This is a genomic window from Actinomyces sp. oral taxon 897, assembly GCF_002999235.1.
Taxonomy (GTDB): domain Bacteria; phylum Actinomycetota; class Actinomycetes; order Actinomycetales; family Actinomycetaceae; genus Actinomyces.
The window spans coordinates 2651911-2709581 of sequence record NZ_CP027236.1 but is presented as its reverse complement, the minus strand read 5'-3'; the positions used below and the strand labels follow the sequence as shown (position 1 = coordinate 2709581).

At 70.4% G+C, this 57671-nt stretch carries 45 protein-coding genes, 2 pseudogenes and 1 CRISPR repeat array (1 of these 48 running past the window's edge); of the genes and pseudogenes, 29 read left to right on the top strand and 18 right to left on the bottom strand.

The genetic code is table 11. The features are described 5' to 3' along the window. Window positions 1–33 precede the first annotated feature (33 nt). The 13 genes and pseudogenes from C3V41_RS10690 (at window position 34) to C3V41_RS10630 (ending at window position 10577) form a co-directional block, all read left to right on the top strand. Window positions 34–753, top strand: a complete 720-nt coding sequence (locus C3V41_RS10690; protein ID WP_129591581.1) for a hypothetical protein — start codon at window positions 34–36, stop codon at window positions 751–753. Window positions 754–1192: 439 nt separating this feature from the next. Further along, window positions 1193–1873: a hypothetical protein gene (locus tag C3V41_RS10685; protein WP_106110241.1), complete on the top strand. Its 681-nt coding sequence runs from the start codon at window positions 1193–1195 to the stop codon at window positions 1871–1873. Window positions 1874–2161: 288 nt separating this feature from the next. After that, the gene (locus C3V41_RS10675; RefSeq protein WP_165271638.1) at window positions 2162–2980 is read left to right on the top strand and encodes a hypothetical protein; all 819 of its coding nucleotides are present in this window, start codon (window positions 2162–2164) and stop codon (window positions 2978–2980) included. A gap of 119 nt (window positions 2981–3099) precedes the next feature. Beyond that, window positions 3100–3456: a DUF6881 domain-containing protein gene (locus tag C3V41_RS10670; RefSeq protein ID WP_106110238.1), complete on the top strand. Its 357-nt coding sequence runs from the start codon at window positions 3100–3102 to the stop codon at window positions 3454–3456. 410 nt (window positions 3457–3866) lie between these two features. Beyond that, window positions 3867–4151: a pyrophosphorylase gene (locus tag C3V41_RS10665; protein ID WP_106110237.1), complete on the top strand. Its 285-nt coding sequence runs from the start codon at window positions 3867–3869 to the stop codon at window positions 4149–4151. 266 nt (window positions 4152–4417) lie between these two features. Further along, complete coding sequence (locus tag C3V41_RS10660) at window positions 4418–4756, top strand: hypothetical protein (RefSeq protein ID WP_106110236.1); 339 nt, start codon at window positions 4418–4420, stop codon at window positions 4754–4756. A 263-nt stretch (window positions 4757–5019) separates the two neighbouring features. Further along, entirely contained in the window at window positions 5020–5529 is a 510-nt protein-coding gene (locus tag C3V41_RS10655) for a hypothetical protein (RefSeq protein WP_165271637.1), read from the top strand. Window positions 5530–5800: 271 nt separating this feature from the next. Further along, window positions 5801–6346 (top strand): hypothetical protein, encoded by a 546-nt coding sequence (locus C3V41_RS10650; RefSeq protein ID WP_106110234.1) that lies wholly within the window; start codon window positions 5801–5803, stop codon window positions 6344–6346. 222 nt (window positions 6347–6568) lie between these two features. Next, window positions 6569–6700, top strand: a pseudogene (locus tag C3V41_RS14530) (variant leucine-rich repeat-containing protein); the annotation flags it as partial. A 417-nt stretch (window positions 6701–7117) separates the two neighbouring features. Next, window positions 7118–8491, top strand: a complete 1374-nt coding sequence (locus C3V41_RS10645; RefSeq protein ID WP_129591578.1) for a hypothetical protein — start codon at window positions 7118–7120, stop codon at window positions 8489–8491. Window positions 8492–8716: 225 nt separating this feature from the next. Continuing rightward, window positions 8717–9091, top strand: coding sequence for a hypothetical protein (locus C3V41_RS10640; protein WP_129591577.1), 375 nt, complete (start codon window positions 8717–8719; stop codon window positions 9089–9091). Between the two features lie 306 nt (window positions 9092–9397). After that, a complete protein-coding gene (locus tag C3V41_RS10635) occupies window positions 9398–9838 on the top strand; it encodes a hypothetical protein (RefSeq protein WP_129591576.1) in 441 nt (146 codons plus the stop codon). 133 nt (window positions 9839–9971) lie between these two features. Next, window positions 9972–10577 carry a hypothetical protein gene (locus C3V41_RS10630; RefSeq protein ID WP_129591575.1) on the top strand — a complete coding sequence of 202 codons (606 nt, stop codon included), beginning with the start codon at window positions 9972–9974 and terminating at the stop codon, window positions 10575–10577. Window positions 10578–10891: 314 nt separating this feature from the next. On the opposite strand, the gene C3V41_RS10625 is transcribed toward C3V41_RS10630, so the two are convergent. Then, complete coding sequence (locus C3V41_RS10625; RefSeq protein WP_106110229.1) at window positions 10892–13210, bottom strand: serine/threonine-protein kinase; 2319 nt, start codon at window positions 13208–13210, stop codon at window positions 10892–10894. 8 nt (window positions 13211–13218) lie between these two features. After that, a complete protein-coding gene (locus C3V41_RS10620) occupies window positions 13219–14199 on the bottom strand; it encodes a 4-hydroxy-3-methylbut-2-enyl diphosphate reductase (RefSeq protein ID WP_254423751.1) in 981 nt (326 codons plus the stop codon). A 266-nt stretch (window positions 14200–14465) separates the two neighbouring features. Here C3V41_RS10620 and xseA point away from each other — a divergent pair, with 266 nt between their 5' ends. The 3 genes from xseA to C3V41_RS10605 all read left to right on the top strand — a co-directional run bounded on the left by xseA (window position 14466) and on the right by C3V41_RS10605 (window position 17415). Beyond that, window positions 14466–15770 (top strand): exodeoxyribonuclease VII large subunit, encoded by a 1305-nt coding sequence (xseA, locus tag C3V41_RS10615; RefSeq protein WP_106110227.1) that lies wholly within the window; start codon window positions 14466–14468, stop codon window positions 15768–15770. Window positions 15771–16135: 365 nt separating this feature from the next. After that, complete coding sequence (locus C3V41_RS10610; protein WP_106110226.1) at window positions 16136–16384, top strand: exodeoxyribonuclease VII small subunit; 249 nt, start codon at window positions 16136–16138, stop codon at window positions 16382–16384. Between the two features lie 74 nt (window positions 16385–16458). After that, a complete protein-coding gene (locus tag C3V41_RS10605) occupies window positions 16459–17415 on the top strand; it encodes a carbohydrate kinase family protein (protein WP_106110225.1) in 957 nt (318 codons plus the stop codon). A gap of 495 nt (window positions 17416–17910) precedes the next feature. On the opposite strand, the gene C3V41_RS10600 is transcribed toward C3V41_RS10605, so the two are convergent. Both C3V41_RS10600 and uppS read right to left on the bottom strand, forming a co-directional pair. Beyond that, window positions 17911–19224 (bottom strand): PhoH family protein, encoded by a 1314-nt coding sequence (locus C3V41_RS10600; RefSeq protein ID WP_106110816.1) that lies wholly within the window; start codon window positions 19222–19224, stop codon window positions 17911–17913. Window positions 19225–19394: 170 nt separating this feature from the next. After that, window positions 19395–20186 (bottom strand): polyprenyl diphosphate synthase, encoded by a 792-nt coding sequence (gene uppS, locus C3V41_RS10595; RefSeq protein ID WP_106110224.1) that lies wholly within the window; start codon window positions 20184–20186, stop codon window positions 19395–19397. 183 nt (window positions 20187–20369) lie between these two features. Here uppS and trhA point away from each other — a divergent pair, with 183 nt between their 5' ends. The 4 genes and pseudogenes from trhA to msrA all read left to right on the top strand — a co-directional run bounded on the left by trhA (window position 20370) and on the right by msrA (window position 26681). Continuing rightward, entirely contained in the window at window positions 20370–21215 is an 846-nt protein-coding gene (trhA, locus tag C3V41_RS10590; RefSeq protein ID WP_106110223.1) for a PAQR family membrane homeostasis protein TrhA, read from the top strand. Between the two features lie 1669 nt (window positions 21216–22884). Next, window positions 22885–24203, top strand: a pseudogene (locus C3V41_RS10585) (PPK2 family polyphosphate kinase). Between the two features lie 326 nt (window positions 24204–24529). After that, a CRISPR array of direct repeats spans window positions 24530–25076; the repeat unit is 37 nt; unit sequence GTCAGGGAGCACCCCGCACCGCTAGGTGCATTAAGAC. A gap of 298 nt (window positions 25077–25374) precedes the next feature. Then, window positions 25375–25857 (top strand): GreA/GreB family elongation factor, encoded by a 483-nt coding sequence (locus tag C3V41_RS10580; RefSeq protein WP_106110222.1) that lies wholly within the window; start codon window positions 25375–25377, stop codon window positions 25855–25857. Between the two features lie 149 nt (window positions 25858–26006). Continuing rightward, complete coding sequence (msrA, locus tag C3V41_RS10575; RefSeq protein ID WP_106110815.1) at window positions 26007–26681, top strand: peptide-methionine (S)-S-oxide reductase MsrA; 675 nt, start codon at window positions 26007–26009, stop codon at window positions 26679–26681. 30 nt (window positions 26682–26711) lie between these two features. On the opposite strand, the gene C3V41_RS10570 is transcribed toward msrA, so the two are convergent. Further along, complete coding sequence (locus tag C3V41_RS10570; RefSeq protein WP_106110221.1) at window positions 26712–27317, bottom strand: LysE/ArgO family amino acid transporter; 606 nt, start codon at window positions 27315–27317, stop codon at window positions 26712–26714. Between the two features lie 90 nt (window positions 27318–27407). Here C3V41_RS10570 and C3V41_RS10565 point away from each other — a divergent pair, with 90 nt between their 5' ends. After that, complete coding sequence (locus C3V41_RS10565; protein ID WP_106110220.1) at window positions 27408–28487, top strand: acyltransferase family protein; 1080 nt, start codon at window positions 27408–27410, stop codon at window positions 28485–28487. Between the two features lie 474 nt (window positions 28488–28961). Further along, on the top strand, window positions 28962–31052 hold the full coding sequence (locus C3V41_RS10560) for an ABC-ATPase domain-containing protein (protein ID WP_106110219.1): 2091 nt from the start codon (window positions 28962–28964) through the stop codon (window positions 31050–31052). Between the two features lie 977 nt (window positions 31053–32029). Here C3V41_RS10560 and C3V41_RS10555 read toward each other — a convergent pair. Beyond that, window positions 32030–32584: an NADPH-dependent FMN reductase gene (locus tag C3V41_RS10555; protein WP_106110218.1), complete on the bottom strand. Its 555-nt coding sequence runs from the start codon at window positions 32582–32584 to the stop codon at window positions 32030–32032. Window positions 32585–32681: 97 nt separating this feature from the next. Further along, complete coding sequence (gene ilvA, locus C3V41_RS10550) at window positions 32682–34295, bottom strand: threonine ammonia-lyase, biosynthetic (RefSeq protein WP_106110217.1); 1614 nt, start codon at window positions 34293–34295, stop codon at window positions 32682–32684. A 359-nt stretch (window positions 34296–34654) separates the two neighbouring features. Here ilvA and C3V41_RS10545 point away from each other — a divergent pair, with 359 nt between their 5' ends. Next, the gene (locus C3V41_RS10545) at window positions 34655–35263 is read left to right on the top strand and encodes a DUF1269 domain-containing protein (protein WP_106110216.1); all 609 of its coding nucleotides are present in this window, start codon (window positions 34655–34657) and stop codon (window positions 35261–35263) included. Window positions 35264–35372: 109 nt separating this feature from the next. On the opposite strand, the gene ilvD is transcribed toward C3V41_RS10545, so the two are convergent. Further along, entirely contained in the window at window positions 35373–37256 is a 1884-nt protein-coding gene (gene ilvD, locus C3V41_RS10540) for a dihydroxy-acid dehydratase (RefSeq protein ID WP_106110215.1), read from the bottom strand. 1828 nt (window positions 37257–39084) lie between these two features. On the opposite strand from ilvD, the gene C3V41_RS13210 reads away from it, so the two are divergent. After that, entirely contained in the window at window positions 39085–40161 is a 1077-nt protein-coding gene (locus C3V41_RS13210; protein WP_106110214.1) for a hypothetical protein, read from the top strand. Between the two features lie 371 nt (window positions 40162–40532). Here the strand turns inward: C3V41_RS13210 and C3V41_RS10530 are convergent, their stop codons facing one another. Beyond that, on the bottom strand, window positions 40533–40940 hold the full coding sequence (locus tag C3V41_RS10530; protein ID WP_106110213.1) for an FKBP-type peptidyl-prolyl cis-trans isomerase: 408 nt from the start codon (window positions 40938–40940) through the stop codon (window positions 40533–40535). A 320-nt stretch (window positions 40941–41260) separates the two neighbouring features. Continuing rightward, window positions 41261–42241 (bottom strand): Bax inhibitor-1/YccA family protein, encoded by a 981-nt coding sequence (locus C3V41_RS10525; protein ID WP_106110212.1) that lies wholly within the window; start codon window positions 42239–42241, stop codon window positions 41261–41263. A gap of 292 nt (window positions 42242–42533) precedes the next feature. On the opposite strand from C3V41_RS10525, the gene C3V41_RS10520 reads away from it, so the two are divergent. The 4 genes from C3V41_RS10520 (at window position 42534) to C3V41_RS10505 (ending at window position 47323) form a co-directional block, all read left to right on the top strand. After that, on the top strand, window positions 42534–43559 hold the full coding sequence (locus tag C3V41_RS10520) for an ABC transporter ATP-binding protein (protein WP_106110211.1): 1026 nt from the start codon (window positions 42534–42536) through the stop codon (window positions 43557–43559). Window positions 43560–43586: 27 nt separating this feature from the next. Then, a complete protein-coding gene (locus C3V41_RS10515; protein WP_174714773.1) occupies window positions 43587–44411 on the top strand; it encodes an ABC transporter permease subunit in 825 nt (274 codons plus the stop codon). A gap of 438 nt (window positions 44412–44849) precedes the next feature. Continuing rightward, entirely contained in the window at window positions 44850–46622 is a 1773-nt protein-coding gene (locus C3V41_RS10510; RefSeq protein ID WP_254423575.1) for a sensor histidine kinase, read from the top strand. Between the two features lie 77 nt (window positions 46623–46699). Next, entirely contained in the window at window positions 46700–47323 is a 624-nt protein-coding gene (locus C3V41_RS10505) for a response regulator (RefSeq protein ID WP_254423749.1), read from the top strand. 241 nt (window positions 47324–47564) lie between these two features. Here C3V41_RS10505 and pth read toward each other — a convergent pair whose 3' ends face one another. The 3 genes from pth to C3V41_RS10490 form a co-directional block, all read right to left on the bottom strand. Then, complete coding sequence (gene pth / locus C3V41_RS10500; protein WP_106110210.1) at window positions 47565–48158, bottom strand: aminoacyl-tRNA hydrolase; 594 nt, start codon at window positions 48156–48158, stop codon at window positions 47565–47567. 175 nt (window positions 48159–48333) lie between these two features. Then, window positions 48334–48927 carry a 50S ribosomal protein L25/general stress protein Ctc gene (locus C3V41_RS10495; RefSeq protein ID WP_106110209.1) on the bottom strand — a complete coding sequence of 198 codons (594 nt, stop codon included), beginning with the start codon at window positions 48925–48927 and terminating at the stop codon, window positions 48334–48336. A gap of 811 nt (window positions 48928–49738) precedes the next feature. Beyond that, window positions 49739–50860 (bottom strand): hypothetical protein, encoded by a 1122-nt coding sequence (locus C3V41_RS10490; protein WP_129591574.1) that lies wholly within the window; start codon window positions 50858–50860, stop codon window positions 49739–49741. A 294-nt stretch (window positions 50861–51154) separates the two neighbouring features. Here C3V41_RS10490 and C3V41_RS10485 point away from each other — a divergent pair, with 294 nt between their 5' ends. Further along, entirely contained in the window at window positions 51155–52330 is a 1176-nt protein-coding gene (locus C3V41_RS10485) for an LCP family protein (protein WP_254423574.1), read from the top strand. An 805-nt stretch (window positions 52331–53135) separates the two neighbouring features. Here the strand turns inward: C3V41_RS10485 and C3V41_RS10480 are convergent. The 5 genes from C3V41_RS10480 to C3V41_RS10460 form a co-directional block, all read right to left on the bottom strand. Further along, entirely contained in the window at window positions 53136–54977 is a 1842-nt protein-coding gene (locus C3V41_RS10480) for a polysaccharide biosynthesis tyrosine autokinase (protein WP_129591573.1), read from the bottom strand. 85 nt (window positions 54978–55062) lie between these two features. Beyond that, window positions 55063–55797, bottom strand: coding sequence for an arsenate reductase/protein-tyrosine-phosphatase family protein (locus C3V41_RS10475; protein WP_106110206.1), 735 nt, complete (start codon window positions 55795–55797; stop codon window positions 55063–55065). Then, complete coding sequence (locus C3V41_RS10470; RefSeq protein ID WP_106110205.1) at window positions 55794–56072, bottom strand: PqqD family protein; 279 nt, start codon at window positions 56070–56072, stop codon at window positions 55794–55796. The genes C3V41_RS10475 and C3V41_RS10470 overlap by 4 nt, the downstream gene beginning before the upstream one ends. Then, window positions 56069–56965: a nucleotidyltransferase family protein gene (locus tag C3V41_RS10465; protein WP_106110204.1), complete on the bottom strand. Its 897-nt coding sequence runs from the start codon at window positions 56963–56965 to the stop codon at window positions 56069–56071. Before C3V41_RS10465 ends, C3V41_RS10470 begins: the two co-directional genes overlap by 4 nt. Then, window positions 56962–57671, bottom strand: partial view of a type I 3-dehydroquinate dehydratase gene (locus C3V41_RS10460; RefSeq protein WP_254423573.1) — the 3' portion only. The gene runs 604 nt beyond the window's last position; only the last 710 of its 1314 coding nucleotides appear in the window; its start codon lies beyond the right edge, outside the window; its stop codon occupies window positions 56962–56964. Before C3V41_RS10460 ends, C3V41_RS10465 begins: the two co-directional genes overlap by 4 nt.

Genomic DNA, 57671 nt, shown 5'->3' with positions numbered 1-57671 from the left:
CTGTAGAATCCGTCGGGGAAGGGGTGATTAGCTGTGGACAGGCCTGAGGACGTAGGCCTGGGTCCGGTGGAGTGGGGGACGGTGGTGGCGCACTGGCCGTACGGGCTGGACGTGTTCCTGGACTCCTCGGGTGAGGTAGGCACGGTCGAGAGGGCGTGGGTCAACGACAGCACTATACGGACTAATGAGGAGTACTGGCCGGACGTGGGGGACCGTATCCGGGTGCGTCGTATGGAGGTGCGCCCCAGCGGGGAGCTGCGCCTGACAGCCCAGCAGGCGGCTATCGACTGGTCACCCAAGGAGGTGGTCCGCAGACGCAAGACGGGGTGGCCCTCAGGCCTGAGACTGGCCGAGTGGGGCGTGATCACCGCCGTACACGAGCGGGGCTTTGACGTGCTCCTCCTGGCCTCGGGTGAGACCGGCACGGTCATGTGGTCCCTGGTCGAGGCCGACCGGAAGGTGTTCAAAATCGACTTCCACCCCGTTGTGGGGCAGCCCATCCGGGTCTGCCGCCTGGGGGTATGGCCAGACGGCACCCTACGGCTCAGCCACCGCGCCTGCTTCGTAAGAGGGGGCGACCCACCCAACCGCACCGACTACGACCCACCACCAGGACCACCACCCCCACCCCCACCACCAGGCATGGCCATCGGGACAGACATACCACTAGACGACCCCAGACTCCTCCCCCACTGGGCCAGAAAGAGACAACAAGAAGAACAACAGGAACAGCAGGAACAGAACAAGACCTGAACTCGCCACCGCCTGCCCCCAGGGACAGGGCTGACGCCACGTAGAAATACCATAAGAATCGGCCTCACTCCCCCTGCTCCCAGGGGCAGGACACTCGCGATAGTAGCCAGGCGAGTACGCAGGCAGGAGCACGAGCCCTTTAAGGAGAACCGCAATGAGCAGATCCTCTGATGTGAACGTCCCGACTGGCTGGTGGGCCGCGGAACTGCACTGGAACCGGGGTCTGTTCGAGGTGTTCAACCGCATGGAGGCCTTCTGCCGACACGTACCCACGCCCGGCACGCCAGCCTGAGACCACTGACGACGCTGTCCTGCAGAAGCGGAATAACGGGCGCGGCAGGCGTTCCCTGCCGGTAACGCGGCGTTCCCGCGGTCGGTGTGTGGCGTCCTGTAGGGTCTGTTGGGGAAGGAGTGAGTGGTTGTGGGTAGGGTTGAGGACATGGGTCTGGGTCCGGTGGAGTGGGGGGTGGTGGTGGCGCACCGTCCGTACGGCCTGAATGTGCGTCTGGAGGCCTCGGGCGAGGTCGGCATGCTGGACAGGATGCAGAGTCACGACAGTTACATGCGTCGTAACCCGGAGTACTGGCCGGATGTGGGGGACCGTATCCGGGTGCGTCGTATGGAGGCGCGTCCTGGTGGGGAGCTGCGCCTGGTCTCCTTCCAGACCGCGCTCAACGGCTGGTCCGAGCCCGAGGAGGTGGTCCGCAGGCACATGTACGAGTGGCCTGCCGGCCTGAGCGACACGGAGCACGGCGTGATCACGGCCCTGCACGACCGAGGCTTCGACGTCCGCCTCCTGGCCTCAGGAGAGACCGGCACGGTCATGTGGTCCCTGGTCGAGGCCGACCGCATGTTCTTCTCCACCGACTTCCACCCCAGTGTGGGGCAGCCCATCCGGGTCCGCCGCCTGGGGGTCTGGCCAGACGGAACCCTGCGACTCAGCCACCGCAAAACCTTCCTGGACATACCCCTGGACCAAGTCAGGAAGTTCATGGCAGAAGGAATGCGTCACGGCTACCGGCCCAGGAAGGGCGTCCCGGGCAGGACCGTCACCCTCAGGCCACCCCCCAACCAGACAGGCACAGGAAACAAGACACACCCACCCACGACCCCAGAATAGGCGACGCCGACTTATTAGCGACCCACCTCGCTGAGGTCGTAAGGCCGAGACGGGCACGGAACAGGACCCGAGGAAGACTGAATCCACACAGGGACACAGAACGAGTGCAGCCCCAGTTCCCGGAAGAACCGGGAAGGCGCTGCATGCTGCATCTCCAGTCGAATCCTTAGCGGCGAAGAGCTATTATGGTGGTGGAATCGGTTTCCGTACAGGGAGGGTGTCATGGGTGAGGATGCTACGTGGGCTGACGTGTACGCGCGCTGGCTGGGTTCTCTGCCGCCTCTGCGGGTGAGCAGGATTGAGAGTATAGCTGGTTGTTTTATCTGGATGGGGGGCGAGAACTGGAACTTCTCACCGGAGACCCTGGTCCGGGTGCTGGACGGGGACGGGAGGGTGGTGCTGGGTACCACGGACCTGTGGGACCCGGGGCGCTACCGGGGGGTGCTCGGTCGCCTGGTCGGCCTGGACGTGGTGGGGGTGACCTGCTACGACGCCACCCCGGAGGGTGACCTCAGGGTGGAGCTGTCGGACGGCACGGTGATCGAGGCCCTCGACACCTTCTTCGTCGACGCCTGGATCCTCAGTATCAACGGCAGGGAGGGCCCGGACGCACCACCCGGCTTCAAGGTGCCCGAGGGCGTCGTCCGCCTGGGCTCCTCACGCCGGTCCTGGAGGCCCCTGGCCCAGGTCCCGCGGGAGGGGGCGACCATTACCGGTATCCGTGACTCCCTGCCCAGGGCGGCCTTCTGGCAGGGACGCACCGCCCCCCAGGGGGCGGTGGAGGACGACGACGACACCGCGTACGGCCCCTGCACGGAGGTGGTCGCCGGATCCCGGTCCCTGCGGACCATAGCCCCCTGGAGGCTGCTGGACCAGGACAACGAGCCCGTCACCTCCTCCGACCTGGAGGACAGCAGCGCCATAGGCAGGCTGACGGGCACCAGTCCCCTGCGGTTCGAGACCACCGGCGCCCAGGACACCGACATCAGGATCACCCTCAGCAACGGGTGGACCCTCGAGGTGTTCACCGACGGCCTCTACTCCACCTGGCACCTCACCCTCCCCACCACGCACCACCAGGGACTACCCCACACAGCACACCAGTAACCCCAGTGGCCACGATCTGGCAGGCCCGGGCGGCCCGACCACCCCACACGCCCCGGTAACCCACCCACCCGGCAGGACACGCGCAGGAGACACAGGCACCACGACCACAGGAGACACGAATGAGCCAGTACATACTCTCAGACTGGAGAAACGACAACCCTGAGGAACCCTTTATCGTCATGGGTCAGATCGATGACGGCCGCTACCTGGAGCGGATAATCGACGTCTTCCGCGACGACAGGACAGAGACGACGGTCTGCCAGTCAGAATCAGGTGAGGCACTGGTCGATATCACGGAAACCCCCACCCTCCAGGAGATCAACGACCAGGACGAGCTCACCGCCCGCTACACCAGCGCCAGCCTCTTCGAGGGCGTGTGGCAGGAGGCCACCAACACGAGGCGACTCTCCCCGACGTCGATCAACAACCTCATGCAGACCCTCCACAACCCGGACCACCCGACCCAGGGCGCATAGCACGGGTAGGGGAGCACCCGGATCCCAGGACGCGGCCGTGCCGTCCACCCCCACCGGCAGGCCGGTACGTCAAGACCTTCATCGACGCCGCCCGGACCGCGCGTCCACCCCCACCGGCAGGGCCGGTAACGGCCCGGGGTGGGGGCCAGCTGGCGCCGGGCCGTCATCAAAGGTCCTGATCGTTACCGGGACGGCCCGCCCTGGCCTGGGTGTCTGTGCTGGTCAGGCCGCGTGGGCGGGTGGTCTCGGGCGGCGTCCCGGGCGGTCCTGGGCGGTGTCCTGGGGAGTGGTTCGTGCCAGGGTGTTCCCATGACGGTCTCAGGATGGTAACGTCTGGGCCAGGCCACCGGTTGAGCGGCAGTGGTCCTCCTGGCTGGTGGCACACGACAACCCAGACACGGAGGTAAGTCATGTCCGGACGCGTCCTGTCAACCGAGCAGGCCAAGACCTCGATCGCCAAGCTGCAGTCGATCATCAACCAGGGCTTCACCGACCAGATCACGGCCCTCAACAACGAGGGACAGACCCTGTCCGACCCCTCGGTCTGGGACGGGCCCCTGGCCGACACCTTCCGCTCCACCACCTGGCCGGAGACCAAGGCGGCCCTGGACAAGGCCAAGCAGGAGCTCGAGCAGCTGCGCAGCCAGCTCCAGACGATCGCCCAGAACATCATGAGCGCCGGAGGCGGCGCCTGACACACCAGGCAGACCCACCCAGACACCACACCACCCCCAACCCATACCCACACGAGACCACCCAGACACCACGACGTCCTCCCCCAACCCACCACCCCAACGGGCAGAGGGGAGGACGTCGGCCAGGTGCAGGAGAGCGTGCACCTCCACCCAGCCCGACCATTTGGGCCGTATTAGGGTATCTTTTCGCCGCTAATCTGGCTGGCGCTAGCCGGGTACTTTTTGACTAGAATGCGTAGACGATTTCTCCCTCTAAGGTCCTGGGCGTGGTGGTCAGCGGCAACCGCGTCCTCATCGACCAGTCCGCCACCGGGCGGCGGGCGCGCAACCTCATGCTGCAGGTCGCCAGGAACCGGGACCTGCCCCACGAGGGCTTCGCCGTCGTGCTCCACCTCCTGGGCAACGGGGAGTGGATCACGGCCCTGACCGTCCTGTGCACCCAGCTCCACGAGTGCGGCGCCACCGTCAGCCCCCACGAGCTGGAGGCACTGCACGCCGTCGACCACCTCCTGGGCACCAGCACCGACCCCCTCCTGCGAGACAACCCACCCGGCCTCCTACCCCACGAACACAACCAGCACCAAGACAAACACAAACAACAGTAGAAGGCAGGTCCTCTCACTGCCCTGGGACACGCCGGGGCCTCACGCAAGCACGGTAGGGGTGCGCGTCACGGGTCCCACGACAGAACCGGATCCGAACTACTCGTACCCCGACGGGTACATTCACGATGAGAACAGCTAACCATAGGAACAAGAGACTGGTCTCAAAGGCGGATCCAGCCTGGCATATTGAACGTGATGCAGGCCAGTACCCGACAGGCCAGAACGGTTGATGAAAGATGGTAAAGATCAGGCAGTTGCCGAGGGTGACGGGTACTGATGCCCTGCCGTCGTTGTCCTCTCTCGGTGAGGAGGACCCGCTCGTGTGCGACTGCGCCCTGTCGGGTGCGGGTATCCTGGACCTCCTGATCGACGTGCGTCGCCTGGAGATTATGGTCCTCCTCGACATGAGGAGCGCGGACTGGTATTTTGAGAGCAACGCGGCGCTTCTGGTCGGACGCAGCTTCCACGACCTGGCCTTCCCCCAGCACCCCAATGCACGACCTCCCTCACCGATAGGGAGCCCCATGGGATGCAACAGGATGAAAAGACTGGAGGACGGGATACAGCTCGAGATCTCGGTCGAGTACGTCGGCGACTGGTACTTCAGCTTTATCTCACCCAGGCTCCAGTTCTTCCTCCTGAACGTCCCCCACATAATAGACCCACTCCCCCTCTACGGACCCCCAGACGGAGTCTCCGAGGAGATCATTGAGGACAACCTACCCACCTGGGACACCGACGCCACCATTATCGCCTACTCCGAGACCAGCTAGCGGCCACGGTCTCACGAGGCATCGACCAGGAGGCCGTCATGACCCAACTGCACCAGCCCAGCTGCACGAATGACACGTCCCGCACGATTGTACCGTAGGCTGCTGCCAGCCTGAACCGCAGCACCACGGCACGGACACCCCCACCCAGGATCCTGAGGTCAAGCTCAACGCCACCAGCTTTGACCCGGAGCCCTTCAGCACGGCCGAGGTTACGGCACGCTATCATATAGCCACCTCGGGAACACTTCACACGTACATGAGGAACCTGCCCATGACTTTGCATCCCGCCTTCGATAGCGCGTACCGTGCGGCGTATATAGACCTCCCCTCCGGCGGGAACGACTATGAGGTAGGAGGTGAGTACGGGTGCTACCAGACGAGTGTGGGAATCTTTCCTGGCCTTGGAGTCGAGTACTCGGTAGGCTTCCACTCCCCGGAACCCGGAGTGGCCCTCATGTCGGCCCTGCTGCCTACACCAGGCTGGCATCAGCTGTGCGTCATAGAACGTGGGACCACGTACGTGGGCGACGTGCGCGAGCCGCTGTCGTTCACCGAGCTGACCGAGACCAGGGGAATGGTCCGTGAGGCGATTCCTGTTATCAGTCGCGAGCTTCTTGTGCTGATAACATACTGCGATATCGTGGCGGTAGGGAAATCGGGACTGGCATGGCAGACGTCTCAGATAGCCGTTGACGGCTTCTCCGTCAAGACGGTAGACGGAGACCGCATAACTGGTGTCAGCGACGCGGACTGGCACCCCGCACCGTTCTCAGTCCGCCTCTCGGACGGATTCCTATTCGGAGGGAACCAGACGTGACCGAACGGGCTATCTTGTCAACCGGAGCGCCCGACTCCGGCTGGCCATTGCCGGGGACGTACCTTAACCGCCAGGGACGTACCCTAGAGACTATCTAACGTACGTTCTCAATGACTAAGGTACGTTTCCGAGATAGAAAGGCATCAAGGCAGTGCATCTGAGGCAGGAACCTGTTCCTTAGGGGACGGTGGCGCGTATGGCGTCTGGGCTACCCTCCTACCCGTGACTGAGATCCCATCGGTGAGTGCCTCCACGTCATCCCGGGACCCTGATGCCGAGGCTTTGGGTAACCCGCGCACCCCCGCCGCCGAGCTGGCTCGTATAGCCGCAACCCGCCCTGACCTGCACCCGGCTATTGCCGCCCACCCCCACTGCTACCCCGCCCTCCACCAGTGGATAGACCAGTACCAGGCCACCACCACCGGCAGCCCGGCCCCGGCCGCTGGCAACCAGGCCCCGGCCGCGGGGCTGGCCCCCGCCAACACCCCGGCCCCAACCACCGGCCCGGCCACCAGTCTGGCCCCAGCCACCAACCCGGCCTCGGCTGCGGACCCGGCCACCGCGGGGACCACGACCCCGCAAGGCGACCAGGCCCAGACCACCCCCTACCCAGCACCCACCACAGACACCAGCACCCCGACCACCACCAGCAACCAGACCCCGGGGACCACACACCCCCAGGGCCTGTCCCGACGTGCCTTTACCGGGCTCCTGCCTCTGACCGCGGGCGCCCTGGGCCTGGCCGCCCTCGGTGGCCTGGGAGCCTGGGGCGTGTCCCACTTCAGATCGGAAGAACACCACGACCCCGCGGGGGAAGCGCAGAACCCCTCAGAGGAACCGGCCTCCTCAGGGGAGCCACAGAGCCCCCCGGAAGAGTACAGGGTGTTCTCCGTGTCCGCCTTGTCGCCAGACTTCGCCCGAGGCGTCACATCGGCTTGGACGGTAGAGGGCCTGGCGGGTAGCGTCTCGGCCAAGGGCGACATTACCTTTGTCATCTCAGATGATTGGTACCGCGTGTACCCGATCAGTGAGTCCGGCATCGGCACTCCCGTCAAGGCCAGCATCCCACCATGGGAGACCCAGAGCCTGGATCCCGGCGAGTTCAGTGCGTATGAGTCCTGGTGGGGCGACTCACCAATATGGAAGGACAGGATTGTCGATCCCCGGAGCGGAGACGTCACCCCCGTCCCCTGGCAAAGGTCCTCGTGCCGGTTCCTGGGGGCGATCGACGACAACACAGCTCTCCTCCTGAAAAGACCGCCTACGGACCCGGGCAACAATGCCGTCGGGCCCATTACCGCTGTTGACCGTCAGGGCGGGACGCTCTGGAGCACGGCCGACTCCTATTGGAATGCATTCTTTGACCCAATGCAGCCGGACATCCTCATAGGCTACCAGAAGAACAGGGATCCAGAGCTCCGCAAGGGAAGAGAACGAGGTGAAGGCGACTTTACGAGCCCAGACAGCTGGGCCGGCACCCCACGAATCATTAGTACCGCTACGGGGAAGGTGGCGGCGGAGCTGCCGTCATCGGACGGCGTGATCCTGGCCTCGGACGGCATTGTCACCGTCACCGGAACCTTCTCAAGATCGGAGACCGTGACCGCCCGTGCCTTCAGCTTCACGGGGGCGTCGCAGTGGGAGCAGCAGCTCGGTGACTGCGAGAGAATCGCTTTCGACGGCACCCCCTCCCTGAATGTGATCCGACGCTCACTGACTGAGCTCACAGGCATAACGGCAGTCGTCGCGGAGAACGGTGCCGCGCTCGTCGACGGCGGGGACCAATCCACATTCAGCCTCAGGGACGAGGACGGGCACCGAGGCCCCGACCTGAAACCAGGCGTCTACCGCCCGCTGAATGCCTACATGCACGGCTTCGCCTTCCTGTCAGACGGCTCAGGCGTGCTGACCAGCTACAACAAGGGCTACGTTTACGGGGACACGTCCTTTGTGTCCGCCGCCACCGGCGAGACCAGGAAGTACTTCAAGTCGCAGTCGCCTCTCGAGGACAATGTCGGCCAATCGGCCTGCCTCATTCGCACCAACACATCATACATGCCTGACAAGAAGATCCGGAACTGCCTGCTAGCCGTTACGGGAACGGGAGCGGACGCACGAACCACCTGCTACGTCCCAACAAAATAGCGCAGCCCACGGCAGCTCCCAGACTGCGCCAGTTCTTGCAGGTCTCACGAGTTCCCGCAGGGGGCGCCTGCGGTCAAGCCCGAGGTCATGGTAGACTGGACCGGGTCCGGGACAGCAAAAAGCAGATGTCATTGCGCGAGGAGGCTGAGTTATTCCGTGTGGCCCAGGAGCATTCCACGCAGACCAAGAGGACCTGGACCGGTGAAGAGGGCGCCGATCGATATTATGATCCCGCTGCAGGCCGCATGGAGGACCAGGGACGAGTGGTCCCGCACCCTCGCGTCCTTAACGGTCTGGGCCATGTCGCTGGCTATGGACGTGGAACTCGACTGGGACCCCGACGAGGGGTGGCTCACGATCAACAGGAACGGGACGTGGGCGGGATACCTCAACGCCGACATCCCCCTCCTCGTCCGTACCGACCAGCTCTCCTGCACCTGCTGGCCCTACCCGCTGCAAGTGATAGTCTTAAGGACCCCGGACCAGCCTGAGATGCGCTGCGACACGGACGTCCTCATTCAGTGCTTCAAGACCGAGTTCAATCCGTTTTTTGACTCGAGTTCCTTCAGCGCGACGGAGCTGTGGTATGCCACCGTCTAAACTGCCCAGAGGGCACGGCAGCCAGGCAGAACGCCACACGCGCTCCAGACGAGCCGTCGTCATCTTACGCCCGGGCCCCGGGTGGAGACCTGCTCGCCGCAAATGGGACACCGCAAGCAGGTCTCCTCGAATCTCCTGGGCCTACCCGCCGCCCCGGCATAGAACCAGCCTGAGGAACTACAGCACACTATAGATAACCTGGGACGGTGAGATAATATGACATGGTACCACGCAATAGGACCAGGACACTCCCTGCGGCGCAAGAACGAGCCGCAGGGGCCAGAAGAGGCTGACCGGCAGGGGGCAATGACCGATATTATGGCCCCGCTGTGGACCGCATGGGACACCAAGGACAGGAACTGGTCCCACTCCCTGGCGTCCATGACCTGCTGGATCATGTCACTGACCATGGGGGTGGAGACCGAGGAGGACACCGGCTCAGGGTGGCTCACGATCAACAGGAACGGGACGTGGGTGGGATGCCTCAACACCGGTCTCCCCCTCCTCGTCCGCACCGACCAGCTCTCCTGCACCTACTGGCCCTACCCACTGCACGTGGTCACACTCAGGACCCTGGACCAGCCCGAGATGCGCTGCGACACGGACATTCTCGTCCAGTGCCTCAAGACCAGGCTCGACGTCACCTGCCTCGACCCGGAGTCATTCAGCATGGCAGAACTGCGGCGCGCCATCACGCGACCGCGTCCAGGAGAACAACACCCAGGAGCTCACTGCACGCAGTCCTGACGAAGAGTGTTATCATTCGTCTATGCAGACCGGAGATGACGACGCGGCAAGAAACGCGCCACATAATAACAACCCTGGATTATCCACCCCGGGACTCCTGGTCACACCCGTGAACACGCTGGTGATCTAAGTGGTGAGGATCAGGCAGCTGCCGAGGGTGACGGATACTGGTGCCCTTCCGTCGTTGTCCTCTCTCGGTGAGGAGGACCCGCTCGTGTGCGACTGCGCCCTGTCGGGCGCGGGTATCCTGGACCTCCTGATCGACGTGCGTCGCATAGAGATTATGGTCCTCCTCGACATGAGGAGCGCGGACTACTACCTCGGGAGCAACGCGGCGCTCCTGGTCGGCCACGGCTTCCACGACCTGGCCTTCCCCCAGCACCCCCATGCACGACCCCCCTCACCGATAGGCAGACCCATGGGCTGCAACAGGATGAGAAGACTGGAGGACGGGGTGCAACTCGAGATCTCGGTCGAGTACGTCGGCGACTGGTACTTCAGCTTTACCGCACCCAGGCTCCAGTTCTTCCTCCTGAACGTCCCCCACATAATAGACCCACTCCCCTCCTACGGTTACCCAGGCGACGTCTCCGAGGAGATCATTGAGGACAACCTACCCACCTGGGACACCGACGCCACCATTATCGCCTACTCCGAGACCGGTCCGCACCCGCGGTCGGCCCGAGGTACGTTGCGGCATATGGTAAGAAGCCTGCTACCGCACAACCGCAAAGCCTGACCCGAGACACGGAAAACAGCCGAGGAGATGCGGGCAGGGACTAAGTCCCGGGAGACCTCGCTGCCATACGCGCCGTCGGGGAGCACCTGGACATCGGCGTCCGACGCCCTGCTGACCGGGGCGGCCCCACTGCTCAGGAGGGTATGCCCCAATCACGTAGCGGAACATTTTGTGCACAGGGTAACCGATTGCGCAGAAAGTAACCTCGATTGGTTACTTTCTGCGCAAAACGTCCCCCTGTACACAAAATGTACGTCTCGGCTCCCGGCCCGCCCGGACGCCTGCCGGGGCGAGATGCCCGGCCGCCCACGCCCTCAGCTCCCGTGGCCCACCACGGCGAAGGTGTTGGAGACCAGGTCACCCAGGTTGCCTACCCGCGCCCTGACCACGCACTGGGGCGCGGCCCCCACGGTGACCACGTTCAGGCCGTCCGCCGAGACCACCAGGGCCCCGGCGCAGCCGTCGGCGAACGACACCCCGGAGGCCCCGCCCGCCACCGCCGTCAGGAGCGTGGAGGGCGCGCCCGCGGAAGGACTCACGTACAGAGGGTGGACCGCGTCCGCCCCCGAGGGCCACACGGGCAGGAGCGTGACCGTCAGCGGCGAGCCGGTGACCACCTGGGAGGCCACCACCACGTCAACACCGGCCAGCCGCTGAACGGGGTAGGAGGTGGAGACCACGTGCGGGTCGGCCAGGGCCGCCTGCGTAGCCGTCTGGGCGCCGCGCAGCCACTGCTCCAGCGCGGCCTGGGTTCCCGTAGCCGGCAGGGGTAGGGAGACCACGACGTCCACGCTCGCCACCCCCTGGGCGGGGACGGTCCCGGCCTCCACGCTCCAGGCGCACGGGGTCGAGATCCCGGTGACGCTGGGCAGGTTCGGGTCCGGCTTCCCTCCCGGCCAGCTGGTGGCCGGGCAGCTGCCGCCCTCCTCCAGCGGGGGAATGACCTCCAGGAAGGGGCCGGTCAGCGGGGCCGACTGCGCCGAGTAGGTGATGGTGAGGACCACCTTGCCCGTTCGCGGGTCCACACTCGCCTGGCGGTCGGTGCTCAGGCCCGTGGGGGTCGCCTGGCCGCGCAGCGAGGCCGACGCCGCCTCCGGGGTGCTGCTCACCGTGGCCTCGGCGCTGGGTCCCCCGCCCGGGTCGGCGGCCCAGAGGGCGTGGGCGAGGAGAACCCCGCCCGCCAGGACCAGGACCAGCCCCACGGCCACGACCGCCAGGCGTCGCCGCGGCCCTGACAGGAACCGCCTGACCCGCTCACGCCAGGTGGGGGCGGCGGGCTCGGCAGGCGGGGCGGACCCGGTCGACTCCTGACGGCCTGAGGGCAGCAGACGCACCACGGTCTCCTGGGGCGCCTGGCCCAGGTCGGGCAGGGGCGGCTCGGGCTCAGGATCCGGCTCGGCCTGCGGGGAGTCCGCCGAAGGTGCGGCGCCCGGGCGCAGTGCCAGCAGCCTGCGGGCCCCGGAGGCCAGACCGGCCCTGGCCCGGGCCAAGCCGCCCGGCCCTGGCCCGGTACCGGCCTCCTCCTTGGTACCGTCCTCCCCCTCGGCACCGGACCCGCTCTCAGTATCGACGTCGTCCTTCCCGCCCGGGCCGGACTCGCCTCCGGCCGCAAGAGGGCGGGGGCGCACAAGAGTGGGCACGTGCGTGGGCACCGGCTCGTCGTCCTGCGTCTCCTGGGACCGGACGTTATCCGGCTCGGCGTCCGGCGCGTCCTGGGACCGGGCGCCGTCCGGCTTATCGTCCAGCTCGGCGTCCTGCGCGCTGGCCAGCACGTCCTCCAGGGCCCGGGTCCCCAGGTCCGGGAGCAGGCTGGCCAGGCGGGCAGCGGCGTCGGCCGCACCCGGCCGCCGGAGCGGGTCCTTGGCCAGCAGCGTCTCCAGGAGCCCCCAGAGCCCCTCCCCCACGTCCAGGGGCGGGGGCGCCTGCGTGAGGTGGCGGTGCGCCACCGTGAAGTCGGTCCCGGCGCCCTCGAAGGGCGTGCGCCCGGCCAGGAGCTCGTAGAGGAGGACGCCCGCGCCGTAGACGTCCCCCTCCGGCCCGCAGGAGCCGTGCTCAATGAGCTCGGGCGACATGTACGCGGGCGTCCCCAGCACCCCCGAGGCGGTGCGAGCGCCGTCGCCCACGAGCCGGGCGACCCCGAAGTCGCTCAGGCGTACGTCGCCGGGCGCGCAGCGCTCCCAGCCGGAGGCCAGGAGCACGTTGTCCGGCTTGACGTCCCGGTGGACCACCCCCTGGGCGTGGGCGTGGGCCAGGGCCTCCAGGACCCGCAGGGCCAGGCCGGCAGCCAGGGCCGGTGCCAGCGCACCCCGGTCGCGCAGGACCCCGCGCAGGGAGCCGCCGTCCAGGTAGTCCATGACAATGGCCAGGTCGTCGCCGTCCACCACCAGGTCCGTCACCGACACGATCCCCGGATCCCGCAGGCCCAGGAGGATCGAGCGCTCCCGCACGAACCGGTCCACCAGCCCCGGGTCCTCCAGGTGCTCGGGACGCAGGAGCTTGGCCGCCACCTTCCGGCCGGAGGCGGTCTCCTCGCCGAGCCACACCTCCCCCATGGCGCCCCGTCCCAGGAGACGCTCCAGGCGGTAGCGGGCACCCAGGGCCCGGGGCCGGGAGGCGGACGTCGCGGCGCTCACGGCAGCCGTCAGCAGGTGTGGTCCGCGGCGGGCACGCGCCGGGCGTGGGCGGGGGCGCCGCCAGCGGCCTTAATGTCCATGCGCAGGTTCCTGGGCAGGGCGAAGGTGATCTTCTCCGTGGCCGTGCGCACCTCCTCGACGTCGTCAAAGCCCAGCTCCCCCAGGCGCTCGATGACCTCCCGCACCAGGATGTCCGGCACCGAGGCGCCGCTGGTCAGGCCCACCGTGGTGGCCCCGGCCACCCAGGCGGGGTCGATCTCCCGGGCGAAGTCCACCCGGTAGCTGGCCCCGGCGCCGGCCTCCTTGGCCACCTCCTTGAGGCGCACGGAGTTGGAGGAGTTGCCGCTGCCCACCACGATGACGACGTCGCACCGGGGGGCCAGGGCCTTGACGGCGCCCTGCCGGTTCTGGGTGGCGTAGCAGATGTCGTCCCCCGGCGGATCAGCCAGGGCGGGGAAGCGCTCACGCAGGAGACGCACGGTCTCCAGGGTCTCGTCCACGCTGAGCGTGGTCTGGCTGATCCACACCACCTTCTGCGGGTCGCGCACCTGGACCTGGTCCACCTCGTGGGGGCCGTTGACCACCTGGATGCGCTCGGGGGCCTCCCCCTGGGTGCCCTCGACCTCCTCGTGCCCGGTGTGCCCCACCAGGATAATGTCGTAGTCCTCCTTGGCGAAGCGGATCGCCTGCTTGTGGACCTTGCTCACCAGGGGGCAGGTGGCGTCAATGGTCGCCAGGTGGCGGGCCGCGGCCTGGGCGTGGACGGCCGGGGAGACGCCGTGGGCGGAGAAGACGACCCGGGCACCCTCGGGCACCTCGTCGGTCTCGGAGACGAACACGGCGCCGCGCCGGGACAGGGCCTCCACCACGTACCTGTTGTGGACGATCTCCTTGCGCACGTACACGGGGGCGCCGTAGTGGGCCAGGGCCTGCTCGACGACGTCGACCGCCCGGTCCACGCCCGCGCAGTAGCCTCGGGGGGCGGCCAGGAGAAGGCGCTTACCCGTGCCGCCCGGCGCCGGGGCTCCTTCCGTGACCGGCGCCGGGGCGCCCTCGGGAGCAGGTCCGCCCTCTGGGACCTCAGTACCTGGCGGCGTCGGGGCCGGTGCAGAGGCACGGTCGTCCGGGACCTGGGTGGCGGGGAGGGTACGCGACGCGGGATCTGGAGCCTGGGCGACGGCGGGCCCCACCGTCGTCCCCTGAGTCGGAGTCACACCCCCACACTAACGCCGCCCCCGGGGCCGGACGTGGCACAGTGGTGCACGTGACACCCGACGCCAGCCCCGCCGCGCGCGCCCTCGCCCCCCGCGCCAACCTGACCACCGCCGACAACCCCTGGCCGCTGCGGCTGCTGAGCAGCAAGATCGACGAGTACGTGGCCCGTATGACGCACGTGTGGGTCGAGGGGCAGGTGGTCCAGCTCAACCGGCGCCCCGGGGCGGGCATGCAGTTCCTCACCCTGCGGGACACCGAGGCGGACATGAGTCTCAACGTCGCCGTCTACTCGCGGGTGGTGGCCGCCATCGAGACCGGCCTGGGGGCGCCCCTGGAGGTGGGGGCCCGCGTCGTGGTCCACGCCAGGCCCACCTTCTGGGCCAAGCGCGGCTCCCTCCAGCTCCAGGCCGACGACATCCGCCCCGTGGGCGTGGGCGACCTCCTGGCGCGTATTGAGGCGCTGCGCCGCGTCCTGGCCGCCGAGGGCCTGTTCGACGCCAGCCGCAAGCGGCCCCTGCCCTTCCTGCCGCGCTGCGTGGGGCTGGTGTGCGGGCGCCAGGCCAAGGCCGAGGACGACGTCGTGGTCAACGCCCGGGCGCGCTGGCCGGGGATCCCCTTCGAGATCCGCGAGGTGGCCGTCCAGGGGGCTGGCGCAGTGCGGGAGGTGAGTGCCGCTATCCGCGAGCTCGACGCGATCGAGCACGTGGACGTCATCGTGGTGGCCCGTGGGGGCGGGGCCGTGGAGGACCTGCTGCCCTTCTCCGACGAGGGGCTGGTGCGCGCGGCCGCCGCCTGCCGCACGCCCCTGGTCAGCGCCATCGGGCACGAGACCGACTGCCCCCTGCTGGACCTGGTGGCCGACTACCGCGCCTCCACCCCCACCGACGCCGCCCGGCGCGTCGTGCCCGACCTGGCCCAGGAGACCGTGGGCCTGGACGGCGCCCGCGAGCGCCTGCGGTCCTGGCTGGGCACCCTCCTGGAGCGGGAGCAGTCGGGCCTGGACCGGCTGCGGGCCCGCCCCGTCATGGCCGACCCGGGGACCATGGTGCGCGAGCGGTCGGCCGAGGTGGAGGCGGGCGTGGAGCGGGTGCGCCGCGCCCTGGCCCAGACGCTGGCCCTGGCCGGGGCGGACCTGCGCGCCGAGCACGCCCGGCTGACGGCGCTGTCCCCCCAGGCGGTGCTGGACCGCGGCTACGCGATCCTGCGCAAGCCCGGCGGCGGTCTGGTCACCAGCGCCCAGGACGTGAGGAAGGGCGACCTGCTGGAGGGCGTGCTCGCCTCCGGGCGCCTGGTGGCCCAGGTCGTGGGGGCCACCAAGCCCGCCCCGGGGCCGGGGACCGACTAAGGGGCCGACCCAGGGCCCACCGGGGCCTACCGACCGGGGACCGGTCAAGGAGCCGAGCGGGGGCCACCAACCACCCCGGGGGTGGGCTGAGGGGCCCACCAAGAGGCTGGCTGAGGGATCCACCGGGGCTGACTGGATGGGCAGACCGGAGGCCGACCCGGGGGACGCTGGGCGGACGCAATTTCCACGGGCGTCAACGCCGACGCGAATAGGCCAACCCGGGGGACGCTGGGCGGACGGAGTGCGGTGACGCGCCCGGGATGGCGGGGTCCCACCCGCCCGGGTCTGCCAGGAGACGAATCCAGGCGGACTTTGGGGGCGCAAGTCCCCCCATGACCGGGGTAGGGCGTGCGAGAATCCCTGTCATGAGCCTGACTGACCCTGCCAGCCCCTCCGGCCCCGCCAACGAGGACGTCGCCCAGCTCTCCTACGAGCAGGCGCGTGAGGAGCTCGTCAGCGTCGTCCAGCGCCTCGAGGCCGGCCAGGTGCCCCTTGAGGACGCCCTGGCGCTGTGGGAGCGTGGCGAGGCCCTCGCCGCGCGCTGCCAGTCCTGGCTCGACGAGGCCCGCGCCCGCCTCGCCGCCGTCACCGAGCGCACCAGTCCCACCTCCTGAGACACCCGCCCGTCGGCCGCACCGGCGGGCGGGGACCGCCGTCACCCCCACCCCACGAGCACAAGGAGCCAGCTGTGACCACTACCGCCCCCGGCCGCGAAGGAACCGCCCTCATTATCGGTGAGGCCCTCGTCGACGTCGTTATCCACCCCGGAGCCGAACCTGTTGACGTCCCCGGCGGCTCCCCGGCGAACGTGGCCCTGGGCCTGGCCCGCCTGGGCCGAGACGCCGAGCTCGACTGCTGGATCGGCACCGACCCGCGCGGCCAGGTCGTACGCGCCCACCTGGAGGCCTCCGGGGTCCGCCTGACCTCCGGCTCCGACGGCGCCGAGCGCACCTCCACCGCCCAGGCCACCATTGGTGAGGACCGGGCCGCCACCTACGTCTTCGACCTCGACTGGAACCCGCCCTACCCCGAGCGCGAGGAGTCCGAGGCGCCCCTGCTGGTGCACGCCGGGTCCATCGCGGCCGTCCTGGAGCCCGGCGCGAGCACCGTGCGCCAGGTCCTGAGCGACTTCCACGCCACCTCTACCATCTGCTACGACCCCAACGCCCGCCCCCAGCTCATGGGCGAGCCCGAGGCCGCCCGCAAGACGGTGGAGAGCATTGTGGCCGTGTCCGATCTGGTCAAGTGCTCCGACGAGGACGTGGCCTGGTTCTACGGCTTGGACAAGCACGACGACGAGGCGATCGAGTCCGTGGCCCGCACCTGGCTGAAGACGGGCGTGGCCATTGTGGTCCTCACCCGCGGCAAGCGCGGATCGCTGGCCCTGACCGCCTCCGGGCTGCGCCTGGAGGTCCCCTCGAACCCGGACATTGTGGTGGCCGACACGGTCGGCGCCGGGGACTCCTTCATGGGCGGCCTCGAGGACGCCCTGTGGAGCGAGGGCCTGGTGGGTGCGGACCGCAGGGAGGCGCTGCGTTCCATCGACGCCGCCACCCTGGAGCGGATCGTCACCCACGCCAGCCGGATCGCGGACATTACCGTCTCACGGACCGGCGCGAACCCGCCCACCCGCGCCGAGCTCTGAGCCGCCGGGGGCTGGGCCCGTGGCCAGCGCCCTGTAGCACTGAGCCCAGGCGCTGGCCCTAGCCCAGTGCCCCGCCCCTCCGGTCCGCCCTTGGCGCACCCGGGGCTGCACTAAGTGCCACGACGGTGCCTGCGACCTCTGCCGCAGGCGCCGTCGTCTGCCCCCTGGGCTGGCGCGCGCCTCCTCACCCTGGGCTGGCACGCGCCTCCTCACCGGCGCCCAGGCCCGCCCTGGCAATGGGCACAGCCCGGGTAACCCCGCCGGCCCCGCCACCGGACCCGCTGGTCCCGTCCCACCAGTCTCACCAGTCCCACCCGCCATCCCCGGGCGAGGCGGCCGTCAGGCCCTGACCCAGGAGCCACCCAACGTCCCACCCGCCGCCCCCGGGCGAGGCAGGCGCCGCCCGCGCCACCTCGGGCAGGACCGGCGAACAACGCCTTGCAGTACACCAGGAGCGCCTCGGTACTCAGTACAAGGAAACCTCAGTGCAGCGCCTCAGTACAGGGGCACCTCGTCCAGGAGGTTCGCCACCAGCTCGGCGATCTCGCTGCGCTCGGTACGCACCAGGTCCACATGGGCGAAGATCGAGTGCCCCTTGAGGACCTCAATGACCGCGGCCACCCCGTCCCACCGGCCCACGCGCAGGTTGTCGCGCTGGGCGACGTCGTGGGTGAGGACCACCTTGGAGTTCTGGCCCACGCGGGAGAGCACGGTGAGCAGGACATTGCGCTCCAGGGACTGGGCCTCGTCCACAATGACGAAGGCGTCGTGGAGGCTGCGGCCCCGGATGTGGGTCAGGGGCAGGACCTCGATCTGCTTGTTGGCCAGGACCTGGTCGATGCGGGAGGGCGCCACCACCGAGGACAGGGTGTCAAAGACCGCCTCGGACCAGGGCGCCATCTTCTCGGCGTCGTTGCCGGGCAGGAAGCCCAGGGTCTGCCCGCCCACGGCGTACAGGGGCCGGAAGACCATGACCTTGCGGTGCTCCTGGCGGTTGACCACGGCGTCGAGCCCCGCGCACAGGGCCAGGGCGGACTTGCCGGTGCCGGCGCGCCCACCCAGGGAGACAATGCCGATATCGGGGTTGAGCAGGTGGTCCAGGCCCACGCGCTGCTCGGCGCTGCGTCCGCGCAGGCCGAAGACCTCCAGGCCAGCGCGCACCGGCCGCAGGCCGGCGGGGGTGAGGGTGGCCAGGGCCGAGCCGCGCGGTGAGGTCAGCACCACGCCGGTGTTGACGCACTGGGTGCCCAGCTCCTCGCGGCTCTCGGGGATCTCCAGGTCGGCGGGGTCCAGGACGTTCTCCTCCCACAGGCGCGCCATCTCCTCCTCGCTGAGGACGGCGCGGGTCATGCCCGTGTAACCGGAGTCCACGGCGAGCTGGGCGCGGTACTCGTCGGCGTCCAGGCCCACGGAGGCGGCCTTAATGCGCATGGGCAGGTCCTTGGAGACCACGGTGACCCGGGAGCCGCGTGCGGCCAGGGCGGCGGCCACCGACAGGACGCGGGTGTCGTTGTCCCCCAGCCGCACCCCCTCGGGCAGCTCGGTGGCGTCGGTGTGGCCCAGCTCCACGCGCAGGGTGCCGCCGTGGTCGTTGACCGGGATGGGCCTGTCCAGGCGGCCGTAGCGCTCCCGCAGGGCGTCCAGCAGCCGCAGGGCGCAGCGGGCGAAGTAGCCGAGCTCGGGGTGGTGGCGCTTGCCCTCCAGCTCGGTAATGACGACGACGGGCAGGACCACCTCGTGCTCGGCGAAGCGGGTCAGCGCCCGGGGGTCAGACAGGAGGACGGAGGTGTCCAGGACGTAGGTGCGCATCATGAGGACCTTTCCATATGGTAGTCCTCACATTGTCGCAGATGCGTGGTACGGGTGTCCGGTATATGGCGCCGTCGGGCCGCCCGCCTGACGGCTCCGCCTAACAAGCCTTCCTGACGAGCCACCCGCCTGACAGACTGCCCGCCTGACGGGCCCGGCCCGGGAGCCAGCTAGCGCCCCAGGCGGCGCTCGCGGCCGGCGTAGTCACGCAGGGCCCGGAGGAAGTCGACGCGCCGGAAGGCCGGCCAGTTGACGTCGCAGAAGTAGAACTCGGAGTGGACCGACTGCCACAGCATGAAACCGCTCAGGCGCTGCTCCCCCGAGGTGCGGATGACCAGGTCGGGGTCGGGCTGCCCGCGGGTGTAGAGGTGGGCGGAGATGTCCTCCTCGGTCAGGGAGGCGGCCACCGCCTCCAGGGTGTCACCCTCCTGGGCCCGCTCGCGCAGGATGGCCCGCACGGCGTCGGCGATCTCGTGGCGTCCCCCGTAGCCGACGGCGATATTGACCTCCATGAGGGCCTCGCCCGGGGCCCCGGAGCCGGGGTCGGGGGGGGCCTGGGTGAGGGCGACGGCGTCGCGCAGGCGCACGGCCACGGCCTGGGGCAGGAGCTCCACGGCCCCCACCAGGCGCAGGCACCAGCAGCCCTGGGCAGCCAGCCCCTCGACGGCGGTGGCGATAATGTCCAGCAGCGGGGCCAGCTCGGCGGGGTCGCGGTCGAGGTTGTCCGTGCTCAGCAGCCACAGGGTGACCACGCGCACACCGGCGTCGCGAGCCCAGGTGAGGAAGTCGGCGATCTTGGCCGCGCCGCGCTGGTGCCCCTGGGAGGCGACGAACCCCATGGCCCTGGCCCAGCGGCGGTTGCCGTCCAGGATGACCCCGACGTGGGCGGGGACGCGCTCGGGCGGCACCTGGGACGCCAGTCGACGCGCGTAGATCTCGTAGAGGAGGTTGTCGCGTGCCATGCCTCTCCTTGACGCCAGGGCGGGGGTGCCGGGACGGCGTGCGGGGGGCCCGACGCCACCACTACCGTATCGCGTTGTAGGTCACTGCCGAGGGTGTCGCCGCTCCCAGGAACCTACGGTACCGTAACTTACGGAATCGTAAGTTACGCCGTTCGCACGGCTGCCGTGCCATGAGGAGGAGCCATGACTTCGACATCGCACAGCCCGACCCCTGCCGAGACCGCTGGCGCGGCCGCCCGCGCCGCGACCCAGGCCGCCAGTCGGGCGGCCACCCAGGCCGCGGCCTCAGCCACCCAGGCCGCCAGCGCCGCCGCCTCCACGGCAGCGGCCCAGGCCCGCATTGCCGCCGCCCAGGCGCGTGCCGCAGCAGCGAGCGCCAACGCGGCCTTCCTGGCCGTCAAGCCCCGGCTGCGCGGCTGGATCCACGCCGCCACGGCGCCCCTGGCCCTGTCAGCCTGCATCACCCTGACCGCCCTGGCCCCCACGGCGCCCCTGGCCTGGGCGTGCGCCGTCTACCTGACCTGCTCCCTGCTGCTCTTCGCCAACTCCGGGGTCTACCACATTGGCAACGGGCACTGGCCCCAGCGGGTCAGTCGCACCCTCCAGCAGCTCGACCACGCCAATATCTACCTGCTCATCGCCGGCACCTACACGCCCCTGTCGGTGGCCCTGCTGCCGACGAGCACGGCCCGCCTGGTCCTGGGGATCGTGTGGGCCGGGGCCGTGGGCGGGATCATCTCCTGCCTGGCGTGGGCCAAGGCACCCCGGTGGCTGTCCACCGGCCTGTACGTGCTCCTGGGCTGGGTGGCCATCTGGTTCCTGCCCACCTTCTGGCGCGCGGGCGGGGCGGCCACGGTGCTGCTCATTATCGCCGGCGGCGTCATCTACACGGCCGGTGCCGTGGTCTACGCCCGCAAGCACCCCGACCCGCTGCCCCGCTGGTTCGGCTTCCACGAGGTCTTCCACGTGTGCACGGTGGCCGCCTGGATCTGCCAGTGCGTGGCCTGCTACCTGGCCATCCTGGGCTGACCGCCCGCCGGGCCCGCACCCAGTCGCGAGAACGGTACTTATTCGCCGCGAGAACGGTACTTGTTCCTCGTGAGAACGGTACTTATAACGTAGACAGAGCAAGGACCTGATTGCGGGGGTCAGGGCGGGGGTGCCTACTGGTCACACCAGCTGGTCACGCCGAGGATCGGGCTACCCTCTTACCCTCTGCCCATTGAGGGCCTGGCTGGCCAGCGCCTACCGGGCACGCCAGGGATTAGGGCCGTGACATGCTCGGCCCAGCGCGGGGTCGTCGCGCCTACCGGGCACACCGAGGATCAGGGGGAACCTGTGCTCCTACGCCCTGGCCCGCGGGGCGCCTACCGGGCACGCCAGGGATTAGGGCACCCGGCGCGTCGCCCGGGTGCTCGGTATCCTCACCTACCGGGCACGCCAGGGATTAGGGGATAACGGCGCAGGAGAACATTTTGTGCAGAGCGAGACATTTTGTGCACAGGGTGACGTTTTGCGCAGAAGGTAACGAATCCGGGTCACTTTCTGCGCAATCGGTTACCCTGTGCACAAAATGTTCCGCTAGACACCGCACCGGCCCCCGCCAGGGCCAGGCGCACCAACCGCAGGGCACGGGCACTCCCCCGCCAGGAGGACCACCCCTGCTCGACCCCGAGCAGCAATGGTCATACCCCAGGCGGCCCCCCACCAGGAGGACCACCCTGCCCCTTTCTTAGCGCGAGCAGGGCAGGACCTGGTTACGGGAGACGCCCGCGGGGCGCGCCGACCTGGCCGGGGTGCTGGCGGGCCTGGTGCCTGGGGGACGGGGCGCCCGCGGGGCGTGCCCCGTCGGCAGGCACCCGGGTAGCGTGCGGCGAGGCGCGCCCACGGCTCCTTGCCGGCAGGCGCCCGCAGGCACCCGGATAGTGGACCGCACCAACAGACCGGGAAAGCAGCGGGACCGCCAGCAGGCACCCGGTAGTTGCACATTTATCCTGGGGCCCTGGCCGGGCCAGTGGCGTCATTCCAACGATTTCCCGGCCCGGGAGGCGTCCGGGGACAAGATGAATGTGCAACTCGGACGTCGTTGCACATTCATCCTGTTTCCCGGGCCCGGACCGTCTGGCAGATCCGCATGATTCCGCCGTTTACTGATCGCTGATTGTAAAAAGAATGTGCAACTCCGCCAGCTGGCCCAGTGGATGGGCCTGTCCGCGACCACCAGTTGGGACCTTGGACGCAGCACCCGCACTACCCACCCCACCACGGCACCACGCCGCTCCCTGCGACGCCTGAGCGCCCTCCCGCCGCCACCCACCTGTACTTACCCAGGCACCATGCGGCTAGGGACAGGCTCAGGGTCCAGCCAGAGGCGCCGTCACCCACCCGCACCCAGGCACCACGGTGCTGGCAGACGTGGGAGCTGCCGGTGCAGCACCCACGCCCCCCCTGGCACACACGACGTGGGGGGCACGAATCCGGGGCCGGGACAGCGCGGCACCCACGCCCCCTGGCACACGCCGGGCCCCGCCCTGACCGCCAGATCCCGGAAGCCACCAGCAGGCGCCCCCCTGGCACACGTCGAGCCCCGGCGTCGACCTGGTCAGATCCGGGAAACCCGCTCAGTTCCAACACTTTCCCCACAGGTTGCTATACCCTGGAGGCCAGTCGCCCCACGCCCTGCCTCAGGAGGCACGCCATGAGCAAGAACGGCAAGAAGCACGCCTACGGGGACGCCAATCCCCTGGAGATCGTCCTGGGCACAGCCACCAACCGGTGGGTGGAGGATCCGCGCGAGGCCCTGCGCGTGGACGAGCACTTCCACCTGGCCTCCATGGACCGCGCCGCCACCCCCGGCTGGGCGGGCAGCGAGTCCGACGCCGTCGCCTACACCGCGGCGGTCACCCCCCTGCTCGGGGCGCTCCAGGAGAAGCTGTTCGCCGCCGCCAAGGAGGGGTCCGACCGTCGCGTGCTGGTGGTCGCCCAGGGCCTGGACACCGCGGGCAAGGGCGGGATCGCGCGTCACGTCATGGGGCTCGTGGACCCGCAGGGGGTGCGGATGACCGCCTTCAAGGCCCCCACCCCGAGGAGAAGGAGCACGACTTCCTGTGGCGTATCTGGAAGGCCGTGCCCGGGCCGGGCACCATCGGGCTGTTCGACCGCTCCCACTACGAGGACGTGCTGGTCCCCGGGGCGGCCGGCACCCTGGACGACGAGGGGTTCGACCGGTACGTCGGCCAGATCCACGACTTTGAGCGCCAGCTGATCGACCAGGGCACCACGGTCGTCAAGATCGCCCTCATGGTCTCCTACGAGGAGCAGGGCCTACGGCTGCTGGAGCGCGTGGACCGCCCGGACAAGCGCTGGAAGTACTCCGGTAACGACATGAACGTGCGTGGGCAGTGGTTCAACTACCAGTCCATCTACGAGCGGGTGCTGCGGGCCACGAGCTTTGAGGAGGCCCCCTGGTACGTCATCCCGGCGGACAACAAGTGGTACTCGCGCCTGGCCGTCACCGAGATGCTGCTGCGCTCCCTGGCGGAGATCGAGGTCCACTGGCCACCCGCCCGCTTTGACGTGGACACCGAGCGCGACCGCGTGCGTGCCACCCTCTCGCCGCAGGCCCTGGCCCGCTACGACGCCAGGATCCAGGCCAAGCTCGCCAAGGTGGACGCCCGTATCACCGTTATCGAGGACGCCGCCACCATCCTGGTGTTCTCCGCCGAGCCCGCCCCGACGCCCGCCCCCGCGCCGGGGGCTGCTCCCGGGGCCGCCCCGGCCCAGTCCGTGGGGGCTGGCTCGGGTGGTGCTGCCAGCCCGGCTGCCCAGCAGGTGGCCGACGACGCCGGGAAGCATCCGGGTAAGGGAGGGAAGGGATCCAAGAGCGCCGGGAAGCCCTCCAAGGGCGGAAAGGCCGCTAAGCTCGGTAAGACCGGGAAGGGCACGCGCAAGGCGGTTAAGAAGGCCGCGGCCAAGGCGGCCAGAAAAGCGGAGAAGGCCAGGAGGTCGCACAGCTAGGGTTTGTACCGGGGGATCTGATGAGGGGAGGGGGCGTAGGTGCGGGTGCCCGCGGGGTTGAGAACCACGCTTGAGGCTGGCCGAACTTGTGACGTTGGTCACCATCAATGTGGTGCGGGACACCCCGTCTGACTGCCACTTTTCCGCATGGTCTCGTCCAAAGCCGGCGCCGGATCCGCCTCTGGGGCCGTCGGTGGCGAGTGGCGTCATACCAACGAAAGGTGGTAGAAATGGGGTGCTCCAGCCACCTGCCGGAAGGGCCCCACAGGGCCGGTGGCGATCCAGCCCCTGGAAACGTTGCAATCACGCGGCTCCCAGAGGCAGGGGTCAGGGAGCACCCCGCACCGCTAGGTGCATTAAGACAGGGAACCGTTCAATGGCACTCATCAGGCTCGCTCCGTCAGGGAGCACCCCGCACCGCTAGGTGCATTAAGACTGAACGCCAGCAGCGCCGGCGATACAGATAACGGCGAGTCAGGGAGCACCCCGCACCGCTAGGTGCATTAAGACTGAACGCCAGCAGCGCCGGCGATACAGATAACGGCGAGTCAGGGAGCACCCCGCACCGCTAGGTGCATTAAGACTCCCACATGGCGGGCCAGCCGCCCTTCGTGACGACAGTCAGGGAGCACCCCGCACCGCTAGGTGCATTAAGACTCTCGTTCTCTCCATACCTATACTCGTAAAGGTAGTCAGGGAGCATCCCGCACCGCTAGGTGCATTAAGACGCTGACAGCCCAAGGCAGGCGACAGTTATGGTCACGTCAGGGAGCACCCCGCACCGCTAGGTGCATTAAGACCGTCCCTGGACAGACCAAACGAGCTTGAACCTCGTAGTCAGGGAGCACCCCGCACCGCTAGGTGCATTAAGACACCAGCTTTGTTCGTCATCGTCATCATCAGCCAGGAGCACCCGGCCAGGGAACCACCCCGCACGCGCCCCCGCCCCTGGCACGGGCGCCGTCGGCCTGCGCCCCCGACCTCACACGCCACAGATCTGTTCTCACGCCTACGGGGCGCGGTAGACTGCCCGCCCATCACCCGGCTCGTCCGGCTACGGGCAGGTACCCGCAGCCGTCCACCCGTCCCCGCCTCATCCCTCACCGACTCGTCCGGCTACGAGCGGGTGCCGGGTACCAGGGCGAGCCACCGACCACACGCAGGAGGAACCATGGCTGAGGAGCAGAGCACCTGGCTCACTCAGGAGGCCTACGAACGACTCACCGAGGAGCTCGTACGCCGCAGGGAGGTCGACCGCAAGGAGATCACCCAGCGCGTCGAGGCGGCCCGGCAGGAAGGTGACCTCCGCGAGAACGCCGGCTACCACGCCGCCCGCGAGGAGGCCGCCCTCAACGAGGCCCGCATCGCGACCCTGGTCCACCTCCTGGAGACGGCGCAGATCGGCGAGGCGGCCTCCGACGGCACCGTCTCGCCCGGCACCGTCGTCACCGCCGACGTGGCCGGGAAGGAGCAGCGCTTCGTCCTGGGCGGCCAGGAGATCACCGCCGACGTCCCCGAGGGCGTCATGGTCTTCTCCCCCGACGCCCCCCTGGGCAAGGCCCTCATGGGCCACCGGGCCGGTGAGACCGTGACCTACGACGCCCCCAGCGGGCGCGAGATCACCGCCAAGATCCTCGAGGTCACGGCACTGTGAGCGCCCGCCGCCCGTCCGGCCCCACGAGCAGCGCCTCCCCCGCTCACGCCGGCCCCGCTCACGCCGACGGCGGCGCGGGCCGCGCCCAGGCCACTCACCCCGCGGACGCCGCTCCCACCAGCCCTGCCCCTCCGGCACGCAGCACGGTCCTGCCGGGCCGGCAGTCCCCGCTCCTGCCCGTCCCCGGTGACCACGTGGTCCTGGGCACGCCCCTGGACGGCCCCTGGCCGCAGGGCACCGAGGTCATCTACCTGGCGGGCGGCTGCTTCTGGGGCATGGAGCGCATCCTGTGGCGCCAGGACGGGGTGGTGTCCACCGCCGTCGGCTACATGGGCGGCACCACGCCCAACCCCACATACCAGGAGGTGTGCACCGGGGCCACCGGTCACGCCGAGACCGTGCGGGTGGCCTACGACCCCACCGTCTGCGGACCGGGCGGCCAGTCCCTGCTGCGGACCTTCTGGGAGAACCACGACTCCACCCACCTCAACCGCCACGGCAACGACGTCGGCACCCAGTACCGCTCGGCGGTGTGGACGACCACGCCCGACCAGTACGCCGCCGCCCTGGCCACCCGCGAGGCGTTCCAGGGCGAGCTCACCCGCCTGGGGCTGGGCACCTGCGTGACCACCGTGGAGGGTGCCGCGGGCCTGTACTCGGACTTCGGCGGCCCCTTCTACCTGGCTGAGGGCTACCACCAGGGCTACCTGCACAAGAACCCCGGCGGCTACTGCAACCACGGCCCCAACGGGGTCACCTGCCCGGTAGGCGTGGCCAACCTGCCCGCCCAGGTGGAGGTCCTGCCGCCGGGGCCGCCAGCCTGAACCCGGGGCCGCCGACTCGCTGAACCCGGCTCAGGCCCCCCGGGCGAGGCCAATGGCGACTCCCACCATGACCAGTCCGACCAGGACGTCGACGACCTGCCAGGTCCGGGGCCTGGCCAGGGGGCCGGACAGGGTCCGGGCCCCCAGCCCCAGGCTGGTGAACCACAGGACGGAGCCCGTCATGGCCCCAGCCGCCGCCACCCAGCGGGAGTCCCCGAACTGGTTGACGACGCCCCCGAGCATGACAACCGTGTCGAGGTAGACGTGGGGGTTGAGGAAGGTCAGCCCCAGGGTCGTCAGGGCCACGGCCCCCCGGCCCGGCCCGGCACTCCCCTCCCCCTCCAGGGCCCGGGGGCGCAGGGCCGAGCGGAAGGACCGCAAGGCGAAGGCCAGGAGGTAGACGACCCCGCCCCAGCGCAGGGCACTCAGGACCCAGGGCAAGGAGCTAATGACACCGATCCCCACGGTCCCGGCGGCGATCAGGCCCACGTCCCCGACCACGCAGACCGCCACCACCACGCCGACGTGCTCCCGACGCAGCCCCTGACGGAGCACCCACGCGTTCTGGGCACCGATCGCCACGATAAGGCCCAGGCCGGTACCCAGACCGGTAAGATAGGAAGACATTGTGCTCATAGGCACCAGGTTAGGGACTCGTCCGGCGACTGCAGACAGCCCCGGCGACAGGTCCCGGCGCGGACCGGGGCGGCACGTATAGTCCCGCACATGACCTCACCCAGAACAGTGGGCGGCAACCTGCCCAGGCTGACGTCCCTGCGCTTCTTCGCGGCCGCCCTCATCCTCGTCTTCCACGCCAGGCTCATCCACATCGTCCCGGGCGGGCGCCTGTTTGACCTGGCCCACATGGGTGTCGCGTTCTTCTTTGTCCTGTCGGGGTTCGTCCTGACCTGGGCCAGTCCCGGTGAGCGCGTTGAGCCCAGGAGGTTCTGGCTCAACCGCTTCGCCCGGATCTACCCCTCGCATATTGTGACGCTGGTCGTCTCCCTCTTCATTATGCCGATAACCTACTGGTGGCTCATCCCCCTCGACGCCTTTCTGCTGCAGGCATGGGCTCCCTACGAGAGGATCGCCGTGTCCCTCAACGCGGTCTCCTGGTCCCTGTCGGCGGAGGCGTTCTTCTACTTCCTGGCGCCGTGGCTCATTACCACGCTACGCCGTCGCTCACCACGTACCCTCGTGGTCGTGGCCGTGACCTGGCTGGTCATTACCATGGCGCTGGGGCGGGCGGTCACCCTCATGGGCTACGCGGAGTGGCCCTACTTCATGCCGCTGGCCCGCTCCTCGGAGTTCGTGATCGGCGTCGTGCTGGCCGAGCTCTTCTGCCGCGGCCACCTGCGGAGGTACGTCCCCCCGGTACAGGTGTGCGTACTCGCCTGCGTCGCCTCCTACGCGCTGGCCATGGTGGTGCGCAACGCCGGGGTCACCATGAAGATGGCGGCGTCGTTCATCTCGCTGCCGGCTATCTGCGCCCTGGTGGTCTCCTCGGCCCTGGCCGACGTCCGGGGCAGGCCGGGGCTCCTGGCCTCCCCCCTCCTGGAGCACGCCGGCCGGGTCTCCTTCGCCCTGTACCTGGTCCACTACATGGTCATCGCGGTCACGAACGACCTCATGGACACATACCTGCCCGGCACGAAGCTGGGGATCCCGCTACGACTGGGCCTGCTGGCAGCGGTGTGCGTGGTCTCCTGGATCTGCGCCGAGGCGCTGCACCGGGGCGTGGAGATACCCGCCCAGCGGCGCATCCGCTCCGCCTACGCCCGACGCCGCGCCCGGGCGCGTACCTGAGCCACCTTTCCGGGGGCTGTGGACGGTCGGCGGACGCCGGTAGGACGCGGGCTGCCGCGCGCGGGTGGCGCGGGAGTGGTGCCGCTCGCGGCCTCCGGCGGGACGCGGGCTGCCGCGCGTGGGGGGTGGTGCTCGCGGGAGGTGCTGCGCGGGGGCTGCCGCTCGCGGGGGTGGCGCTCACGGGGCTGCCGCGCGGGGGTGGCGCGGCCCACCGGCACACCTGGCTGGCCCCGCGGACAAGGTCAGCGCCCACGCCTGCGCCCGCGGTGAGCGCACCAACCGGGTCAGGCCTGCCCACCACCGAGGCTGCCGCGTACCGCATCGGTGAGGCGCGCCCCGGCCCCAGGCCACACCCGGCCCCACGCCACACGCGACCTGGGTGGGGCACCCACATTGACACCTGAGCAACGGACCGACGCCCCCACGCCACACGCGACCTGGGTGGGGCACACGGTCCTGTGCCAGGATGGACGCATGAGTCAGGACAGGCACGACGACGGGGCCCGGGGTGGTCAGGGCGGTTACGGCCGCCGGGGCGAGGGCTACGGTCGCCAGGGCGGCCACGGCCGCCGGGGCGAAGGGTACGAGCGCCGGGGCGGCGGCCGCACCGGTCACAGCGCCCAGGACCGCTCCCGCCGGGTCTACGTGGACGAGCCGCGCGAGGGGGCCCTGGCCGACCTGGTGAGCCACCTCCAGGCCCTCAACGGGCGCTCCTACGCCGCCTACAAGGCGGTGGTGGGACGCTATACCGCCCCGGAGGGCTGGACCCTCCACATTGACCACGTCCAGCCCGACCCCTACGCCCCGCCCACGCGCATCCGCGTCACCATGCCCGTGGACCTGCCCGGGACCAAGGTCCTGGCCGACGAGGGGCTCCTGGGGACCGGAGACCGGCGCCTGGCCGTGGCGGACTTCCTCACCCGCGAGCTCTACGCGGCCTTCCGGGGCACGGCCCTGTCCATCGCCTCCCCGGGGCAGGAGATCCTGGAACGCTCCAGCGTGGTGTTCCTGGACCCCCGGGGGGCGGCCGTCACGCCCACGGACCCCGGCACCGGCTCCCAGGACGGCAGGGGCCCAGGTGGCGCGGGCCCGCACGCCACCGCGACGTCGCAGCCCGGTGGTCCCCACTCCGGCGTCGGCCCCCGGCCCGACACCGCCGACGGGCCGGGTGAGCCCGCAGCCGAGACCATTGAGATCCGCGCCCGCATGGCGCTGCCCGCCCAGGGGCGCTCCATCCGCGGACGGGAGGCCTCCCGGATCGTCTCCTGGGACCTGCCCCGGGCCGTGGAGCGGATCCTCGACCTCACCGGGGAGCGGGCGCGCCGCCTCCTGGAGCACGTGGCGGCCCTGGAGGACCACCGGGCACTGACCCGGGCCGTGGAGGCCAGCGGCTGGGTGTCCTTCCTGGCCGACGGCTCCCTCCTGCCGCGCCGCTCCGGGGTGTCGGACGAGCCGTTGCGCACCGGAGCCCTGCCGCTCCAGGCCCCCGACTCCCTGGCCGCCACCGTCCAGCTGCCCCACGCGGGCACGGTGCGGGGAACGGCCCTGGGGGCGGGTGTCACCGTCATCGTCGGTGGCGGCTACCACGGCAAGTCCACCCTGCTGAGCGCCATCGAGCGGGGCGTCTACCCGCACGTGCCCGGGGACGGGCGTGAGCTCGTGGCCACCCTGCCCGACGCCGTCAAGGTCCGGGCCGCGGACGGGCGCGCCATCACGGGGGTGGACCTGAGCGCCTTTATCTCCCACCTGCCCGGCGGACAGGACACGGAGTCCTTCTCCACCGGGAACGCCTCGGGCTCGACCTCGCAGGCCGCCTCCATGATCGAGGCGGTGGAGGCCGGGGCCACGGCGCTGCTCCTGGACGAGGACACCTCCGCCACGAACCTGCTCATCCGGGACCGGCGCATGCGCTCCCTGGTGGCGGCCGAGCGCGAGCCCATCACGCCCTTCGTGGACCGGGTCGGGGCGCTGGCCGAGGCCGGGGTCTCCACGGTCATGGTCATGGGCGGCAGCGGGGACTACCTGGACGTGGCCGACCGGGTGCTGCTCATGGACGCCTACCACCTGCGTGACGCGACCCAGGAGGCGGGCCACGTCGTCGCCGACCAGCCGCGTGAGGTGACCGCCCTGCCCGGGTTCCCGTGGCCCGTGGGCCGGGTGCCGCGGCCCGCCCCGGCCCGGACACGGCGCGGTCCGGTGCGTACCCGGGCCCGGGGGACGGAGGTCCTGACCCTGGACCGGGAGGAGATTGACGTCCGTGACGTCGCCGGGCTCGTGGACCCCGGCCAGGCCCAGGCCGCCGCCTACGCCCTGAGGGCCCTGCTGGAGCAGCGCTTTGACGCGCACGCCACCCTGGCGCAGTGCCTGGAGGACCTGGACGCGCTCCTGGACGACGAGGGCCTGGACGCGCTGGGCGACGTCGGTGAGCGCCCTGCCTTCCTGGTCAGGCCCCGCGCCGTGGACGTGGCGGCGGCCATGAACCGCTACCGGGCGCTGGAGCTGGAGACCTCGCCGCGGGTGCCGACACCGTCAACGCCGGAGGACGTCGGCCGCTCAGCGCGGTAGACAGCCACCGCCCGCCCCTTCGCCCCTCCCTGCCCGCCCTCCTTCCGCGAGAACGGTACTTATTGCTCGTGAGAACGGTACTTATTCGCCGTGAGAACGGTACTTGTTCCTCGCGAGAACGGTACTTATTTGCCGTGAGAACGGTACTTATTGCTCGCGAGAACGGAGGGCGTGCCTCCGCGTGAGACCTGGCGGCTCCTGCGGATCATGGTGGTGAGCCATGGTGGTGCTCACAGGGCAGGTTCGTGGGGTTGTACGTTCACCCCTCCGGAGCCCGCACCGCTATATGGCCCTCGCTCTCACGGCGAGCAGCTCAGGGACGTGCAACTCACCCACCGCCTCCGCACATGTTCCCACGGCGATCAGGCCACCGACGGCTTAGGCACGACCAGTGGGTGCCAGGTGCCTGTTTGGTGCAATCTGAGACTCAGGACCGGACCCACCCTGAGCACAACTCTGTACACTCAATGTCCACGCAGGTCATAGGTTTGGGACCTGGAACAGCCGAGGGCGTCTTCTGTTCTGAGCCTCAGATTGCGCCACGCACAGGGATCCAGGGCAGCACACGACCGGTAGACCACCTAAGTGATCGCATAACCTGTCTGGATTTGTGCCAGGAGATGCTCCGAACGTCCTCGTCCCGCGGCCAGCAGACACCCGAGGCCGATGCCCGTAGCGGGGGTCCAGTAGAATACCAGAGAGGCACCCGAAGGAGGTCCGGACAGGGGCGCACCCGTCAACAGGGTGCCCGCACGCACAAGGCGCCCTCCCCGCTCAGGCCCCACCAGCGCTCACACCCAGAGCACCCATACCAGCCAGACGAGGCAAGGCCCCGAGCGTACCTCCCGTTCTCACGAGCAATAAGTACCGTTCTCACGGCAAATAAGTACCGTTCTCACGACGAATAAGTACCGTTCTCACGGAAGGAGGGTGGGCGGGCGGGCGGGAGAGGGCCGGGCGGGCAGACCCGGCCCCGCTTAGCGCAGGGGGGCCAGGGCCTGGGAGCGGGCCACCATGGCCCGCACCATGGCGGGCACCTCGTCCTCGTGGTAGGCGGCAGGGGTGAAGGCGCCCTCGGTGAAGTCGGCCCGCAGGGAGAGCAGCACCTCGGGGTTCACGAAGGAGACGTCGAACCCGCTCAGGATGTCCCGCAGGTGCTCCAGGGGGCGGATGCCGTTGTAGTAGGAGTAGCCCACCAGGCCCACCGGCTTGTAGGCGAGCACCCCCGGGCGCAGGAAGTCAATGGCGTTCTTCAGGACCCCGGGGATGGAGTGGTCGTACTCGGGGGTCACAATGACAACGCCGTCGTAGGCGGCCAGCCGCTCGTTCCAGGCCGCCCCGGCGGGGTCGGTGGGGGCGGCCAGGGACGGGGGCACGGGCTCGGCGAAGAAGGGCAGGCCCAGCTCGGCCAGGGTAATGACGTCGGCCTGGACCCCCTCGACGGTGGAGGCCTTGCGCGCGACCCACTGGGCCACGGGGGCGCCGACGGAGGCGGGACGGACAGAGCCGAGGATGACGGCGAAACGGACCATGGTCTCTCCTTGCGGTCGGTGGTTCACCCACCACTCTAAGGACCATGGTCCTACAGCGGCAAGTCCTGCGGCCGCCTCAGCTGCCCCAGGAAGAACCTCAGCTGCCCAGGAAGAACCGGGCCGCCGGGTTGTCCGTCTCCTCCCGGTAGACGTAGCCCAGGCGGTCCATGTGACGACGCAGGTCAGTAGCCTCACGCTCGCTGGAGCCGGTCTGGAAGGCGGTGAGGATGCGCCCGTAGTCGGCGCCGTCGGTCCGGTAGTGGAAGAGGGTGACGTTCCAGCGGGTCCCCAGGTTCTCCAGGAAGTTCATGAGCGCCCCGGGGGACTCGGGGAACTCGAAGGAGAAGAGCCTCTCGCTCAGCCCCTCGGGGGCCCGCCCGCCCGCCAGGGAGCGCACGTGCACCTTGGCCAGCTCGTCGTCGGTGAGGTCGACGACGTCGTAGCCCGCCTGACGCAGGTCGTGCACGATCTCGGCACGCTCCTCACGCCCCCGGGTCAGCCCCACGCCCACGAAGATCCGGGCGTCCTCCATGGGGTCCTGCCGCGCCACCCGGTAGCTGAACTCGGTCACCGCGCGCCCGCCCAGGACCGAGACAAAGCGCAGGAACTCCCCCTGGCGCTCGGGGATGGTCACGCCCAGGACCGCCTCACGCTGCTCACCGACCTCGGAGCGCTCGGAGATGTAGCGCAGCTGGTGGAAGTTGAGGTTCGCCCCGGACAGGACGCAGGCCAGGCGCTCCCCGCTGACCTCCTGCTCGGCCACGTAGCGCTTGAGACCGGCCAGGGCCAGGGCGCCGGAGGGCTCGGAGATGGCGCGCACGTCCTCGAAGATGTCCTTGACGGCCGCGGAGACCTCGTCGGAGGAGACGGTGACGACGTCGTCGAGCAGCTCGCTGCACAGGCGGTAGGTCTCGTCCCCGATACGGCGTACGGCCACGCCCTCGGCAAAGAGCCCCACGTGGGACAGGGTCACCGGCCCGCCGGCGGTGATCGCGGCGGCCAGGCAGGCCGACTCCTCGTGCTCGACCCCGATGACCTGGAGCCCGGGCATGAGCTGCTTGACCAGGACGGCGATGCCGGCGGCCAGGCCACCGCCGCCCACCGGCACGAAGACACGGTCCAGGCGGGCGTCCTGCTGGATGAGCTCCAGGCCGATCGTGCCCTGGCCGGCGATGACCCGCGGGTCGTCGAAGGGGGCGATAAAGGTGCGTCCCTCGTCCTGGCTCAGGCGCAGGGCCTCGGCCTTGGCGGCGTCGAAGTTCTCCCCGTGCAGGAGGACCTCGCCCCCCAGCGCCCGGACGGCGTCGACCTTAATGCGCGGGGTGACGGTGGGCATGACAATGAGGGCGCTCACCCCCAGGCGGGAGGCGGAGCAGGCCACCCCCTGGGCGTGGTTGCCGGCCGACGCGGTGACCACGCCGCGGGCGCGCGCCTGCTCGTCCAGGGCGCACATGGCGTTGTAGGCGCCGCGGATCTTGAAGGAGTGGACGGCCTGGAGGTCCTCACGCTTGACCTGGACGGTGCAGCCCAGGCGCTCGGAGAGGGCGGGCATGGGCTGGAGGGGGGTGTGCTCGGCCACCTCGTAGACGGGGGCGCGCAGCACCTCCCGCAGGTAGCGGGCACTGTCCCAGGCGGTCGGATTGCCTTCAAGCGTGTTCACGGTGCCCAGGGTAGTCGCAGACCACCCGACGCCGAGGCCGGCGCCTGGCATTGAGGCCGGCGCCCGCCCGGTACCTGCCTGACGCCCAGGCCTGTACCCACCAGGCCCGCCCGCGTCAAGGCCAGCACCCGCCCGCGCCAAGACCAGCGCCCGCCCGGCCCGCCTGAGGGACCCCGGTACCAGCACCACCCGGCGCCAGTTACCCAGACGGCACACAGGAAGAACCGACCTCGTCACCAGCCCCGATGCCTACGGTCAGGTATCGGTCGGATCACGGACGAGCTCCAGGGCCCCGACCCACGTCGAGGACCTGGAGCCGACGCGGCCGACAGACGGGCCGCCGGCAGCCTCTTGGCAGGCTGCCGGCGGACAGCCAGTCAGCGGACAACCAACAGGCAAGGAGCCTCATTATGGCAGACACCAACGTCATCGCCGTCACCTTCCCCGAGGAGTCCAAGGCGTACCAGGCGCTCAGCGAGCTGCGCCAGGCCTCCGACGCGGGCCGCCTGGACCTCGTGAGCGCCGCCGTCGTCAGGCGCGCCCCGGACGGGCACCTGTCCGTCCCCGAGCAGGAGGACGCTACCGGCGCCGCCGGGACCGCCACCGGCGGGCTGGTCGGCATGCTCATCGGCGTCCTGGGCGGCCCCCTGGGGATGCTCATGGGCTGGGGCGCGGGCGCGCTGGTCGGCGGCCTGCTGGACATCGACCGCGCCGAGCGCAGCGCGGACGTCCTCACCGAGTTCGGCCAGGCCGTGCCCCCGGGCCAGACCGCGCTGCTGGCCCAGGTCACCGAGTACGCCACCGAGGTCGTGGACGGGCAGGTGTCCGCCCTGGGCGGCACCGTCTACCGCCGCCCGGTTACCGAGGTCGTGGCCGAGCTAGAGGCCGCCAGCGCCGCCGCGGAGGCGGCCCAGGCCGAGGCCCGGCGGGTGGTGCGCGAGCAGAAGCGCTCCGAGCGCAAGGAGAAGCTCGACGAGCGCCTGGCCTCGCTCAAGACCAGGCTGCGTATCGGCGACTGAGCGACGCTCCCCCGGGGCCCGTATTAGCTGCGGGCCCCGGGGCCTGGGGTAGGGGCGTCCTGGCAGGGGCGCCAGCGCGCCACCCCAGGCACCCGGGTGCGGGCGGTCCTTACAGCCCCAGGAGCTCGCGGCTGCGTACTGCCCCCAGGTCGGCGCTGGTGGCCAGCATGGCGTAGGCGCGCAGGGCGGCGGAGACCTTGCGGGGGCGCGCGGTGTGCGGCCTCCAGGCGGCCTCGCCGCGGGCCTCCTCCTCCCGGCGCCGTCGCTCTATCTCCGCCTCGTCCAGCCGCACGGAGATGGAGCGGGCGGGGATGTCAATGTCAATGACGTCGCCGCTGCGCACCAGGCCGATCAGGCCCCCGGCCGCCGCCTCCGGGGACACGTGCCCGATGCTCAGCCCCGAGGTGCCCCCGGAGAAGCGGCCGTCGGTCAGCAGCGCGCACTCCTTGCCCAGGTGCATGGACTTAATGTAGGTGGTCGGGTAGAGCATCTCCTGCATGCCCGGCCCGCCGCGCGGCCCCTCGTGGCTAATGACCACGACGTCGCCGGACGCCACCTTCCGGCCGAGGATCCCGGCCACGGCGTCCTCCTGGGACTCAAAGACGACGGCGGGCCCGGAGAAGGTCAGGATGGACTCGTCCACCCCGGCGGTCTTGACAATGCACCCCTTCTCCGCGATGTTGCCAAAGAGGACCGCCAGGCCGCCGTCGGCGGAGTAGGCGTGCTCAATGTCGCGGATGCAGCCGCCTGCGCGGTCGGTGTCCAGGGACTCCCAGCGGGAGGCCTGGGAGAACATCTCGGTGGTGCGCACCCCGGCCGGGGCGGCCAGGTAGCCGGTGCGCACGGAGTCGGCGACGCCCGAGCCGGGGACGCCGTCGGGGCCGGGGCGCGCGACGTCGTAGGCGGCCAGGACCTCGCCCAGGGTGGAGCGCAGCACGTTGGTGGTGGAGGTGTCCAGCAGGCCGCCGCGGTCCAGCTCGCCCAGGATCCCCATAATGCCGCCGGCACGGTGGACGTCCTCAATGTGGTACAGGTTCGTCGACGGCGCCACCTTGGCCAGGTGGGGCACCCGTCGTGAGAGACGGTCGATGTCGGCCATGTGGAAGTCGACCTCGGCCTCCTGGGCGGCGGCCAGCAGGTGCAGGACGGTGTTGGTGGACCCGCCCATGGCGATGTCCAGGCTCATGGCGTTCTCGAAGGCCGCCTTGGTGGCGATGGAACGGGGCAGGACGGAGACGTCCCCGCCCTCGTAGTAGGCCCGGGTGATCTCCACGACCTGGCGGCCGGCCCGCCTGAACAGCTCACCGCGGTCGGCGTGGGTGGCCAGCAGGGTGCCGTTCATGGGCAGCGCCAGGCCCAGGGCCTCGGTGAGGCAGTTCATGGAGTTGGCGGTGAACATCCCGGAGCAGGAGCCGCAGGTGGGGCAGGCCAGGCGCTCAATGGCGCTAATGGTCTGGTCGTCCACGGTGGGGTCGGCGGCGTCCATCATGGCGTCAATGAGGTCGAGCTTGCGGGTGGTACCGTCGGCGGCCACCATCTTGCCCGACTCCATGGGCCCGCCGGAGATAAAGATCGCGGGGATGTTCAGGCGCATGGCCGCCATGAGCATGCCCGGGGTGATCTTGTCGCAGTTGGAGATGCACACCAGGGCGTCGGCGCAGTGCGCGGAGACCATGTACTCCACGGAGTCGGCAATGAGGTCGCGGGACGGCAGGGAGTAGAGCATGCCGTCGTGGCCCATGGCGATACCGTCGTCGACGGCGATCGTGTTGAACTCCTTGGCCAGGCCCCCGGCGGCCTCAATCTCCTTGGCCACGAGGCGGCCGACGTCGCGCAGGCCCACGTGCCCGGGGACGAACTGGGTGAAGGAGTTGGCAATGGCGATAATGGGCTTGCCGAAGTCGGAGTCCTTCACGCCGGTGGCGCGCCACAGGGCGCGGGCGCCCGCCATATTGCGGCCGTGGGTGGAGGTGGCGCTGCGGTACTGCGGCATGTGGCGATCCTTTGCGGACGTGTCTGACGGGAACGGCGTCGCAGGAGCCGACCGGGGCCGACGCTTCACGACGCCGTGTCGTCCCCAGCGTAGTCTGCGGCACGTGGCCGCGACGCGCCACAGGTGCCACCGAGGCTCGAGGAGGCAACCGCGCAGCACCCGCGCCTGTTCCCGGGCCCGTGGGCAGGCCGCCCGACCCCCTGACCGCGACGCCCCCCGCCCCGCGCTCCTACCCGACCGCGACGCCCCCGCACCACGGCGGACAGTGCGCCGCCCCTGGTCCCACGCCGGGACCTAGGGGCGTCAAACGGCGGTATCACGCCGTTTTCCAGGCACCTGACCCGGTTGCGCGCAGCCTGCCTCGTAGCGGGTGGGCCGCTGGCACAGGGGATCAGCCCGCGAGCTGGCGACTACGCAAGAAAAGGACGAGGCGACAGGGGTGAGACGCAGCACCTTGGCGTCGCACCGTGCGTCCCGCTGACGTGTCCGGGCGGCCAGGAGGGGCAATTGCGTGACGTACGTCTTGCGTCACCCTCCCCGGGCGGCCGCTGTGCGCCTTCCGCCACCGGGCCGGCGGCCACCGCGCCACTAGGTGCATTAGGACTCTCCCACCACTCATAGGTAGGCCCTCCGCCCTCGGGCCAGGGAGCGCCCCGAATCTGCTAGGTTGATTAAGGGCACAAGCCGTCGAGTGCCATCGCACTCCTGCGCAGGTCAGGGAACGTCCAGCGCCGCTCCAACCCCTTTAGCACGGGCAGGGTAGAGCCTGTCTGCGGGTCTCGAGGCTCCTGGGCGCGCTGGCGAGAGCGACATGCGGAGACATTTTGTGCGAAGCGGGACATTTTGTGCACAGGGTAACATTTTGCACAGAAAGTGACCTGGATTCGTTACTTTCTGCGCAATCGGTTACCCTGTGCACAAAATGTTCCCCTAGACGCCGCACAGGTTCTCCCCGCCAGGAGAACCACCCTCGACCCGACCTCACCAGGTACGGCGCGAGCAGGGCAGGAGCTGGCTGCGGGGGCCGGGGTGACCGTGGCACGGTTTCCAGGTTGCGCGAGTTCTTACAGATCTCACAGGTTATTGATCCTGCCCTCTGCCCGACCCCGAAATACCCGTACAATCCCGCAGACCCCCGGGGCAGCCCCTACAGGAACCAGCGCAGTCTGCGAGAACTCGTGCAGTCTGCGAGAACCAGTGCAACTCGGAGGCCGCAACGACCAGCCCTGTGAACCACTTCCCTGTCCTCGCGGCAGAGGCCCTGCTGCTCCTGTGGGACTACCTCGACCCGGCGGCCGCCTCCCTGCCCTCGCGGGAGGCCAGGGCAGTGAGAGGCGTGCCCACGTGCACGGCCGCCTCCCCGTCCGGGGGTCTGCCTTCGGTCGGCGCTCAGACTGGCAACATCGCCCCCCGTCCTCACATGAGAAGGAGTGACTCAGGACACCATGGTACGGACGGCGGCCATCACCTCCCCGTCCTGGCGGCAGGTAACCCCACGGCAGGGGCGTCGGCAGCCAGGCCGCCAGGGCACCCCCGTTCTCACGACGAATAAGTACCGTTCTCACGAGCAACAAGTACCGTTCTCGCGAGCAATAAGTACCGTTCTCGCGAGCAATAAGTACCGTTCTCGCGACGAATAAGTACCGTTCTCACGGAAGGGGCGGGGCCTTGGGCCCTGCTCGACTGGGTGGCCCGCGTCCAGGTGTCCGCGGTGTCGCGGTGACGTGAGACATACCATGACCTCGGGTGCTCTCCTGGAGACCACGCCTTCGTTAGGCTTCCCTCAACTCCATCCTGTTCTCCGCGCCCTGAAACGAGAGCCTCTCCCATGCGACGTCGTCCACTCACAGCGGCCACGGCCGCAGCCGTCATGGTGGCAGGAAGCGTCCTGCTGGCCCCCACCGCCGCCGCCGACCAGCCGACCCTGGAGTGCGCCGACGGCTTCATGTGCTCCGACCCCGGCCACTTCGGCAGCCTCACGGCCGCCTACGCCGACACCCAGCCCGCCCCCGCCACGACCTGGGGCAGCCCCCGCGTCAGCCTGCTGGACTCCCCGGCCGACGCCCTGGACGTGGACCCGGGCGCCGAGGTCACCCGGAGCTACGGCATTGAGATCCCCTCACAGGCCGCGGGCTCGCAGCGCTCCGTCTCGTTCCTGGTCAGGAACGGCTCGGGCGTGTTCGCCAACCCCGCGGACATGCGCTTCCACATTACTGACGACGCCAGCCAGGAGCTGACCGGCGGCACCTGCGAACCCGAGGAGCAGAAGCTGGACCCGGGTCAGGAGACCACCGTGACCTGCACGGTCCCTAACTCCGGCACCAGGCTCACGGCCTACCGCCGGGGGAACTTCGGCGGGGAGGTCCTGTCCGCCTGGAAGCTGGGCTCCCAGACGCCGCCCGCCCCTCCGGCCGCGCAGGCGCCCGCCACCCCGCCCACGGTCACCGTCGACGGCCAGACGGTCACCGGGACCGTGGAGGACGGGGTGTGGAAGGCCAGCTTCGACGTGACCTACACGGCCCCCGACAGCTACGGAGCCGAGGCCACGCACACCCCGGACGTCGTCGTGGACGGCACACCGATCCAGTCGCCGTCCTTCCGTATCACCACCAAGACCGCGCCAGCCCCGGACCCGGCCCCCAACCCCGAGCCCGAGCCCGAGCCCAACCCTGCTCCCAACCCGGCACCGGCCCCCAACCCGGCGCCGAACCCCGACCCCAAGGCGCCGGACCCGGCTCCCGCCCAGCCCGCCCCCAATGAGCCCGCTCCCGTCCAGGCAGCCTCCACCCAGGACTCAGAGGGCCTGGCCATGACCGGCGTACAGATCGCCGGTGTGCTGTGCATTGCACTGGGGCTGACGGCCACGGGCCTCCTCCTGGTGCTCAGGCGGATGCGCCGGTCCTAAGGGGGGTAGCCGAGCGGGCCCGGGGCGGGCCGTCCTATCCGACCCGCCCTGGCACAGGGCCCGGCCGCGCGCCCAGCAGCAGCACCCAGGCCCATCTGGCCCTGGAGTGTCGGCTAGGCCCGGCCGCGCGCCCAGCCGCGGGGTGCCGCGACCGGGGCACTGAGGGCGCCCCGCGGCACCCGCTCAAGGCGGCCTCCCGAACCGGGCGGCCTCCCGAACTGGGCGGCCTCCCGAACTGGGCGGCCTCCCGAACTGGGCGGCCTGGCACAGTGGTCATAAGAGGTCCTTCCTCTGCAGCCCTACCCGAACGAACCGGGGCGGCCCGGCACCACAGTGGTGCCGGGCCGCCCCGGTCTGTCAGGGGCTGGTGGTCACATGACGCCGAGGATCTCGGTGACGAAGACGAGGGTGTCCCCGCCCTTAATGCCGGCCTGCGGGACGCCGCGCTCCCCGTAGCCGAGCTCGGCGGGGATGGACAGCAGCAGGCGCGAGCCCACGCGCTGGCCCACCAGGCCGTCGTCCCAGCCGCGGATCACCATGCCGACGCCGACCTGGAAGTCCAGCGGCTGGTGGCGGTCGTAGGAGTTGTCAAAGACCTGCCCGTCCCAGACCTGACCCAGGTAGTGGGTGACGACGGTGTCCCCGGCCTCGACCACCTGGCCGTCCCCGGCGTCGAGCACCTGGACCTGAAGGCCTTCAGGGGCCTGCGGGCCGGGGAAGGTGAGAACGGGCTTGGTGCCCTTAGCGCCCTGAACCGAGGGCATACTGGTACTGCTCATGCCCGCGAGCCTACGGGACGACGCCGAGCTCACCGTCCTCCTTGGCCCAGCGCGAACTGGCTTTCGGGGACAGGGCGGGCCATCGACTAGAGCTTCCCCGTAGAGCCTCCCCCGAGACGCCCAGCTCCGAGGACGAGGCGGACCAGCGCACGGCCCGCGGCAGAGGCCACCGTCTCGGGGCGGCCCGTCCAGCCGCTCGCGTTAAGCGCGACCCGCCCCGCGGCAGGGGCCACCACCCGCGCCACCCAGACGTGCCGCTACAGACAGCGGTCCGCCCGGCTACCAGCCGGGCGGACCGCGGTGCGAGGCAGGCGCGGGCCTCAGTTGTCGCGCAGAATGGCGAGGATGCGCAGGAACTCCACGTAGAGCCACACAATGGTGACCACGAGCCCGAACGCACCGGCCCAGGCGTAGCGGGTGGGCAGGCCGCCCTCGACCCCGCGCTGGATGGCCTCAAAGTCCATGGCCAGGCTCACGGCCGCCATGACCACCACGACCAGGCCCACAATGACGCCCAGCGGGATGCCCATAATGGTGACGCTGCCGCGCAGGCCCCACGGGTCGGTGACGGCACCGGTGGCCATGAGGACCAGGTTGACCAGGCTGAAGAGCAGGTAGCCGCCCATGGCGATGAGCAGGATGCGGGCCACCCGGGCCGAGACCCGGAAGTTCGCGAACTTGTAGGCGCACAGCATGACGACGAAGGTGGCCGCCGTCGCCCCCATGGCCTGGATCACAATACCGGGGTAGAGGTAGTTCATGACGCCGGAGAAGGCCCCGAGCATGGCGCCCTCACAGGCGGCGTAGGCCATAATGAGGGCCGGGCTGGGCTCCTTCTTGAAGGAGTTGACCAGTCCCAGGACGAGGGCGCCGATGGAGCCCAGGATCATGACCAGGTAGCCGACCCCCATGGTGGCCCTGTTGGTGGCCAGCATCCAGGACAGGGCCCCCGTGCCCAGGATGACGGCAAACATCCCGGCGGTACGGACAATGACGTCGTCGTAGGTCATGCGCCCGCGGTCGACATTGGTGGCGCTGGGCGCGGCGTACTGGGCCTCCAGGCCGGCGACCTGGTTCGGGCTCACCTGGCCGTAGCCGGGGTAGCCCTGGGCGGGCGCCTGGCCGTAACCCGGGTAGGTCTGGGTGGTTGCCTGGCTGTAGCCGGGGTAGCCCTGAGTGGGCGCCTGGCCGTACTGGGCACCGGGCTGGTAGCCGGGCATGGCGGGGTAGCCGTTGGGGGTGGTGCCGACGCCCCCCTTGCTGTTGAAGGCTGGGCTACGGTCGAAGAAGGGATTGCTCATTGGTGTCGGTCCTCTCAGGGGCTGATGTGCCCCGTCCACATGGGGTCAACAACCCTATCCTGCCGCACATTCCTGGGAAAGACCTCATACCCGGCCCCTCTCCTCCTGTGGGAGGAGGCTCCTCCCCCACGGGGCCCAGAAGGCCCCCGCCAGGTTCATCCCGCACTCCGATGATGGCCCCCTTCCCCGCCTCCTAGCCTTGGGGACGTCAGCCCGGGAGCACCCCCAGGTGAAGACCTCAGGACCTGCCAGGACGCCACCTGCACCCACCTCAATGAGAGCAGCACCGCACATGATTGAAGCCCATGACCTGACCAAGCGTTACGGCGACAAGACCGCCGTGGACCACATCTCCTTCACCGTGGAACCCGGGACCGTCACCGGCTTCCTGGGCCCCAACGGCGCGGGCAAGTCCACGACCATGCGCCTCATTATGGGACTGGACCGTCCCACCTCGGGGACCGTCACCGTCAACGGCAGGCGGTACCGCGACCTGACCGCCCCCCTGTGCGAGGTCGGCGCCCTCCTGGACGCCAAGGGCCTGCACGGCTCCCGCTCCGCCCGTTCCCACCTGACCCAGCTCGCCGTCTCCAACGGCATCCCCCGCTCCCGGGTGGGCCAGGTCCTGGAGCTGACCGGGCTGACGGGCGTGGCCAAGAAGAGGGTCAAGGGGTTCAGCCTGGGCATGGGCCAGCGCCTGGGCATAGCCGCCGCCCTCCTGGGCGACCCCCAGGTGCTCATCTTCGACGAGCCCGTCAACGGCCTGGACCCCGAGGGGGTCATCTGGGTGCGCGAGACCTGCCGACGCCTGGCCTCCGAGGGACGCACCGTGTTCATCTCCAGCCACCTCATGAGCGAGATGTCCCAGACGGCCGACCACCTGGTGCTCATCGGCCGCGGTCGCATTATCACCCAGGGCCCGGTGGACGAGGTCATCTCCCGCGCCACCTCGGACCAGGTGCGGGTGGCCTCCCCGCAGGCCACGGAGCTGGCCGCCGCCCTGAGCCGGGCCGGGATCGCGGTCCAGTCCCCCGAGCGGGGGGTCCTGACCACCAGCACGGCGCCCGCCGCCAGGATCGGCGAGATCGCGGCGGCCTCGGGGATCGTCCTGCACGAGCTGACCACTATCCACGCCTCCCTGGAGCAGGCCTACCTGGAGCTCACCAACGGGGAGGTCGAGTACTCCACCGGAGCCCCCTCAGGACCCGCCGGGGGCCACGACACCCACCCCGGCCACGCCGCCCCCGGCAGGGCCACGGGTCCCACGGGCCAGGCCCGACGCGGGCGCCCGGCCGGGACCACCCCCACCACCCACTGACCGCACGACGTGAGAAGAGAAGACACTATGAGCACCGCCGTCGCACCCGGCACCCGGACCGGCCGCATTAACGGACGCCAGACCTTTGGCCGGGCCATCGCCGCCGAGTGGGTCAAGCTGCGCACCCTGGCCTCCACCTGGATCACCTCCGTCATCGCCGTGGGCCTGGCGGTCCTCATCGGTGCAGGCCTGTCCATCGTCGCCTCCTCCGACAGCAAGGAGCTGCTCGCTGACCAGGCCCCCGCCCTTATGGTGGCAGGCATCACCTTCGGTCAGATCGCCATGGCGGTCCTGGGCGCCCTCATTGTCACCGGGGAGTACTCCTCGGGCCAGATCCGCTCCTCCCTGGCCGCCGTGCCGCACCGCTGGCGCCTGTTCTGGGCCAAGAGCCTGAGCATCGCCGTCTGGGGCTTCCTGGCCGGCGTCCTCTCGGTGCTCCTGACCTGGGCGATCTCCGCCCCGTTCATGGGAGACAAGGCCCCGTCCTTCGGCGACGCCAGGGTGTGGGGCCTGGTGTGGGGCTCAGGCCTAGGCTTCGCCACCATCTCGCTCATGGCCCTGGGACTGGGCTTCCTTATGCGCTCCACGGCGGGCGCCACCACCGTGGTGCTCACCCTGCTGTTCGTCATTGACATCCCGCTGCAGATCGCTGGCAGCCAGTGGCACTGGGCCGAGGTCCTCAGCCACCACACACCTCTCGTGACGTCCCCGGCGCTGGCCGACCCCTTCAATATCGCCCGGCGCTACTCCGAGGGCGCGCCCACGCACACCATGGCCATAGTCACCTTCGTGATCTGGGCCGTCGTGCCCCTGCTGGCGGGGTGGATCACCTTCTCCAAGCGGGACGCCTGAGCCCCCGCCACCCCGCCGCCCTGCTGGCCAGCTGGCCCCGGAGGCAATGTACCTCTGGACCAGCTGGCACAAGACCCACCGACCCCGGAGGTGACCATGACCGGCTCCCAGCGACAGGCCCCGGACGTCCTACCGCTGGGAGCCGTGCGTGCCGCCCTTATGGCAGCCTCCGCACCGGCGCCCGGCCACCCCGGGGACGCCTACGCCCCGGACAACCGCGCGCCTGTGTACCCCGTCCCGGTGGGTCCGCCAGCCGGGGACCAGCCGGGCCCCACGACGCCGAGGGCCGTGAGGCCGGGTGTCGTGGGGCCCAGTGCTGTGAGGCAGGGCGTCGTGGAGCCCGGTGTTATGGGGCCGGGAGCCGCGCCACCAGGTCCCACGGCAGCGTGGCCCCCTCCGCCCTGCGCCACGACGTCGGCACGTGAAACACTGGTCCCGATGACCCCCGCTGACCCCGCCCTCGAGACCCCGGTCGCCGCCCCCGTCCTCCCCGGCCCCGTGGGCAGGTGGCTGCGCTCCCACCCCCGGGCGGCGGACTCAGGCCTGGCCCTCTTCGTGTTCCTCCTCGGCTCACTGTCCACCGTCCTCCAGGCCCAGAACCCCCTGGCGTTCCAGGCCATTGGCGTACCCGGCCTGGTCCTCCTCGCCCTGGCCCAGACGACCGCCGGGACCGCTCTGGCGCTGCGGCGCATCCGCCCCCTGACCACCTGGGCAGTAGTCATCCTGGTCATGCCCGTCACCGAGATCCTGACAGTGCTGGTCCTGGACCCGGAGAAGAGCGCGCTCCTCTACGTCTCGAGCATGCTCATGCTCACCCTGCTCATAGGCGTGCCGCTAATGCTGGGGACCCTCACCGTGAGGGTCAGGACCCGGTGGGCGTGGCTGGCGTGGGTCGCCTCTACGCTCGCGGTCCAGGTCCCCCAGATAGTCCTGGAGCGCTACACGTTCCTCGAATCCGCCATGACCCTCATAGCGCTGGCACTCGTCAATATGATCGGCGTGCTCGTGGGGCTCAACGCCCGCTCCCAGAGGCAGCGGCTGGCAGAGGTGGAGGCCCGCTCCGCGCGCGCCTCGCTGGAGCGCGAGCAGACGGCGCTCCTGGCGGCCGCCAACGAGCGCAGCCGGATCGCCCGGGAGATGCACGACGTCGTCGCCCACTCCCTGGCCGTCATGATCACCATGGCCGACGGCGTCGCCGCCACCATTGACCGCAACCCGGAGATGGCCAAGGAGGCCCTGGGGATGCTGGCCGAGACCGGCCGCAGCGCCCTGGCGGACACGCGCCGCCTGGTGGGGGTGCTGCGTGACGACCCCGGCGCCACCTCCGCGCCGTCAGGACATCCAGGGGCGGCCGGAACCTTCCCCGGGCCCGTGGCGGCCGAGGCCGTCGGCACCACCCCCGCCCCGGCCGGTCCCTGCACGCCCGGGCCCACGGGCGAGGCCACCAGGACCCCGATCGGCACCACCATGCTCAATGCCGCGTCGTCCGCTCCCGCGGGCGAGGCCACCGGGTCCCCGAGCGGGCTCAGCCCGACCGGCGCCCACGACGGCCCCGGTCCTGGCCCCGCCAGCGCCCCTGCCGGACCCACCACCCCGGCGTCGGGCGGCCTCGGGCTCGACCGCCCCCTGCCCGACCCGGCCCCCCGGGAGCCCGAGACGCGGGCGGTACCCTTGCCGGAGTTCGCCCCGCCCGGGACGGTGCCGCCGGTCGAGCCCAGCCAGGCCGTGGCCCACCTACGTACCCAGGCCACCGACGTGGACCCCTCCACCGGTGACACCCCCCTGTCCCCCGCGCCGGAGCAGTCGGACCTGCCCGTGCTCATTAGGCGGTTCCAGGTCGCGGGCGTCCCCGTGGACTACACCTGGGAGGGCCGGGCCCTGCCAGGGGACAAGGGGCTCCAGCTCACGCTGTACCGGATCGCGCAGGAGTCGCTCACCAACATCCTGCGCTACGCCCCCACCACACCCCGGGTCACCGTACGTGTGGAGCGGCACACGGGGACGGTCGTGCTCACGGTGGAGAACCTGTCCGCCCCGGGAAGCCGCCCCGTGCACGGCAGCGGCAAGGGCCTGATCGGCATGCGGGAGCGGGCGGCCGTCTACGGTGGGACCGTCCAGGCCGGACCCACCCGGACCGGGTGGCAGGTCCGGGCGGTGCTGCGCTGGGAAGAGAACGACGAAGGGAGCCCCTCGTGGCAGATACCCCACTGACCCAGTCCCACGACGCCGCCACGGCACCGGCCGACGGCAGGCCGGTGCGCGTGGTCCTGGCCGACGACCAGGCCCTCATGCGCATGGGCTTCCGCATGGTGCTCGACGCCGAGGAGGGCATTGAGGTGGTGGGTGAGGCCGCCGACGGCCACGCCGCCCTGTCCCAGGCGCGCGCCCTGCGCCCCGACGTCATCCTCATGGACGTGCGCATGCCGGGCATGAACGGGATCGACGCCACCGCGGCGATCACCGCCCAGTGCCCGGGCACGCGGATCCTCATCCTGACCACCTTCGACCTGGACGAGTACGCCTTCGCCGGGCTGCGCGCGGGGGCCAGCGGGTTCCTGCTCAAGGACACCCGCCCCGCCGAGCTCGCCGAGGCGGTGCGTACGGTGGCGGGCGGTGAGGCCGTGGTCTCCCCGCGCATTACCCGGCGCATGCTGGAGATGTTCGCCGGGCAGCTCCCCTCCGACGGCGGGGCCCAGAGCGCCCCGGACCCCCGGATCGCCTCCCTGACCCCCCGGGAGGGGGAGATCCTGGTGCTCATGGCGCAGGGCCTGTCCAACGCGGAGATCGCCGCCCACCTGGTGGTCTCCGCTACGACGGTCAAGACCCACGTGGGGAATGTGCTGGCCAAGCTGGAGGTGCGCGACCGGGTCCAGGCCGTCGTCGTGGCCTACGAGACGGGGCTCATGTCCTAGCCTGGCGTCAGCCCTTTCCGACTCGCCGCGGACCGCCGGACAGCGCCTGTGGCGGTTGCCCGTCCCGGCCCCTCCTGGACGACTCGCCGCCGTCACCAGGACAGCGCCCGTGGCGGTTGCCCGGCGGTCCGCCTCTCCCGGGCGCCCACGTCCGGCCCTTGCCCGGGGTTCCCCGGGCTTGACGGGGCCAGCCTCTCCCGGAGTACCCACGTCCGGTTCCTGGACGCCTGCGCCCGGCACGTCAGGGGGCGTGCAGGACGGCCTGGGCCCGCTCAAACCCCTTAAGCACCACGGCCTGGACGGCGTCGGCCGCCTGCTCCAGGGTGACGCCCCACTGGGCCCGGGACCGGGGCGGCAGGTCGGTGAGCACGAAGTCGGCCACGTCCTGTCGTCCCGGCGGGCGCCCGATCCCCACCCGCAGGCGGGCGTAGTCGCGTGTCCCCAGGGCCTGGGAGACCGAACGCAGCCCGTTGTGACCGCCCTCACCGCCACCGCGCTTGAGACGCAGGGTGTGCTCGGGCAGGTCGAGGTCGTCGTGGATGACGAGCAGGCGCTCAGCCCCCAGGCCGTAGAACTGCGTCAGGGCCCTGACCGGCCCCCCGGAGACGTTCATGAACGCGGTGGGCTCCGCCAGGACCGCGCGCGGCCCGGGCGCCCCACCGGGCAGGAGCCCCAGCCGGACCTCGGCCACCCGGGCGCGGGTCCTGTGCCGTGACAGGGTGGCCCCGGTACGCCCCACCAGCAGGTCGATGACCATACGGCCGATATTGTGGCGGTTGCGGGCGTACCGGGGCTCAGGGTTGCCCAGGCCCACGACGAGCCAGGGCGCGCTCACGGCAGGACCCCGGGGTGGGGACCAACTGGGCTACAGCGGGTCTGCCCGGGCCTTCGGGTCTGCCCAGCGCGCCTGGCGTACCCGGTGCGGCTGGCGTACCGGCAGGCGCTGGCACCGCCTGGGCACGTACCCGCCGCGACGGCGTCGCCCGGGCAGGTGGTGTCGGGGCAGGCCCTCACTGGGCCTCGGCAGCGTCGGCGGGGGCCTCGGTCTCCTCGACGACGGTGTTGTCCTCGGTGATATTGACAATGTCGGTCTCGGCCTCCGTGACCGCCTCCACGCCCTGGGGCAGGGTAAGGTCCGCGACACGGATGGCGGTACCGGCCTGCACGCCGGTGACGTCTACCTCAATGGTCTCGGGGATGCTGGTCACCGGGGCGGACAGGAGCACGTGGGCGAGCTCGATAATGTGCATGGTGGAGGGCACGGCCTCACCGATGACGGTCACCGGCACCTCGACCTCGACGCGCTCGTTGCGGTTGACCAGGAGGAAGTCCACGTGCTGCACGCCGGGGCGGATGGGGTGGCGCTGGACCTCCTTGGTCAGCACCAGAAGGGGCTGGCCCTCCACGGACAGCTCAATGAGGGCGTTCTCGTTACCGCGCAGGGCCATGCGGGTGGCGTGCTCGTCCAGCAGCAGGTGACGGGGCTCAGCGCCGTGGCCGTAGACGACGGCGGGGACCTGCCCGTCACGGCGGGCCTGGCGGGAGGCGCCCTTGCCCAGGCGGGTGCGGTTGGTGGCGGTGAGCTTAATGGCGTTGTCAGCCACGGGTTCTCCTCGGGTCGGCGCGGGGAGGGCCCCGCGGGTCGGTGGTCCGGCGGGGCGCGAGGACGCGCAGCACCCTGAGGCACCACCACGTCGATCACGGATGCACGCACGCGCGTGTCCCTCGCCGGGGTATTACCGCGATCCTACGGGACGACGTCGTCCCAGGCCCTCACGGGCGCGGTGAACCCAGCCACCCCTCCGCCCGCCCCTCTCTCTTCCGCGAGAACGGTACTTGTTCGTCGTGAGAACGGTACTTGTTCGTCGTGAGAACGGTACTTGTTCGTCGTGAGAACGGGGGTGCGCCGGTGCACCTGCCGCACCTGTGTCCTGACCGACGCAGACGCGCGGGGCCAGCAACCTCCCGGCCACAACCTCCCGGCCAGCTCTGACGCCTGCCCTACCTGGTTCGCGTCGGGATCTGACTGCGTTCGCCGGAGACGTGCCCCGTGTGCCGAGAACGTACCCTGGAAGGGCATCTAGGGTACGTCTCCGGTGACCGGGGCAGGTCCCGGGCGGGTGGTGAGGCTTGTGGGACGGCCGGTGCAGTGGTGTGGAGAACCGGGAGCGGGTCCGAAGAGCCGGGCGTCCGCGTAGGCCGGGACATTCCTGGGAGCCTGCTGTGAGCACCCCGTTCTCACGAGCAATAAGTACCGTTCTCACGACAAACAAGTACCGGTTTCACGGGAAACAAGTACCGTTCTCGCGACGAACAAGTACCGGTTTCACGGGAAACAAGTACCGTTCTCACGAGCAATAAGTACCGTTCTCGCGGAGAGGGGCGGGCGCCGCGGTCGGCCGGGCCCGCCCCACCTCAGCACAGGCGGATGACGCCGCCGACAATGAGCGATATGAGAGCCTCCTCCACCAGCAGCCGGGCACGCGGGTGGCCCCCCAGCCGCTCCACGACGGCGCGGTGGATCACCTCCATGCCCGTCGGCTCCTGGCAGGCGAGCCAGATGACGGCACCCGCGCCCCCCAGCGTCACGGGCAGCCGCCCGTAGAGGAGCACCACGGCGTCCTCGGTGACCACGGCGTCGGTCCAGGTGGTGCGCACAAAACGGTCCCCCTCCGCGAGCGGGCCGCAGTCCTGGCCGCTGAGCGCGGTGTGGGCGTCACCGGCCCCCGGCACGTGGGTGAAGGAGGCAGGCGCCGCCTCACAGGCGGGCAGGCCAGCCAGGAGGGAGGCACACTCCTCCTGGCTGGAGAAGTTCAGACGCCAGGGCCCGCCCGCCAGGGTCAGGGCCTGGGCCAGGGTCAGGAGGGGGGAGGGCAGGGCGAACAGGGAGGAGGTCTGGGCGATGACCGGCTCCATGATCTCCTCCAGCCTCATGGGCACCAGGGTGTTGCCGCTCCTGACCCGCTCGGCCAGGACCAGGGCGCCCAGGGGCGTGGGCGAGGTGACGGCCTCCAGGCCGAGGGCCGACGGGGAGTGGTCCACCTTGGTGCGCCTCGCCTCGGGTCCGACGACGGACAGGGGCTTGGGGTAGGGGATGACGTCCAGGGTCCCCGGGGTAATGACGAGGGTCTCGTCGGTCACGTAGCCGAACCGGTTCCCCAGGACCGAGCAGAAGGTGGTCTTACCTGTCCCCGAGGGCGCGATGACGCCCACCACGCGCCCGTCGGGGGCGCGCAGGCCCGCGGCGTGGAGCATGAGGTAGTCACCAGCCGCCTTGCTAATGAGCCACCGGGTCAGGTGCTGGGAGACGCAGTAGGTCACGTCCCTCTCCAGGGTGTGCAGGACCAGGTCGTGGGGCCGGGCGCTGGCTGCAGCCGAGGGCGGCAGGACCGTGACTGAGAACGGGGCGGGGGCAGGGTCCCTGTCCGACGCCGTCGTGGCGCAGGGCAGCCACGCGTCCTCAAGCCTCTGGGCGACCGGCAGCGGGAGCTGGGAGAGGTCTAGGTCAACGGTCTGCCCCATGAGTGTGAGAAGCACAAGAGCTCCCTCAGGGTCGGGGGTGCGAACACGGTGATGATAGCGTGACGCGTAGGCCGCCGCGCTGCGGCCTGTCTCCCGGGCCACCGTCGGCCCAGCGTCATCGTCCGCCGCAACAAGCCCTTCGAGAGGTCATCCGTGTCTGACTCATCCTCCGATCGTCCCTCTCACGTCCGTCCTTCGGACCACGGCCCCTCCGGCGAGGGCCCACACGGCAGTCCCGCCTCCGCCGACCGGCCTTCCTCCGATCGTCACCCTCGCAGAGCCGATCGGAGGACCCGGCGAACCGCCGAGGTGCCCCTGGACGACGCCTCCAACGAGCTGTTCATGGACCGCCTGGAGCACTCCGCCCCCCTGTTCGAGGGCCCCCCGCCCCAGCGCAAGGAGATCTCGGCCAGGCACCACCACCACAGGCGCCGCCCCTGGGTGGTCCGGCACAAGGCGGCCACGGTGCTGCTGGTGCTCCTGGCGCTCATTGCGGGGACCGGGATCGGGCTGGTCCTGTTCATCCGCAGCCTCCTGGGCGGCATCGAGCACCTGGGCGACCCCTTCGCGGGCCTGGGGAGCCGCCCTCCCTACGCCACCGGCGCGGCCGGCCAGCCCGTCACCTTCCTGGTCCTGGGCTCGGACTCCCGGATCGACTCCAAGGATCCCTCCCAGTGGGAGGTGGGTGCCCAGCGCACCGACACGATTATGGTCATGCAGATCAGCGGGGACCGGAAGAGGGTCAACGTTATGTCCATCCCGCGCGACTCCTGGGTGACGATCCCGGCCAACGACGTCGTGGACCACGACTCGCGGGCCAAGATCAACGCCGCCTACTCCTGGGGAGGCCCCACGCTGCTGATCCGGACGGTGGAGAACGTCACCGGGATCCATATTGACCATTTCGCCATTGCGAATTTTGAGTCCTTCAAGGCCCTGACCGACGAGCTGGGCGGGGTCGATATCACCCTGACCCAGCCCCTGGACCTCACCGGCAGGCAGGACGCCGCGAGCTCGGACAACGTCCTGGCCCCCGGGGCCCACAGGCTCACCGGCGAGCAGGCCCTCGTCTACGCCCGGGAGCGCTACACCCTGCCGGACGGGGACTTCGGCCGTATTAAGCGCCAGCAGAACTGGATGCGCTCCATCCTCAAGGCCGCGGTCGACGGCGGGACTCTCACGGACCCCGTGAAGCTGGCTGGCCTCATTGAGACGGTGACCAAGACGGTGGCCGTGGACGACGCCCTGACCACCTCGGCCATGATCGACCTGGCCAGCTCCATGACCGGGATACGCAGCAGCAACGTGAACTTCTTCCAGGCCCCCGTCCAGGGCATCTCCACCAGTGCTGACGGGCAGTCGATCGTGCTGCTCGACGCCGTCACCCTGGCCGAGGTGTCCCGGGCCTTCCAGACGGACTCGATCAGCCAGTACGTGGCCGAGCATCCCGACAAGCTCAATGTGCTGGGAGGGGTGGTGAACTGACCGCCCGCCCTGCCCCCGCCTCCCGCGAGAACGGTACTTATTCGCCGCGAGAACGGTACTTGTTGCCCGCGAGAACGGTACTTGTTGCCCGTGAGAACGGTACTTGTTGCCCGTGAGAACGGTACTTGTTGCCCGTGAGAACGGTACTTGTTCGTCGTGAGAACGGGAGGCCTGCTTCAGGGCGACGGCGTCCTCCGGCACAGGAAGCCGGGGTGCGCTACCTACGTGGTCTCCTAAAGTGGTCTCGGTCGCTGCCGCTCTGGTCCTGCGCGCCCCCCAGCCTGAGGGCCCAGGACGAGAGAGGCGCTCCCTACCGCATGGCTCCGGACGGGACATTGTCTCGGGGCTCCCAGGCGGCGGGTGCTCCCCGCCACACCAGGGCTCCGGCTACGGAGAGCTCGCAGGACGGGTGACGCCACGGGGTGCTCCCCGCCACGCCAGGACCTCGGAGCCGCTCAACGGGTCTTTGAGGACTGGTCACGGCGCTCCCCCGGCGTACCAAGGCCCGAGGGGCGGGGTGTCGGGGTGGTTGCCCGCGGTGGCGTGCTCCCCGGCATGCCAGCATCTGAGCGGATAGTGGGGCCGTGACCCACCCGAACGGATAGTGGGCCCGGCCCCCGGGCAGGGCCAGCCCAGGACCTCATGCCGCCATGTGAACCGGCCACCCGGCCACGCCCCCGTTCTCACGAGCAATAAGTACCGTTCTCACGGCAAACAAGTACCGTTCTCGCGACAAACAAGTACCGTTCTCACGACGAACAAGTACCGTTCTCGCGAGGCGGCCGGGCAGGAGGGCCGGGGGCGGTCAGGAGGCGGCTGGGACGTGCTCCTGGGTCTCGGCGGGCTCCTGGTGGCGTGTGTGCCGACGGCCTCCCGGCAGCAGACGGCGCCAGCCCCGTGGCCGCTCGCCGTAGTAGTAGTGGTGCCCGTAACTGCCGTAGCCGTAGCCGTAGTAGACCGAGCCCATGGACCGGCGCGAGGCGCGGTTGAGCACCACCCCCAGCAGCCGGGCGTCAACCTGCCCCAGGATCTTGCCCGTCAGGCGCGCCTGCTCCTTGTAGGTGCCCCCGACCTCGAAGGTGAGGATGGCGCCGTCGGCCAGGGCCGACAGGAGCGCGGCGTCGGTCACCGGCAGGAGCGGGGGGGCGTCCAGGAGCACGACCGCCTCCTGGGAGAGCCTGTCCAGCAGGGCCTTCATGCGCTGGGAGCCCAGGAGCTCGGAGGGGTTGGGCGGGATCCGCCCGGCGGGGATGACCCTGAGGTGGGGGTGGCCCTTGACGAACTGGGCGACGTCGGACACGGGCACGTCCCCGGCCAGGACCTGGGTCAGGCCCACTGAGCCGTCAATGTCGAAGATGCGGTGGACCACGGGCTTGCGCAGGTCGGTGTCCACCAGGATGGTGCGCTGCCCGGAGGCGGCGAGCATCTGCGCCAGGACCGCCGAGATGGTGGACTTGCCCTCCCCGGGGTTGGCGGAGGTCATGACAATGGCGCGCGGCGGGTTGTCCACGTCCACGAAGCGCAGGTTGGTGCGCAGCAGGCGGATGGCCTCGGCGGCCTGGCCCAGGCCGTCCACGTTCCTGCGCCCCTTGGCGCTCAGGTCGGTGGAGCGGGGCACCACGGCCAGGACCGAGGACTGGAGGATGTCCTCAATGTCGGAGTTGTGGCGGATCTTGTTGTCCAGGGCACGGCGCAGGAAGGCGACGGCGAGTCCCAGGGCCAGCCCGCCAGCGCCCCCCATGCCGGCGAGCTTGGTGGTGTCGGGGGAGAAGGGGGCCCCGGGCAGCTGGGCGGGCTCCAGGGCGACCAGGCGGGTCTGGCTGTTGTAGGTCTCGTCGGTCGGGGCGGCGGTGGCGGGAGCCGCGGGAGCGGCCTGCCCGGCCTGCCCAACACCGGCCTGCCCGACGGCGGCCTGCGGCGCGCCGGCCACGGCGGGCACGAGGCTCGCCCCGGTACCGGCCACGGCGGGCACGACGCGCGCCTGGGCGTCGGCGGCTGCGTCCTCCTTCTCCTCACCGGTGCCGTTACCGCGGCCGGGGGTGGAGCGCCTCTCACCGGTGCCCGGGTTCGCGCCCTCGTCCTGGTTACCGCCCCTGGGCTCCTCCTGCCTGGGCTCGGGGGTGGCGGGCTCAGGGGCGGCAGGCTGCTCGTCAGCGGGGGACGGCGTGGAGGGCTGGTCGGAGCCGGCTGCTGGGGGCTGGGCGTCAGCAGGCGACGGGCTCTGCCCGGAGCCAATGGCCTCCAGGGAGGCGATGTAGCTGCCCAGGGCGGGGATGGCGGCGTTGGCCAGGTCCCGTGCCCGGCTCGGGTCCGAGGAGACCGCCGTAATGGTGACGATCGGGGAGGACGGCTCGGCCGCGCCGGTGAGGGAGCCGCCGAGATCCTGCAGACCCAGGGACTGGGACACGGACTGGGCCACGGCCGCCGAGCCGGCGAGCTTGGCGAACACGCCCGCCTTCTGCTGGGCCACGGAGTTGGCGCTCCAGGCGTCCGTGCCGGCGATGACGATCGTGGCCTGCGCGGAGCTCTGGTAGAGCTTGGGCTGGGTCTTGGCGTACCCGAAGCCCAGGAGCCCCCCTACGACGACGCAGCAGATAATAAAGACCGCGTTGACCTTCATCAACCGCAGAAAGTCCTGAATGGTCACGAGGGCAGCTTCCCTTCCTGGTCTGCACTGGGGCCGGGGGACCCGTGACGGCCTACCCGAGGTCACGCTACCAACGCCGTGGCCCCTACCGCAGGAGGAACGGGACAAGCGTGATCAAGTCCGCGTCAATGCGCTGGGCGACCCCGGCGGCGAACTCCGTCCCCCGTCGGAAGGGGTCGGGCACGTCGGCGGACTCGTCGGGCGCGGGGCACCGCGCCCCCAGGGCGGACACCAGGACGGAGGCCGATATCCTGCGGGCCCGTCGCCCGCCGCCGGGCGGCTCCAGGCCCTGGACGGCCTCCACCAGCTGCCCCAGGGTGAAGCAGCGGCCGGTGACCTCGGGGTAGTCCTCCACGAGCCGGCGCCGGTGCTCGACCGCCATGCAGATAATGAGCGCGCTGCGGTCCAGGATCCGCTGGTCCACGGGCTGGGAGCGGTGGGCGGCGACCTCCTCGGGGCTCACCCCCCGCTCGCGGGCCTGGGCGGACATGGCGGGCTCCATGGGCTGGTCCACCAGGCCGGGGACCCCGGCGCTGGTGACCGCCCAGGTCTCACCGGAGCCCAGCAGCTGGCGCAGCCGCATCTCGGCGTAGGGGCTGCGGGAGATGTTGGCGGTGCACACCATGAGCACCCGGGGTGCCCCACCGTGGCGCCGGGGGGCGGAGCCGCCCGTGGGGACCAGGTGGCGCAGGAGGCGCCGGGGCCGGTTGCCCCGGCTGCTGGGCGCCGTGTCCCCGAAGACGCCGCCACCGGCGTGGATGTCGAGCCGCTCACGGCGGGCGTGTCCGCGGGAGGCGCGCCGCCCGGAGGTCGCGCTCACGGGACCTCCTCCAGCAGGCCGTCGGTGACCAGCTCGTCCAGGAAGGCGCTCACCTCGGGGGCGATGCGCGAGGCCGGGAGGCCCACGGCGTCGGCCAGCACGGCGGCCACCTCCTGGGCGTCCCGGGACTCCTGGGCGACCAGCCAGATGGAGCGGGCGGAGCCGCTCAGGACCAGGGGCTGGCCGTCAGGTACGTGGGCAAGGTAGACGTTCGCGTCCTCACCGCCGGAGGCGTCGTCCACCCAGGCCAGGCGCTCGGGGAGCCGGTAGCTCATGTCTGCCTCCTCTCGTGGTCGGTACGGTGCAGGAAGGTGCGGACCTCACCGACGGCCCGGGTCAGGCGCCCGGCGAACTCGGCGGCCACCTCCCCGTGCGAGGGGCGCCTGCCCAGGCGCATGGCCAGGTGGTCGGTGTTGACCAGCAGGGAGCGGGCCACGACCCTGGTCTTGGCGGCCGGCCCCGGGGCGGCGCGGAAGCGGGCACGCCACTCCTCCAGGCGGGAGGTGCCCCCGTGGGCCAGGACGAACCAGAGGTCGTGCGCGGGGTCGGCGGCGTAGCGGTCGAGCTCGCCCAGGGCGGCGGCCAGCCCCACCTGGGCCCCCACGGACACGGCGAGCCGCCGGATACGGGCGCGCTCGGCGGCGTCGGCCCGCACCCAGGCGCGCTCGTAGTCCGGGTCGAGGCTCCCGGACCCGTTGCGGGCCACGTGCAGGAGCAGCAGGAGGCGCTGGGCGGTCAGGGAGGGGACCGGGCAGGGCAGGCCGGCGACCGCCTGCAGGCGCCGGTTCGCCCACAGCACGGCGAAGGCCTGGGTGGCGGTCATGCCCGGGAAGACCCGGTGGACGTCGGCGTAGCCCCAGGAGGGGTGGTAGAAGGTCGCGGCGTGCTCAAAGACCGAGCCGGTGGCGAAGCTGGTGACGTGCTCCCAGCCGTGGTCCGCCAGGGCCTCCACGTAGCGGGCCACCTGCGTGGGCCGGACGACGACGTCGGCGTCGGTGGCCGAGCGCAGGGGGCGCCCCAGGCTGGGGTCGACCGCGGGGCCCTTGACGTGGAGGACCTGGACACGGGCCTCCTGGGCGATCACCTGGAGCGCGGCGTGGGCCAGGTGCGTGCGCACACCGACGGGGACGCCTCGCGTCGCGGGCCCCTGGCTCGTCAGCGTAGTCATGGGCACATGGTATGCCCACGAGGCCCCGCAGCCACCTCGTAACCCGCGCCCGCCCCCCGGTGCAGGCCCAGCACCTCGTGGACCGCCCGGACCGACTCAATGGGCAGCTGACCGGGGGCCGAGGGAGTCCAGGAGCCGTCGGGCCCGGGCACCAGGACGAACGTGAGGGCCGAGCCGAACACGCCCCCGGCGACCCGGGTCACGGCCCCCTGCTCCCCCATGGACATGGTGACCAGGGGCACGCTCAGGATCTCCCGGGCGCAGGCGGTGGCGTTCAGGAGCCGGGCCACGTCGACGGCGTCGTGGGGGGTGGCGGCCAGCTTGACCACGTCGGCGCCGTCGTCCTGCATGTCGATCAGCAGGTCCATGGTCTCGTCCTCCTCGGGGGTGCCGGAGAGGTCGTGGCAGGAGGCGACCACGTCCAGGCCGGCGCGGTGGACCAGGCCCGCCAGGAGACGCAGGTCGGCCCTGGCCTCCTCCAGGTCGCGCCCTCCCGGGACGTACAGGCCGGCGCAGTAGGCCTCGACGTCGACGGCGTCGGGGCGGCGCAGCCCGGCCCCCTCCAGGTAGCCCTCCGCCAGGGCGCCCAGGACCGCGCGGTAGCCGCTACGGTCCAGGTCAAGGCCCCCGCCCTGGGAGCGGGTCCTCAGGGTCACCAGGACCCCGGGGCGCGTCACCCGCCCCTCCGCCTCCTCGGCGGCCCCCG

Coding starts and splice junctions, on each gene's coding strand:
- C3V41_RS10470 (WP_106110205.1), bottom strand. CDS start 56,072: ATGAGCTACCGGCTCCCCGAGCGCCTGGCCTGGGTGGACGACGCCTCC.
- C3V41_RS10565 (WP_106110220.1), top strand. CDS start 27,408: ATGACCTCACCCAGAACAGTGGGCGGCAACCTGCCCAGGCTGACGTCC.
- C3V41_RS10465 (WP_106110204.1), bottom strand. CDS start 56,965: ATGACTACGCTGACGAGCCAGGGGCCCGCGACGCGAGGCGTCCCCGTC.
- ilvD (WP_106110215.1), bottom strand. CDS start 37,256: ATGCCGCAGTACCGCAGCGCCACCTCCACCCACGGCCGCAATATGGCG.
- C3V41_RS10685 (WP_106110241.1), top strand. CDS start 1,193: ATGGGTCTGGGTCCGGTGGAGTGGGGGGTGGTGGTGGCGCACCGTCCG.
- C3V41_RS10510 (WP_254423575.1), top strand. CDS start 44,850: ATGACCCCCGCTGACCCCGCCCTCGAGACCCCGGTCGCCGCCCCCGTC.
- trhA (WP_106110223.1), top strand. CDS start 20,370: ATGACTTCGACATCGCACAGCCCGACCCCTGCCGAGACCGCTGGCGCG.
- C3V41_RS10520 (WP_106110211.1), top strand. CDS start 42,534: ATGATTGAAGCCCATGACCTGACCAAGCGTTACGGCGACAAGACCGCC.
- C3V41_RS10650 (WP_106110234.1), top strand. CDS start 5,801: ATGACTTTGCATCCCGCCTTCGATAGCGCGTACCGTGCGGCGTATATA.
- C3V41_RS10545 (WP_106110216.1), top strand. CDS start 34,655: ATGGCAGACACCAACGTCATCGCCGTCACCTTCCCCGAGGAGTCCAAG.
- C3V41_RS10610 (WP_106110226.1), top strand. CDS start 16,136: ATGAGCCTGACTGACCCTGCCAGCCCCTCCGGCCCCGCCAACGAGGAC.
- C3V41_RS10555 (WP_106110218.1), bottom strand. CDS start 32,584: ATGGTCCGTTTCGCCGTCATCCTCGGCTCTGTCCGTCCCGCCTCCGTC.
- C3V41_RS10560 (WP_106110219.1), top strand. CDS start 28,962: ATGAGTCAGGACAGGCACGACGACGGGGCCCGGGGTGGTCAGGGCGGT.
- C3V41_RS10515 (WP_174714773.1), top strand. CDS start 43,587: ATGAGCACCGCCGTCGCACCCGGCACCCGGACCGGCCGCATTAACGGA.
- C3V41_RS10665 (WP_106110237.1), top strand. CDS start 3,867: ATGTCCGGACGCGTCCTGTCAACCGAGCAGGCCAAGACCTCGATCGCC.
- C3V41_RS10525 (WP_106110212.1), bottom strand. CDS start 42,241: ATGAGCAATCCCTTCTTCGACCGTAGCCCAGCCTTCAACAGCAAGGGG.
- C3V41_RS10670 (WP_106110238.1), top strand. CDS start 3,100: ATGAGCCAGTACATACTCTCAGACTGGAGAAACGACAACCCTGAGGAA.
- C3V41_RS10530 (WP_106110213.1), bottom strand. CDS start 40,940: ATGAGCAGTACCAGTATGCCCTCGGTTCAGGGCGCTAAGGGCACCAAG.
- C3V41_RS10635 (WP_129591576.1), top strand. CDS start 9,398: ATGACCGATATTATGGCCCCGCTGTGGACCGCATGGGACACCAAGGAC.
- C3V41_RS10505 (WP_254423749.1), top strand. CDS start 46,700: ATGCGCATGGGCTTCCGCATGGTGCTCGACGCCGAGGAGGGCATTGAG.
- ilvA (WP_106110217.1), bottom strand. CDS start 34,295: ATGCCAGGCGCCGGCCTCGGCGTCGGGTGGTCTGCGACTACCCTGGGC.
- uppS (WP_106110224.1), bottom strand. CDS start 20,186: ATGGCACGCGACAACCTCCTCTACGAGATCTACGCGCGTCGACTGGCG.
- C3V41_RS10600 (WP_106110816.1), bottom strand. CDS start 19,224: ATGCGCACCTACGTCCTGGACACCTCCGTCCTCCTGTCTGACCCCCGG.
- C3V41_RS10580 (WP_106110222.1), top strand. CDS start 25,375: ATGGCTGAGGAGCAGAGCACCTGGCTCACTCAGGAGGCCTACGAACGA.
- C3V41_RS13210 (WP_106110214.1), top strand. CDS start 39,085: ATGCGACGTCGTCCACTCACAGCGGCCACGGCCGCAGCCGTCATGGTG.
- C3V41_RS10570 (WP_106110221.1), bottom strand. CDS start 27,317: ATGAGCACAATGTCTTCCTATCTTACCGGTCTGGGTACCGGCCTGGGC.
- C3V41_RS10640 (WP_129591577.1), top strand. CDS start 8,717: ATGATCCCGCTGCAGGCCGCATGGAGGACCAGGGACGAGTGGTCCCGC.